Genomic DNA, 56,793 nt, shown 5'->3' with positions numbered 1-56,793 from the left:
TTGCCTGTGGTGCCGGATCCGGTCCGCCGACCGCAAGGATCCGGTCACCGGCGACTGGCCGCCCGTAGCGCGGGAAAGGCCACCCGCATGAGCCCAACTCCCCCTCTGCGCGCGGCCGTCGTCGGCACCGGGCACCGCGCCCAGACCTTCACCCGCGACCTCGCCGCCCGCCCCGGCCACCGCGTCGTCGCGCTCTGCGACCCCAGCCCGACCCGTATGGCCTTCCACAACCGGTTGCTGGCCGAGGCCGGCGAGCCGCCCGCCACCACCTGGGAGCCGGAGCGCTTCACCGACCTGCTCGCCAAGGAGGGCATCGACGAGGTCGTCGTCACCACCGTCGACGCCGAGCACGACCGCTATGTCGTCCCCGCCCTGAAGGCGGGCTGCCGGGTGGTCACCGAGAAGCCGATGACCGTCGACGCGGCACGCTGCGCCCGCATCCTCGACACCGTCCGCGAGACCGGCAACTCCCTCACCGTCGCCTTCAACTACCGCTTCAACCCCGTCCACGAGAAGGTGCGCGCCCTGCTCGCCGAGGGCGCCGTCGGCGAGGTCCTCTCCGTCCACTACGAGTGGCTGCTCGACACCCGGCACGGTGCCGACTACTTCCGCCGCTGGCACCGGGAGAAGCGGTACAGCGGCGGACTGATGGTGCACAAGGCGAGCCACCACTTCGACCTGGTCAACTGGTGGCTCGCCGACACACCGGACGAGGTCTTCGGCTACGGCCGGCTCGCCTTCTACGGCCCCGATGCGGGCGCCCGCCACGGCCTGCGCCGGGAGTACGACCGTGCCCACGGCGCCGAGGCGGCCGCCGGTGACCCCTTCGCGCTGGACCTGGCGGGCGACGCGACGCTGCGCGCCCTCTACCTCGACGCCGAGCGGGACGACGGCTACCACCGCGACCGCAACGTCTTCGGCGGCCCCGTCACCATCGAGGACGACATGGCGGTCCTGGTGCGGTACGCGCGGGGCGCGACGATGACGTACCACCTCACCGCGTACTCCCCGTGGGAGGGCTACCGGGTGATGGTGAACGGCAGCGCCGGGCGGCTGGAGCTGGAGGTCGAGGAGAGCCGCTGGCAGGCGCCCCGCACCCGGATCACCTCGACGCGCGGCGCGCTGCACGGGGACACGGCGGCCGAGCACGCGGGCGGTGTGCGGCTGACGCTGCGGCCGTTGTGGCAGCCGCCGGTGGACGTCACGGTCACCGTCGCCCACGAGGCCCACGGCGGAGGAGACACGCGGATGCTCGACGCGCTGTTCGGCGGGACGCGGGCGGACGGCGGGACTTGGGCGGACGGCGGGACGCGGCCGGCCGGCCACCCCACCGCCACCGAACGCGACGGCGCGCTCGCCCTGGCCGTCGGGCTGGCCGCCAACCGGTGCTTCGAGACGGGGAGGCCGGTGCGGACCGGGGACCTGGTGCCCGCCCTGGGCACGCGGGCCTCCTGACGGCAGGGGTCAGCGCCAGGCCCGGTACGGCTCGTCGACGAGCTGGAAGACCGGCTCGCCCCGGACCGGGTCCTTGGCCGTGGACAGCCGCACCCGGTCACCGCTGTGGATGCCGATCGGCGGGCCCATGACGCGGCCGCGCACCACGAAGCCCTCCGCCATCTCGATCAGGGACACGTTGCGCGCGGAGGGCGTGTTGCGGTGCACCACCGTGGAGTGGCGGACCGTGCCCGTGCCCTCGCTGCGCTCCGTGCGCAGGTCGCTGCCCTGGCAGACCGGACACAGCAGCCGGTGGTACATGGCGGTGCCGCACCAGGTGCAGCGCTGGAAGTGGATCGCCTCGGCGTCCGCGCCCCGGTGGTCGAGGACGCCCGCCGAAGAGCCCGTCGCCTGCTGAACGGCGCTTCCTGAGTGGTGGTACACGCTGGTCAACTCCCTGCGCTCGGCCGGAATCCCGCGTGCGCGGCGCACCCGTGCACGCACGTGCCCGGTCGACCGTGCCACCGTGCACGCCGACAGCGTATGGCACTCAGTGCCACTCGTAAAGGCACTGCGTACCCCTAAAACGGAGGGGATCCGGCGGGCCCCGCGGGATCAGTCGCGCCCGAGGGCCGTCTCGATCTCCTGCACCACCCGCCACAGGGGCGCCCCCCGGCGGGACACGACCACGACCACGTCCTCCGGCCGTTCCCCGGCCGGGACCGCGGGCTGTGACCCGCCGAACGCCGACTGCACGTACCCCAGCGCGTGGTCCACCGTCGCGCTCGCGTCGCCCTGCCCGTCCGACCGCAGCCAGGAGCGCAGGGCGTTGTTGTGCGCGGCGACCACGGCGGCCGCGATCACGTCGGCCCGCAGGTCGCCGTCGGGCCGGCCGGCGAAGCGGCCGCGCAGGTACTCGGCGAGGGCGCGCTCGTAGCGCCACACCACCGACAGCTCGTACGCCCGCAGGCCGGGCACCTTCTTGGTGAGCCGGTAGCGCTGGACGGAGAAGGAGGGGTTCTCGGCGTACATGCGCAGCACCAGCCGGGCGGCGTCGCACACCCGGCGCACCGGCTCGTGCTCCTCGCCGCTCGCGGCGAGGAAGGCGGTCATGTCGGCCAGACAGCGCTCGTGGTCGGGGAAGACCACGTCCTCCTTGGAGGGGAAGTAACGGAAGAAGGAGCGCCGGCCGACCCCCGCGAGGGCCACGATGTCGTCGACGGTGGTCTGCTCGTAGCCCCGCTCCAGGAACAGCTGGAAGGCCGCCGTGACCAGGGCGTCCCGCATGGGCGGCTTGGCGCCGGCCGGCTCGGCGCTGTCACTGGAACTCATGCCGGGGAACGTAACACCCGCACGGCGGTGATGGCACTCGGTTCCCTCCGTCGGCGAGGCGAGGGGAACCGAGTGCCCCGGTGCCGGGATCAGGCCGGGGTCACCTCGACCGGCAGCTTCTTGATGCCGTTGACGAAGTTCGAACGCACCCGCGGGACTTCGCCGACCAGCCGGATGTCCGCCAGACGCGGGATCAGCTCCTCGAACATGATCCGGATCTCGGTGCGGGCCAGCAGGTTGCCCAGGCACAGGTGGGGGCTGCCCTTGCCGAAGGTGACGTGGTCGTTGTGCCGCCGGGCGACGTCGAAGTCGTACGGGTTGCCGAACACCTCCTCGTCGCGGTTGCCGGAGGCGTACCACATGACGACCTTGTCGCCCTCCCTGATCCGCTTGCCGCCGAGCTCGACGTCACGGGTCGCGGTGCGGCGGAAGTGGTAGACGGGGGAGGCCCAGCGCAGGAACTCCTCCACCGCCGTCGGGATGAGGGAGGGGTCCTCCCGGAGGCGGGCGAGCTGCTCGGGGTGCTGGAGGAGGGCCAGCATGGAGTGGGTGATGGTGTGCCGGGTGGTCTCGTTGCCGGCCACCACCAGCAGCAGGAAGTAGTTGTCGAAGTCCTGCGCGGACAGCGGCACTCCGTCGCGCGGGGTGGTGTTGACCAGCTTCGACACCAGGTCCGTACCGTCGCCGCCGCGCCGCTGCCGGGCCAGTTCGCGGCCGTAGGCGAAGACCTCGAGCGAGGCGGGGGAGCGGAACGGCAGGTCGCGGTACTTCTCGCTCTCCTCGCTGTGCAGCAGCACGTCCGCGTAGTCGGGGTCGGTGTTGCCGATGATGCGGTTGCCCCAGTCGATGAGCTGCTGGTTGTCCTCCGGCGGCACGTCGAGGAGGCGGGCCAGGACGTTGATCGGGAAGTCGGCGGAGACCTCCTTGACGAAGTCGAAGCGGCCCTTGGCCAGCGCCGCGTCCAGGGTCTTCGCGGTGAGACCGCGCAGGAAGTCGGTGTAGCTGTTGATGACGCCCGCGCCGAACTGCCGCTGGATCACGGAGCGCAGGGCGCGGTGGCGGACGCCGTCCAGCTCCAGGATGGAGGCCCGCTTCTTGATCTGGTCGTCGTCGACCTCCTCCAGATTGACGAACCGCGTCGAGGTGAAGGTCTCGGCGTCCCGGTCCACGCGCGCGATGTCGGCGTGCCGGGTCACCGCCCAGAAGCCCGAGTTGGGCGCCTCCTCCGGCTGCCAGTGCACCGGGTCCTCGTGGCGCAGGGTGTGGAACATCCGCCACGGGGTGACCCCGTCGGTGAAGTTGTCGAGGTCGGCGAGGTCGACGTCGGCGAGGGGCATCGGGTCGTGCGCGGTGGCGGTCGGGGTCTCGGTCATCGGTGGCTCCTCAGCGAAACGACGGGCATCACAGGTGGTAGGCGTACTCGGTGAACTCCCAGTCGGTGACGTGCCGCCCGAAGCGTTCGACCTCGTTGCGCTTGTAGGTCAGGTAGGAGGTGGTGAAGTCCTTGCCGAGCAGCTCGGTGAGGGCGGTGTCCGCCTCCAGCGCGTCCAGCGCGGTGGACAGGTCCATGGGGAGGACGGCGGACCTGGCGGTGTCGTAGCCGTAGCCCTCCAGCGGGGGCGGCGGCTCCTCGCCCGCCAGCACGCCCAGCAGGGCGGCGGCGACGGTCCCGGCGACCGCCAGGTAGGGGTTGGCGCCCGCGTCGCCCAGCCGCAGTTCGAGCCGGGCGCCGCCGCCGCGCTCGGGCGGGATGCGGACCATGGCGCTGCGGTTGTCCAGTCCCCAGTCGATCAGCCAGGGGGCGAGGGTGTCGGGACCGAAGCGTTTGTAGGAGTTGACGGTCGGGTTGAGCAGCGCGGCGAGCGCGGGTGCGTGGGCGAGGACGCCGGCGATCGCGTGCCGGGCGGTGGCCGAGAGGCCGTACGCGCCGGACGGGTCGTCGAAGGCGTTGCGCGCCGCTTCCGCGTCGGCCCCGTCGGAGGACTCGCAGGACAGATGGAGGTGGAAGCCGGAGCCGCCCGCGTCGTTGAACGGCTTCGCCATGAACGTGGCGAGCCTGTTCTCCCGCCGTGCCAGCTCCTTGATCGCGGCCTTGAACCGGAAGGCCCGGTCGGCGGCCGACAACGCCCCGGAGTGCAGCAGGTTGATCTCGAACTGCCCGCCGTCGAACTCGTGGTTCCCGCTGAGCACGCCGATGTCCAGCCCGCGTACCTGCCGCAGCGTGCGCAGCAGATGGTTGTCGGGGTCGGCGCGCAGTCCGGCCGTGTAGACGACACCGGGGTCGCGGGCGTAGCGGCGCCAGCCGCCGGCCGGGTCCGGTTCGCACAGGAAGTACTCCAGCTCCGGTCCCACCACCGGCCGCAGCCCGTGTTCCCGGCATCGGTCGAGGACCGTGCGCAGCAGGTCGCGCGGTGACTCGGGCGCCGGCCGCCCGGTGGCCGGGTCGACGACGTCCGCGAGGCAGGCTGCGACCCCGGGCTCCCAGGGCAGCGCGACCAGCGTGTCGAGGTCCGGCCGTACGCAGATGTCGGGCAGTCCCGCGTCCAGGCCGCCGCCGACCGGGACGACGTCGCCCTGCGGGCTGGTGTGGTAGACGGCCCGGCAGAAGGCGAGCCCGTGCTCCGCGGCCCGGGGCAGTTCCTCCAGCAGCACGTCGCGGGCGCGCTCGGTGCCGATGAGATCGGGATACGTCACCCGGACGACGTCGATGCCGTCGGCGGCGAGCCGCTCCACGTGGCGGCGGACTTCTGCGGGGTCGTGAGCGCTCACCGGTGTCTCCTCGGCGGATGGCGGGGCACCTCCGCGACGGCTCGCGCGGTCGGGGAGGCGGGTGGCGGAAGAAGGGGGGCGGGCGGCCGGGGCGCTGGGGCGGACGGCGGCCGCGACGTCATTTGACGCCAAACGGTAGGAAGCGGCGGGGTGAAGCGCAAGGGGTGCGGCTCAAGAATTTATCCACCTGGATAGGTATTGACCAGGGGGCGGTGCGTCTCTACGTTGTTTGAAGCCAAACGAGTTCCGGGCGGGTTCCCGCACCAGGTACTCCCTCCCCTTCGCTCCCGCTCCCCCAGGAGGACCGGCCATGAAGGTCGTCGTCGACATGAACAAGTGCCAGGACCACGGCCAGTGCGTCTTCGCGGCCCCCGACGTCTTCTCCCTGGACGGCGGCGGCCACCTGGAGTACGTCGCCGACCCCGACGACGCCCTGCGCGACGAGGTCGAGGAAGCCGCCGACGTCTGCCCGTTGCAGGCCATCCGGATCGAGGACTGAGCCCATGACCGGACACCTCGTGGCCGGGGCCGCCCCGGGCGGACGCATCGTCGTGGCCGGCGCCTCGATGGCCGGCCTGCGCGCCGCCGAGCAACTGCGCGCGGCGGGCTGGACCGGGGCGATCACCCTCGTCGGGGACGAACCCCACATGCCCTACAACCGGCCGCCCCTGTCCAAGGAGGTCCTGGCCGGCAAGGCGTCCTTGGACTCCCTCGCCTTCCGGCCACGCGCGAGCCTCGCCGACGCCGAATGGCGGCTGGGCACGAAGGTGGCCGCGGCCCGCCTCGCCGAACGGACCGTCGTACTCGACGACGGCTCGGCCCTGACCTACGACGGACTCGTCGTCGCCACCGGCATGCGGCCCCGCCGCCTCGACTGCCCCGGCCCGCTCGCCGGACGGCACACCGTCCGCACCCTGGACGACGCCCGGGGCCTGCGCGCGGCGCTGGCCCGGCCCGGTGCCCGGGTGGTAGTCGTCGGCGCGGGCTTCATCGGCTGCGAGGTCGCCGCGACCGCCGTCGGCCTCGGCGCCGGTGACGTCACCGTCGTCGATCCGCTGCCGCTGCCCATGGTGGGGCCGCTGGGCGAGCTGCTCGCCGGGGCGCTGCGCAGACGGCACGAGGAGCGCGGCGTGCGCTTCGCCCTCGGTACCCAGGTCGCCGGGTTCGAGGGCGGGGACCGGGTGACCGGCGTCGTCCTCGGCGACGGGAACGTGCTGCCGGCGGACGTGGTGGTCGAGTCGGTCGGCTCGGTCGCCAACGTCGAGTGGCTGGCGGGCAACGGGCTCGATCTCTGCGACGGAGTGCTGACCGACGAGCGGTTGCGGGCCGGCGGCCGCCCCGACGTCGTCGCCGTCGGTGACGTCGCCCGCTTCCCCAACGCCCGCTACGACGGCGTGCCCCGCCGCGTCGAGCACTGGTCCATCCCGACCGACACCGCCAAGTACGCGGCGAAGGTCCTCGTCCACGGGGACGCCGCCGACCCGGCACCCTTCGCGCCCCTGCCCACCTTCTGGAGCGACCAGCACGACTTCCGGCTCCAGTCCTTCGGCGCCCCGGCCCTCGGCACGGACGACGTGCGCGTCCTGGAAGGCGACCCGGACGGGGACGTCCTGGTCGGCTACCACCACGACGGCCGGCTGGTCGGCGTCGTGGCACTCGGCGGCCCGGCCTCCGTGTCCGCCGCCGCCCGCTACCGCGCCGAGCTGCTCGACCAGCCCGCCCTCACCGTCTAAGGAACTCCTGACCATGACCACCGTCCGTGGATACCTCCACCCGAGGACGGCGACGGGCGCCTCGTCGCTGATCCCCTCCCCGCCCTGGCGCTACTCCGGCGACCTGCTCACCGTCGAGTACCGCACCGACCCCGCCCGCGTCCGCGAACTCCTCCCCGAACCCCTGGAGCCGGCCGACGAGGACCCGGGCGCGGTGGCGCTGATCTGGGCCGACTGGCAGTCCTGCTCGGAGTCGGGCGCTGAGCTGCTCGACCCCGTGCTGGCGCAGTACAAGGAGGCCTTCGCGGTCGTCCGCTGCGCGTACCGCGGCCAGACCTACTCCCGCTGCGTCTACATCTGGGTCGACAAGGACTTCGCGATCGCCCGCGGACTGCACCAGGGCTACCCGAAGAAGCTCGGCTCGATCCACCAGACCCGCCCGCACCCCTACGGTCCCGCCCCGCGCATCGAGGCGGGCGCCCGCTTCGGCGCGACACTGGCCGCCGCCGACCGCCGCCTCGCCCAGGCCGTGGTCACCCTCCGGGAGCCGTCCGGGACCAACGGCTTCGTCAACGGCCACCCCATGGCGCACCACCGCCGGCTGCCGTCGATCGAGAAGGGCGGGGGCCTCGCCCTCGACGAGCTGATCGAGTCGGGCGCCGCGTCCTTCGAGGCGGGACAGGCCTGGCGCGGCGACGCGGAGCTGGAGCTGTTCGAGGCGCCCACCGAAGAGCTGGCCCGCCTGGAGATCCGTGAGCCGATCGCCGCGTACTACCGCCAGGTCGGCGTCGTCTGGGACGGCGGCCGGCTGCTGGAGTCCGGCACCTCCGGCGCCGAGTGACACCCGCACCCCGAAAGGACTTGGAGACCGGACATGACCGAGCACACCACCACCGTCGCCGGAGTCACCGTCGACACCCGGCACTGGATCGGCGGCGAACGCGTCGCCTCCACGGAGACGTTCACCGACGTGTCGCCCATCGACGGAAGCGTCCTGGGGGAGATCTCCCGCGGTACGGCGATGGAGGCGGCCGCGGCCGTGGCCGCCGCGAAGGCCGCCTTCCCCGCCTGGGCCGCCACGCCCCGCGCCGAACGCGCCCGCCTCCTGCACGCCGTCGCCGACGGCGTCGAGAAGCGCCTCGAAGAGCTCGCCGTCGTCGAGACCCACGACAACGGCGCCCTGCTCCGCTCCCACCGCCGCGGCGTGATGCCCCGCGTCGCCCACAACTTCCGCTTCTTCGCGGACTGGTTGCTGACGCTGGACCACGAGGACTTCGAGACCCGTCCGTCGCGCGCCGCCGCCGGGCGGGGCCACACCAACCACGTCAGCTGGGACCCGGCGGGCCCGTCGGTGCTGATCACCCCGTGGAACGCCCCGCTGATGCTGGCGACCTGGAAGGTCGCCCCCGCGCTGGCGGCGGGCAACACCGTGGTCCTCAAGCCCGCCGAGTGGTCGCCGCTGACCGCCTCGCTGCTGGCCGACATCGCCGCCGAGGCGGGACTGCCCGCCGGTGTCCTCAACGTCGTCCAGGGCTACGGCACGGAGATCGGCGACGCCCTCACCTCGCACCCGGACGTACGCCGGATCAGCTTCACCGGCTCGGTGCCGACCGCCAGGCGGATCGCGGAGTCCGCCGCCGCGAACCTCACGCCGCTCAGCCTCGAACTCGGCGGCAAGTCCCCGCTGCTGGTGTTCGCGGACGCCGACCTGGAGCTGGCCGTCGATCTCGCGGTGGAGCAGTACGACAACGCCGGGCAGGTCTGCCTGGCCGGCACCCGGCTGCTCGTCGAGGAGGCGGTCGCCGAGGAGTTCACCCGGCGCTTCGTCGAGAAGGCATCCCGTCTGAAGCAGGGCGACCCGCGCGACGAGGCCACCGACATCGGCCCCAACATCCACCCCCGCCAGCTGGAGAAGATCGACGGTTTCGTGCGGCGGGCGCTCGCGGCCGGGGCCCGCGCGGTCATCGGCGGACACCCCGAGGAAGGCCAGTACTACGCGCCGACGCTCCTCACCGACGTCGCCCAGGACTCGGAGATCGTGCAGGAGGAGGTCTTCGGGCCGGTCCTGACCCTCCAGACCTTCGCCGACGAGGACGAAGCCGTCCGCCTCGCCAACGGCACCCGGTTCGGCCTCGCGGCCGCCGTCGCCACCGGCGACCCCGAGCGCGCCGACCGCGTCACCGCACGGCTGGTCGCCGGCACCGTCTGGGTCAACTGCTTCTTCGTCCGCGACCTCCGGGCCCCCTTCGGCGGCTCCCGCCAGTCCGGCGTCGGCCGCGAGGGCGGCACCTGGAGCTTCGACTTCTACTGCGACCTGAAGAACACCGTCACCGCACCGAAGGGGTTCAAGGACCATGGGTGAGATCGTCGGGGCGGGCCTCCTCGCCCATGTCCCCACCATCGTGCTGCCGGAGGAGACCCGGCGGGAGCTGAACGAGGGCAAGGAGATCACCCTCGTCACCGGCCTGCACGAGCTGCGCCGGGACGTCTTCGAACGGGACGACTACGACACCGTCGTCGTCCTGGACTCCCACTGGGCCACCACCGTCGAGTTCGTCGTCACCGCCCAGCACCGGCGTGCGGGCCTCTTCACCTCCGAGGAGCTGCCGCGCGGCATGTGCCGGATGCCGTACGACTTCCCGGGCGACCCCGAACTCGCCCACAGCGTCGCCAGCTTCGCCGACCGGCACGGGACCTGGATCACCCCGATCGACGACGACCACCTGCCCGTCTACTACGCCACCATCAACCTCTGGAAGTTCCTCGGCGAGGGCCTGCCCGACAAGCGGTGGGTGACCATCGGCGTCTGCCAGACCGGCGACATGGAGGACCACCTGCGCCTCGGCCGGGCCCTCGCCGACGGCATCGCCGCCACCCCGGGCCGCCGTGTCCTGCTCATCGCCTCCGGAGCCCTCTCGCACACCTTCTGGCCGCTGCGCGAGATCCGCGACCACGAGGCCAGCGACCCCGTCCACATCCGCACACCCGAGGCCCGCGAGGCCGACCACGAGCGCATCGCCTGGTTCAAGGAGGGCCGCCACGACAAGGTCCTCGACACCATGGACGAGTTCTGGAAGTACAAGCCCGAGGCGAAGTTCTTCCACTACCTGATGATGGCCGGCGCCCTCGGCGAGCAGCGGTGCGCCGCCCGGGCCCGCCAGTACGGCGAGTACGAGAACTCCGTCGGCACCGGGCAGGTCCACCTCTGGTTCGACCGTCCCGCCGACGGCTGGACCGGTGCCGGCGATCCCGCATCCCCGTCCCCGCGCACCCCGCACAGCCGCCGCTAGGAGCCCCTCCATGCCCGAACACCGCCGTATCCTCCTCGACGGCGCCGTCGTCGAGACCGTCCGGGACGGTGACGAACTCGTCGCCGGCGACGGCCGCCGCGTCGCCATCGAGGACGCCCGGCACCTGCCCCCGGTCGTCCCCTCCAAGATCATCGCCGTCCACCTCAACCACCGCAGCCGGGTGGAGGAGTTCCGGATCGGCCTTCCCGGCACCCCCACCTACTTCCACAAGCCGACCTCGTCCCTCAACTCGCACGGGGGCGCGATCGTGCGTCCCGAGGGCTGCTCATGGCTCAACTACGAGGGCGAGGTCGCCATCGTCATCGGCAGGACCGCGCGGAACATCTCCCGGGACGAGGCGGGGGAGTACATCGCGGGCTACACCGTCGCCAACGACTACGGCCTGCACGACTTCCGCGACACCGACGCCGGCTCCATGCTCCGCGTGAAGGGCTCCGACACCCTCTGCCCGCTCGGCCCCGGCCTCGTCACCGACTGGGACTTCCACGGCAAGCGACTGCGCACCTACGTCAACGGCGAGGTGGTCCAGGACGGTTCGACCGACGAGATGACGTGGGACATGCACTACCTCGTCGCCGACATCGCCCGCACCATCACCCTGTACCCCGGCGACGTGCTGCTGTCCGGCACCCCGGCCAACTCCCGCCCCGTACGGCCCGGCGACGTCGTCGAGGTGGAGGTCGAGGGCCTGGGGCGCCTGACGAACCACATCGTCACCGGGCCCACCCCCGTCCGCACCGACGTCGGCGCGCAGCCCACCGAGTCCGAGGAGGTGCTGTCCACCGCGCTCGGCGGCGACTGGGAGTTCCGTGGCATCAGGGCCCCGAAGCGCTGAGCGCGGCGGCGGCGTCGGTAGGGTCGGGGCCATGACCGAGCCTGTCGAGCCCGCCGCCGGGCGCCGCCCCCGCAAGCGCGTCAGGAACTACGGCGCGGGCCGCGAGGCCCTGCTCGACGCCGCCGTGCGCGTGGTCGCCCGGGGCGGTCTGCGCCGGCTCACCTACCGGGCCGTCGCGGAGGAGGCCGGGGTCACCCACGGGCTCGTGGTGCACCACTTCGGCTCGCGCGACGCGCTGATCGAGGAGGCGCTCACCCACGCCATCCGTTCCTCCCTCAGCAGCAGTGCCCTGGAACCCGGCACGGGCCGGGCCGAGGACTTCTCCGTGGGGCTCGCGGACATGGTGGAGTCCAGGCCGGACCTCCAGGCGTTCCAGTACGAGCTGCTGCTGGAGGCCCGGCGCCGGCCCGAGCTGCTGCCGCACCTGAGGGGCCTGTACGAGGAGTACTTCGAGGCCACCCGGCGCGAGCTGTCCCAGATGCTGCCCGGCGGCGTGGACCGGGGCCTGTCCCGGCTGGTCTTCGCCGCGCTGGAGGGCCTGGTGCTGCACCAGCTCGTCTTCGGCGAGCGGGACGTCACCGAGGAGGCGCTCGCCGAGCTGCGCGCCCTGCTCCGCGAGCTGGGCGAGGGCCCCGGCCGCGCCTGAGGAACACGGCGCCCGCCCGGCCGCGGGCGGGCCTGTCCGCCCGCGGCCGGGCGGGCCTCGGCCCACCCCGTCAGAGGGCTGTCCGCCCTGCCCGGTCACGGCCCTGCAGGGATTCCCCGCCCGCGGGATTTCCTCTTCCCCACCCCTTGCCAGATGGATAGTTCCGGCCCACCATGAGGCAACTCGTTTGGCTCAAAACGACATCCTCCCCTTCCCTCAGCAGGTGATCAGAGTGGACAGTCAGACGGTCGACGCGGCCCCGCGGGCCGGTGAGGCCCCGCGCACCGCGGCCACCCTCAAAAGCAACGCCCTGGGTGTCCTGGGCATCCTCTTCTTCGTCCTGTCCGCGCAGGCGCCGCTCACCGGCATCGCGGGCGCCGTCCCGATCGCCGTGGCCGTCGGCAACGGCCCCGGCGCCCCCGCCGCCTACGCCGTGGCGGGCGCGGTGATCCTGCTGTTCTCGGTGGGATTCGTGGCGATGGGCCGCCACGTCGTGAACGCGGGCGCCTTCTACACCTACATCGGCAAGGGCCTCGGCCGCACCGCCGGCAGCGGCAGCGCCGCCGTGGCACTGTTCGCCTACTGCACGGTCCAGGCCGCGATGTACGGCCTGTACGGCTTCACCGTCAGCGGCCTGGTCGCCCACTACACCGGCGTGACCGTCTCCTGGTGGGTCTGGGCGCTGGTCACCATGGCCGTCGTCCAGGTGCTCGGCGCCCTCGGCATCGAACTCGGCGCCAAGGTGCTCGCCGTGTTCGTCCTCGCCGAGTTCAGCATCCTGCTCGCCTTCGGCCTGGTCACCCTCTTCCAGGGCGGCGGCCCGGAGGGCCTGGGCGTCGCCGACACCTTCTCCCCGGGCGCCGTCCTCCAGGGCGCGCCGGGCGTGGCCCTGATGTTCGCCGTGGCGTCGATGTTCGGCTTCGAGGCCACCGCCATCTACGGCGAGGAGGCCCGCGAGCCGCACCGGACCGTGCCCCGCGCCACCTACCTGTCGGTCGCCGTCGTCACCGGCTTCTTCGCCTTCACCTCCTGGATGCTGATCTCCTCCTACGGCGCCTCCCGGGCCACCGACGCCGCCGGGAAGGCCCTGGCCGACGGCGACTCCACCGTCTTCGTCTTCGCGCCCGTCGCGGAGCAGTTCGGCGGCTGGGTGAACGACGTCCTGCCCGTGCTGCTCGCCACCTCCCTCTTCGCCGGCATCCTCGCCTTCCACAACTCCGCCAACCGCTACCTGTTCTCCCTCAGCCGCGAGGGTCTGCTCCCCGGCCGGCTGAGCGCGGTCAACCGGCGCCACGCGCCGTGGGCGGCCGGCCTCGTGCAGACCGCGCTCGCCGTGCTGCTGGTCGTGCCGTTCGCCGCCGCGGGCAAGGACCCCGTCCTCACCCTCTTCTCCTGGTTCAGCGGAGTCGGCGTCCTCGCCTGCATGCTGCTGTACTTCCTGACCTCCGTCTCGGTGATCGTCTTCTTCCGCCGCGAGCGCCTCGACACCCGGCTGTGGCACACCCTGGTCGCGCCCGCCCTGGGCGCTCTCGGCATCGCCGCCGTCATCTGGGTCGTCCTCGCCAACTTCACCACCCTCATCGGCGGTGACTCCGCCACGGCCACCCGGCTCGTCCTCGCCGTCCCCGCGGTCCTGCTCCTCGGGGCCGTGACCGCCCGCGTGGTGCGCGCCCGCTGACGTATTCCCGCGCCGGTGGCCCGCTTCCCAGCGAGCCCCCGGGCAGACTCTCCCCAAGGACCCCCATGCCGGCTCTCACCCACGACGCACTCCTGGACCGCGCCAAGGCCCTGGACCTGCCCGACCAGCACCACATCGACGGCGCCGACGAACCCGGAGCGGGCCCCTCCTTCGCGGTCGTGTCCCCGCGCGACGGCAGCCTCCTCACCCGGGTCGCGGACGCGACCGCCGCCGAGGTCGACCTCGCCGTAGCCGCCGCCCGCCGCGCCTTCGACACCGGCCCCTGGCCCCGCCTCGCCCCCGCCGACCGAGGCCGTGTCCTGCTCCGCGTCGCCGAACTCCTCGAGGAACAGCGCGAACGGCTCGCCCTCACCGTCACCCTGGAGATGGGCAAGCCGATCAGCGACGCGTACGCCATCGAACTGCGCGCCGCCATCACCACCTTCCGCTTCTACGGCCAGCTCGCCGACAAGCTCACCGACGAGTCGCCGCACACCGCCGCGGACGCCCTGGCCCTGGTCACCCGGGAACCGACGGGCGTCGTCGGCGCCGTCGTCCCCTGGAACTTCCCCCTGACGCTGGCGAGTTGGAAGGTCGCCCCGGCGCTCGCCGCCGGCTGCACCGTCGTCCTGAAGCCCTCCGAGCTCTCCCCGCTCTCCGCCCTCCTGCTCGGCCGCATCGGCACGGAGGCCGGGCTGCCACCCGGCGTGCTCAACGTCGTCACCGGCGACGGACCGGCGGCGGGCCGCGCGATCGGCCTGCACCCGGACGTCGACGTGCTCGCCTTCACCGGTTCCACCGCCGTCGGCCGCCACTTCCTGCGCTACGCCGCCGACTCCAACCTCAAGCGGGTCTGGCTCGAACTGGGCGGCAAGTCACCGAACATCATCCTCCCGGACGCCCCCGACCTGGACCGGGCCGCCGCCACCGCCGCCTGGGGCATCTTCTTCAACCAGGGCGAGATGTGCACCGCCCCCTCCCGCCTCCTGGTGCACTCCTCGATCGCCGACCGCGTCACCGAGGCCGTCGTCGAGCGGGCCCGCACCCTGCGCGTCGGCGACCCGCTCGACCCGGACACCGAGATGGGCGCCCTGGCCGGCGAGCACCACCTGGGCCGCGTCCTGGACCACATCGGCACGGGCCGCGAGCAGGGCGCCCGCCTGCGCACCGGCGGCGACCGGATCCTCACCGGCACCGGCGGCACGTACCTGGAGCCCACCGTCTTCGACCGGGTCGACCCGGGCATGCGCCTGGCCCGTGAGGAGATCTTCGGCCCGGTCCTGACCGTGCTCGCCTTCGACGACCTCGACGAGGCCGTCCGCCTGGCCAACGCCACCGAGTACGGCCTGGCGGCGGGCCTGTGGACCGCCGACCTGTCGACGGCCCACCGGGCCGCCCGCGCCCTGAAGGCCGGCACCGTGTGGGTCAACTGCTACGAGGAGGGCGATCTCACCGTCCCCTTCGGCGGCATGAAGCAGTCCGGCAACGGCCGCGACAAGTCGGCGCACGCCCTGGAGAAGTACACCGACCTCAAGACCACCTGGATCCAGCTGTGAGACCCCTCATCGCCCTGCCCGCCCGCTTCGCCGCCACCACCTCCGCCCTGCGCTTCGCCGCCGAGGTCAACGCCCGGGCGCTGATCGAGGCGGTGTGGCGGGCGGGCGGCGAACCGGTGACCGTCCACCCGGCCGACCCGTTTGACGTGGCCGACCGTCTCGCCCGCTTCGACGGCCTGCTGCTGCCCGGCGGCGGCGACCTCGCCCCGCACCGCTACGGCGCCCCCGACACCCACGCCACCGTCTACGACGTCGACGACCTCCAGGACGCCTTCGACCTCGCGGCGGCCCGCACCGCCCTCGACACGGGCCTGCCCCTGCTGGCGGTCTGCCGTGGCCTCCAGGTCGTCAACGTCGCCCTCGGCGGCACCCTGGAGCAGGACATGGGCGGCCCCGACCGCGACCACCGGCACCGCGTGCACCCGGTGCGGATCGCGCCGGGCACACTCCTCGCGGCGGCCGTCGGCCAGGAGAAGGCGGACGTCTCCTGCTACCACCACCAGCGCGTCGACCGGCTCGGCGCCGGCCTGACGGTCACCGCCACGTCCGCCGACGGCACGGTCGAGGCGCTCGAGCTTCCCTCCGCACGGGGCTGGTGCACGGCCGTGCAGTGGCACCCGGAGGACACCGCCCACCAGGACCCCGCCCAGCAGGGTCTGTTCGACGCCCTGGTGTCGGCGGCGCGCTGACGTCAGAGCCGCTCGGCGGCCTCGACCACGTTGGTCAGCAGCATGGCCCGGGTCATCGGCCCCACCCCGCCGATCGGCGGCGCGAAGGACCCGGCGATGTCACCGACGTCCGGGTGCACGTCACCGAGGACACCCTCGACCGTGCGGGTCAGGCCCACCGAGAGGACCGTGGCGCCCGGCTTGATCCAGTCCGGCCTCACCAGGTGCGCCACACCGGCGGCGGCCACCACCACGTCCGCCTCCCGGGCGTGCGCGGCCGTGTCCTGGGTGGCCTCGTGGCACAGGGTCACCGTGGCGTGCTCGGTGCTGCGGGTCAGCATCAGCCCCAGCGGACGGCCCACCGTGACACCGCAGCCGATCACGCAGAACTGCTGGCCGGTGATCGCCACGTGGTTGCGGCGCAGCAGGTCGATGATGCCGCGCGGGGTGCACGGCAGCGGCCCCGGTATGCCCAGCACCAGCCGGCCCAGGTTCGTCGGGTGCAGCCCGTCGGCGTCCTTGAGCGGGTCGATCAGCTCCAGCACGGCGTGGGTGTCGATGTGGGCGGGCAGCGGCAGCTGCACGATGAACCCCGTGCACGCCGGGTCGGCGTTCAGCCGCAGCACCGCGGCCTCCACATCGGTCTGCGAGGCGTCGGCGGGCAGCTCCACGCGGATCGAGGCGATGCCGACCTGCGCGCAGTCCCGGTGCTTGCCGCCCACGTACGAGCGGCTGCCCGGGTCGTCGCCGACGAGGATCGTGCCCAGCCCCGGGGTGATGCCGCGCTCCTTCAACGCCTGGACGCGGAGAGCGAGTTCGTTCTTGATGTCGGCCGCTGCGGCCTTGCCGTCGAGGAGTGTCGCGGTGGTCACGGGAGGCAGGAGCCCTTCGGGAGAAGAGAGACAGACGGTCCTGTCATCGTACGACCCGCTCGCGCCCGCCGATCTCAGGACCGGGGCCGGCGCCCGCTGCGACGCGGCGCCGGCTCCGCCCCGTCGAGCAGGGCCCGGCGGCGCTCCTCGCCGTGCTCCTCGACCTGGAGCACGATCCGCCGCAGCGCGTCGGCGACGGCGCCGCACTCGTCGTCGGAGAGCCTGCTGGTGACGAACGCCTCCTCCTCGTTGAACTCGGGGAACAGCCGCACCATCAGCTCCTCGCCCTTGTCGGTGAGGCTCAGCAGCACCAGCCGGCCGTCGGTCGGATGCCCGGCCCGCCGCAGCAGCCCCCGCGACTCCAGCGTGCGGGCCACCCCGGTGAGCGTGCCCTTGGAGATGCCGGCCTCCTCCGCCACGTGCCGGGTCTCCGACTCGCCCCACACCCACACGACCCACAGCACCACGAACGCCGTCCAGGTCAGGTCCGAACCGCGCAGGACGGAGTTCTCGACGTGCTGGCGCACCGCCGAGGCGGCGCGGTGGATGTTCGCCACGGCAGCCATCTGCTCCCGGCGGATCGGGATCCCGCCGAGCTTCGCCGAGGCGAGCCTCTCGGCTTCGGTGATGGAACGCTGGCCGGGCACGGGCGGCTCCTTCGCATGGCTTCCCCCGGAGGCCGTCACCGGACCCCGAGTCGTTCGGCCTCAAATTGTACGGAGGCCGGGGCCCGCGCGAGACCGCCCACGGGTTCCGCGTACGCTTCCCGCACCGCACAACCGCCGAGGAGCCCGCATGCCCGCCGCCCGCCCCCGCCTCCTCTACGTCACCGACCTGGCGTACCCGGCCCGCGGGCGCCGCTACGGCGACGAGGACGTCCTCCTCACCTCCCGGCTGCGCACCGACTTCGACCTCGCCCTGTGCCACCCCCGGGACGCGGCCGCGCTGATGGACGCCTTCGACGCCGTCGTCGTCCGCAACAGCGGTCCCGTCCTCGGCCACCAGCAGGCGTACGACGCCTTCCGCGAGCGCGCGCTGAGTGCCGGAACCCGCGTCTACAACCCGCTCACGGGCCGCGCCGACATGGCGGGCAAGCAGTACCTCCTCGACCTGAGCGCGGCCGGCTTCCCCGTCATCCCCACCGTCGACCGCGCCGAGGACCTGCACCGCCTGCCCGAGACCGACCGCTACGTCGTCAAGCCCAAGCTCGGCGCCGACTCCATCGGCATGCGGACGGTCACCGCGGACGCCCTGCCCGCGCTGGCCGACGGCACCACCCTCGTCCAGCCCCGCGTCGACTTCGCCTACGAGGTCTCCTTCTACTTCGTCGACCACGACCTCCAGTACGCCCTGTACGCCCCGCACCCCGACCGCCGCTGGCAGCTGGAGCCGTACGACGTCACCCCGCGCGACGTGGAGTTCGCCCGCCGCTTCGTCGACTGGAACGGCCTGGCGCACGGCATCCAGCGCGTCGACGCCTGCCGCGCCCCCGACGGCGAGCTGCTGCTGGTGGAGCTGGAGGACCTCAACCCGTACCTGTCCCTGGACGCCCTCGACGACGCCGGACGGGACGCCTTCGTCGCCGCGATGACCCGTTCCCTGCACCGCTTCCTCGCCGGCTGAACCCAGCCGCGCCCGCGCACGTATCTCTCCCCGGGGACACGGGACGGAGGGAGAGCAGCGTGCCGACACCGGACGAACCGGGACAGCCGCACGAACGCCCGGTCCTGGAACCCATCCGGGTGCTCAGGCCGCGCAACACCGACGCCCTCGCGGACCTCTTCCGCGAGATGACGGAGGACACCGGCCCCTACGAAGCCGTCCGCGTGCCGGACCGGCAGCCGGGCAGGGAGGCCGAGACCGAGGAACTCCCGGCGGTGGGCCGGCGGAAGGCGCCGCGGGAGCGCGGCGCCGGACCGCATCGCGCCGCGGTCGCCTCGGTCGTCGTGCTCACGGCGGCGCTCGCCGGCTTCGCCTGTGCCCTGCTGCTGCCCGGCCGCGACCACGAGGCGGCCGCGCGGACACCCCCGGCGGCCACTCCCGCACCGGCCACCACCCCGGCCGGCCCGCCGCCCGCCACCACCGATCCCGACGGCGCCGGCACCCTTCGCGAGGGCGACTCCGGGCCCGAGGTCACCGACCTCCAGCAACGCCTGCGACGGATCCCGGACGTCTACGCCGACGGCCCCACCGACGGCCGCTACGACAGCGTCCTGACCGAGGCCGTGGCCCGGTTCCAGGTCTGGTACGGCATCCGCGGCGACGAGAGCGGCGTCTACGGCGACGACACCCGCCGTGACCTGGAGTCCCGCACCGGCTGAGGCGGCGGGCGCCGGACCGGCCGGCCTACCCGGCCGTCTCCTCCCCGTCCCGCGGGACCCGGATGTCGAGCACGCACACGTCGTCCCGCCGCTCGGGCTCCAGCATCGCGCCGAGCAGCCGCTCCAGCGGCGCGGGCCCGGCCGTCGCGGGCGTGGCGGCGGCGCGGGCGAGCCGCTCCAGGCCCCGGTCGATGCTCTCCGCGGGCCGCTCGACCAGCCCGTCGGTGTACAGCACCAGCCGGTCGCCGGGCGCGAGGCGGCACTCCGCCTCCTCGTAGCGCGGGGTGTCGCTCGCGCCGAGCAGCATCCCGAAGGGCCGGGCGAGGTAACGGGCCTCGCCGTCGCGCACCAGCAGCGGCGGCGGATGGCCCGCCTGCGCCCAGACCAGCCGCCGTTCGCGCCGGTTGTAGCGGGCCAGCACCATGGTCGCGGAGCCGTGCGGGTCACGGGAGTGCAGCAGCACGGCGTTGAGCCGGGCGAGCGCCCCGGTCAGCGACGAACCCGTGATGATCATGCCCTTGGCGGTGAAGCGCAGCAGGGCCATCGCGGCGACGGCGTCCATGCCGTGCCCGGCGACGTCGCCGACCACGAACAGGGCGTCCCCGTCGGGCAGTTCGATGGCGCTGAACCAGTCGCCGCCGACGTTGAGCCCGGACTGCGCGGGCAGATAGGCGATGTCGACCCGCAGCCCGGCCAGCCGGACGGGCTTCTTCGGCAGGGGCAGCAGCGCGTCCTGGAGCCGGGCGGCCACCGACCGCTCGGCCTGGAGCACGCCGTGCTGGGTGAGGATGGCCCGCTCGCTGGCGACGAGGGCGAGTTCGGCGTTGCGCTGCGCGGTCAGGTCCTGCACGAAGCCGTGCACCTCGACGGGCGTGCCGTCGGCGTCCGCGACCGCCTCGGCGACGGCCCGCAGATGCCGGATGCCCTGCCGGGTGACAATCCGGAACGGCACGTCGCACGGCCGTCCCTCCCGCACCAGCTCGCCGACGGCGCGGGCCACGACCGGTGTCTCCTCCGGCAGGGCCAGGGCGGGGAGCCGGGCGAGGGGCACGGCGCCCAGCGCGGGGTCGCGGTCGAAGATGGTGAAGACCTGGGAGGACCAGATCACCTCGCCGGTGACCAGGTTCCAGTTCGCCCAGCCCAGGTTGCCCAGCCGCTGCACGTCGGCGAGCCGCTGCTCCTGCCGGTCCGAGGGATCGTGCCGGACCCAGCTGACGACCAGCCCGTCGCCCAGCCTCGCCGCCCGTGCCGAGTAGGTGGCCAGCTCGCTGACCCCGGCCACGACCCGCTGCCGGGCGAACGGCTCGCTCTCGTACGGCTGTCCGGAGGCCAGCGCGTCCAGGCAGCCCTGCCACAGCGGCTCCCCGGTCACGGTCGGCCAGCACTCCAGGAAGCGCAGTCCGACCAGTTCACGGCCGCTGCGGCCGACCTCGTCGGACGTCCCGGCCGTGGCGGCGTCGATACGGAAGTCCTCGATCCGGCCCGAGGCGGAGCTCAGCGGGGTGAGCAGGACGGCGGCCGCGGGCAGCCGGTCGAACACGGTCTGCACGGCGTCCGCGTCCGCCCCGACGGCGTGGCCGTGCCGGGGACCGAACATGCGCAGCGGCCCGGCGCACAACCGGGCGGCGGCCAGCAGGTGGTGGCGCACCTCGGGGGTGAACGGGTCCGTCCGGCGCCGGAGTATCCCGAGGGCGACGTCGGCCGACGCCCCGGTGGCCACCGGCAGCCAGGCCCGGGTCGGCCACTGCTCGGACGGTTCCCCTATCAGCAGATACCGCTTCCGGTCCGCTTCGACGTCCTCCAGCCAGCGCGGCTGTCCGGCGTCGAGCACCTCCAGCGCGGGGATCCCGGTCAGCGGCGGCACGCGGCTCCACTGGCCGGCGAGCGCCTCGTCGATGCCGGCGTGTCCGACGAGGTCCAGTCCGCCGGAGGGCAGCCGCGTGAAGAGCAGCACCGCGTCGGCGCCGGTGTCCGGGGCGAGCTGCTCCAGCAGGCAGCGGGCGAGGTCCTGCGGACCGCCGACGCGGACCAGCGCCTGACCGAGCCGGCCCAGGGCGACGGCACGGGCTTCGGTCTCCGCCGGGGGACCGTCCAGGACGGCGTCGGCCGCGGCGGGCCCGGAGGCCGTGCGGCTGGGTGATCCCAGGCTGCCGAGGGTGATCCAGCACTCCTCCAGCACCGTCCGCCGCGCCTGCTTCGCCCGCCGCTCCAGCTCCTCCTGGGCGGCGTCCGGGGAACAGCCCGTCAGGGCCATCACGGCACCCTTGGCGCGCTCCAGCACGGCCGAGGTGGCCGCCAGATCCTGAAGCCGGTCCATCTCGGCGCGCTGGCGCGCCACGACCCGGGTCAGGGCCGCCATGTCGGGCACGGCTCCGGGCTCGGCGGGCCGGGCGGGTTCGCTCGTCACGCCACGAGCATGGCACACCGGTGGGCGATCGATCGCGGTCTTGCGCGGCAACGCTCTCGCCAGCGACGATGTCCGGATGGGGCCCCGGAACGGAGGGCGCCGTTCAGCGTCCCGAACCGCTGTCCACGAGGGCCTCGGTCACCGCGCGGACGCTGCGGGCGATGTGCTGGAGTTGCAGGACCTCGGCGGCGTACAGCTTGATCGTGTGCTCGATGACCGACTCGGGCATCCCGAGCCGCGGCAGGTCGGCGCGCGCGGTCTGCAGGGCGGTGCGCGCGACGCGGATCTCGTGCTGGACCTGGATCTGCGCGTGGCGGGCGAGCAGCACGGGGTGGCGCAGCAGTGCCGGGTAGCTCGCGTAGCGCGCGGGCACCAGCTCGCGCAGCCACTTGGCCGCGGAGCGCTCCCAGTCGTAGCTGCCCGGCGTCTTGACCTGGCACGGCCAGTCCGGGCTGATGCGCGTCGTCGTCAGGGGCATGATCATCGCTTCCGGGTGTGCGGCGTCGGGACGGGTGGTCCGACGTTGTGGGGCGGCCCCGGTCTAGGGGATGACCGGAGCCGCCACGGGCCCTCGCGCCGGCGAGGCCCCGGACTCCCGAGGCGCCGACGCGGGTAGGGGACGGCGGCTTCGGGTGCCCGTACTCGAGCCCTTGGCGGGCGGGTGCGGCCGTGAGCAGTATTTATATATGCCGACCCCTTTGCAAGACGTATGAAAACATTCATGCGCGAAATGTCGACAATGATCCGTCTGTGCGTTTTCGTGCAGGGGGGTGGACGGGACGGCTCACTCCCTCAGGAAGAACTGGTGCTCCTCGGCGATGTGTTCGTACTCCTCCAGGCGCGCCTGGGTGCGCTCCGGACCCGCGTCCGTCATCGCCTGGAGCAGCGCGGCCGCCATCACGCCGGGGGCCGCGTAGGAGTCGAAGACCAGCCGGGAGCCGGTGCCGGTGGCGAAGGTGACGTCGGCCTCGTCGGCCACCGGTCCCAGCGCCAGATCGGTCACCAGCGCCACCTTGAGGCCGGCGCTGCGCGCGACCCGTACCGCGGTCAGCGTCTCCTGCGCGTGCCGGGGCATCGAGAACGCCAGCACCCAGGTCCCGCCCGCCTCCCGGGACTGCAACAACGCGTCGTAGGCGACGCTGCCGCCCCGGGTCACCAGCCGCACGTCCGGATGGATACGGCGGGCGGCGTAGGCGAAGTACTCGGCCAGCGAGGCGGAGATGCGCAGGCCGAGGATGGTCAGCGGCGTCGACGCCGACAGCCGCCGGCCGACGTCGATGACCTGGTCGGGGTCGGCGAAGTCGCGGCGCAGGTTCTCCAGGTTCTCGATCTCCGCGTCGACCGCCGCCTGGAGCTCGTTGCTCCGGTTCACCTCGGCCGCCGCGGGACCGCCCGCGAGGGTGCCCAGCGCGATCGACTGGAGCTTCTCGCGCAGCGCCGGGTAACCGCTGAAGCCCACCGCGGCCGCGAACCGGGTCACCGAGGGCTGGCTGACGCCGACGCGGTCGGCGAGGTCGGTGATCGACAGGAACGCCGCCTCGGTGATGTGCTCGATCAGGTACTGGGCGATACGCCGCTGCCCCGGGGACAGATGGGGCCCGTCGAAGAGGGCCCGGAGCCGGGAGGTGGGGGACCCCTCCGCCTCCGGAGCGGTCTTGCCCGAGGTGATCGTGGTCGCCTGTGCGCGTGCCTGCTGAGGCGATGGCACCGGTCCTCCTCCTTTGTCTCCCACGACGCTCAACATAGCTCACGGCCCTGTTCCGCCCGGGCGCCGTGAGGGACGCCACGGGCGGTGAGCGGCGGGTTCGGCGACGACGCCGTCGGAGCGGGCGGGCGAGAGGGCGGGCGGGCGAGAGGGCCGGCCGGCCAGCCGGGCCGGCGGGCGGTGCGGGTGAGGGGTGGCCGGGAGCGTCGGGGGTGTGGGGTGGCCGGGAGCGTCGGGAGCGCCGGAGGTGTGGGGAGGAGCGGGGTGCCGGGCACCGGGTGGGGGAGTGGGGGGAGCCGGGTGGGGCGAGGGGTGGGTCGGGAGGCGCTGGGGGCGGGGCGAGGGGCGGCGGCTTCGCTGATCGCCTTTTCGTGGGCAGCGGGTCCGAGGGCCGGGCGCAGGGGGCTCGCGGTCGTTCCGTCCGGCGGTGGGGCCGGGGGCGGGAGCCGGTGGGCGGCAGGTCTGTCGGTCCGCCGCGCACCGGCTCCGGGGGGCTACCGCTTCAGGAGTCGCACCGACAGGCCGTCCGCCGTGTACACGGGCACGGCCCGCAGCGTGTCGGAGTTCAGCTCGACGCGGGAGAAGCGGCCGCGCAGTGCCGGGGCACCGAGCACGCGCACGGTGCTCCCGGCCGCCGGGGGCTTCTCCGGGTCGAGGCGCAGCGACAGCACGCTGCCCTCGCCCAGCACGACCCGCCGGGTCACCGTCAGGACCGCCTTGTGCCGGCCCGCGCGCAGCGTCGGCTCCAGCGTGCCGGCCTCCTGCGCGAACAGCCCGTGCACCTGGGCCGGCTCGTCGATCCGCACGGTCCCGCCCAGCACCCGCACGTCCCCGTGGCCCAGCGCGTGGGCGGACGCGCAGACCAGCACCCCGTCCTCCACCACGGTCCCGCCCGTGTACCGGTTGTGGCCGGTCAGGGTGAGCGTGCCGGTGCCCCGCTTCGTCAGACCGCCCCGGCCGTCGATGTCGTTGCGCCAGGCGTCGGCCGCGTGGAAACCGCCCGCGGACGCGTCCAGCGTGACCGTCACGTCGGAGTCGAAGGAGCCGTAACCGTCCGCCGCCGCGAACAGGTTGAGGCGGCCCCACTGCTCGAAGCCATCCAGCAGTACGTAGCCGGAGGGCAGCGCGGTCGTGCGCAGCACCTCACGGCGCTGGGCCGCGTCCAGGTACGGCAGCCGCGTCTCCAGCAGCACCTCGGCGCCCTTGGGCACGGTGAGGGGCTGGTCGCGGCCCTCCCGGGTGAGCACGTAGGTCAGGCGCGGCTCGACGGCTCGGGCGTTGGCTCGCCGGTCGGCGTAGGGGTCGCCCGCGTCGGAGTGGGCGTACGCGAACAGCGTGTCGGCCGTCGTGCCCGTCTTCTCGGTGAAGTACGCCAGCGCCTGGTCGCGCGCCGCCTTCTTCAGCCCGGCGTTGGCCGGGTCGGCGAGGGCGGCCGCGGCGAGGGCGGTGGCCATGACGCGGCCGCCGATGACGTCGACGGTGGAGTGCATGCCGGAGACGATTCGGGTGTGGCTGAGTTCGAAGGCGCGGGTCACCAGCTCCTGGAAGCGCTCCGGCACCGCGTACGCGAACGCCAGGGCGGCCAGGTGGATGGCGTTGGTGTGCCCGCTGGGGTAGCCGCCGTCGTCGGCGGGCGAGCCGCCGCGCTGGCGCAGCAGCTGCGGGGCGACGATCACGTTCGAGTCGTAGACCGGGAAGCCGAACGCGTCGGTCCTGCCGGTGTCGACGACCTGGCTGTCCTCGTTCATCCGCCACGGGCGCGGGTACTGGTAGGCGAACTTGCCGGGGTTGCTGGAGGCGAAGGGGCCGCGCACGGTGTCGACCAGCCTGGCGACCTGCCCGAGGTCCGAGGTGTGCGAACCCGCGCCGATGGCCGAACCGGCCGGGGCGTCGGCGGGCACGGCGTCGCTGATCGTGGTCGGGGGCGTGGTGTCCGGGGCGCTGGTGATCGAGGTGACCGCCCTGGCGCCCGCCTTGTAGAGGCCGGCGAGCGGGCCCAGGGCGGCGATCACCGAGTAGCTCTGGTGCTGGCGGTCGTAGAGGAACGCCTCCTTCGCCTGCGCCTCCGTGCGGGTGGCGGTGACGCGGGCGCAGTAGCGCATGTTGGCCCGCAGCACCTCGGGGCGCAGCGCTGTGCCGGTGTTCCAGGCGGAGCCGGTCTTCCAGACCTCGGCCATGCCGCCGAGGATCCGCACCACGGCGTTGGTCTCGGGCGTGAGGTTCGTCAGGACGTTCGTCCGGTAGTCGTCGACGAACGCGGCGGCGGCCGTCGCGGCCTTCGCGTCGGCGGCGCCCAGCCAGGAGACGAGGGTCGGGGCGGCGACCACGGCGGCGGAACCGCCCAGGGAGGCCTTCAGGAAGCCTCTTCTGTTCACGGCCGAGTGAGTGCGGTGCCCGGCGGGTGACGGCATGGTGTGCCTCTCGTGAGTTCTTCGGCCGTGCGGCCGGGGAGGACGTGGGATCCGGTGCGGTTCTGAAGGACTTTGACAAGCTGTGAGCCGGAAGGTGCGTACGAGCGAAGATCTACGGCCGGGGTGTGACTCGGCGGTGAGGGGCCGGCGGCCGTGGCGTGTCTCCCGGGTGAACGGGGGCGCGGGGGTCGTGGTGGATGCGGGTGCGGTGGGGGTTCCCGCGTGCGCGTGGGTGGGGGGGTGGGCCGGGGGCGTGGCGGTGCGGGGAGCCCGTCGCCGGTTGGGCGTACGGCTGCCTGCCGGCAGTGGGGGAACCTGGCTGTGCGGCGCTGAGCGACGGGCTGCGCCGCACCGCCATGACCCAAGGGCGAACCCGGCGAAGGCGAGGACGCCCGCGGCCAGGCCGCGCAGCCACCAGGCGAGCGCCTCCCGCCGTCGGGCGAGTGCGGGTGTGCGGTGGTCCTGACTGCTCCGGTGTGCGGGAGGGTCCCGCTGCTTGCCGAGGCGCAGCCGGCCGTCACAGCAGCCCCCGTGCAAGCGCCACCGCGCCCTCCACCGGCGGCACGTGCAACGGTCGCGCCCGCGCCCCGGGTGCGGCCCCGGCGAGTGCGGTGGTGAACGCCCGGTACAGCGCCGGCTGGGCGAGGATCGTGCCGCCCGCGACGACCACGTCGTCGACCGGGACCCCGCGGGCGGCCAGCCGGGCGACGAGCGCGGCCAGCGCCTCGCCCGCCTCGGCGATCACGGTGCGGGCGAGCCGAGAGCCGTCGGCGGCGGCCGCGAACACGGCGGGGGCGCGCCGGCCCCACTCGGCGGAGACGTCCGAGGCGCCCTCCAGCGCCGCGCCGAGCGCCGGCACCTCGGGCACACCGAACGCGGCGACGAGCCCGAGCGCGAGGGCGTCGGGTTCCTCCCCGCGGTCGTGCGCGGCCCACACGGCCCGTGCCGCCTCCCGGACCAGGCCGGCCGCGCCGCCCTCGTCGCCGAGGACCGCGCCCCAGCCGCCCACTTGCACGGCGGTGCCGTCGGGCAGCCGCCCCGCGGCCACCGAGCCGGTGCCGGCGACCAGACCCGCGCCCCGGTCCAGCCCGGCGGCGGGGACGAGGAGTTGGGCGTCGCCCACGACCAGCGCGGGGGCGGCGAAGTGGAGTTGGAGCGCGGTGCGGATCTGCGCGCACTGGCGTGGGGTCTCGCAGGCGTGCCCGCCGACGGCCACGGCGGACGGGCGTGCGCCCGCCGGAAGGGTGTCGGCGACCAGTGCGGCCAGCCACCCGGCAGCGGTCACCGGGTCGTGCGGCCGCCAGCCACCGCTCGTGCGGACGTGGTCGGCCACGGGGGTGTCGCCGGTGAGCGCGCGCAGGTGCGTCTTGGTGCCGCCCACGTCGATCCCGACCACGAGGGGCGCGGAGTCCAGCACGGGTCCTCTTTCGTCGTTGCGCTGAGCTGCGACGGCGGGCGAACCGTGCCGGTGAGAGGGGCGGTTGACGAACTCGGGAAGCCCCGGGACGGGCTTCTGACGGATACGGCAGGCGAGTACCGTGACGTTCGTTAGGAAGTTAACTAACGAAGTACAGTGCGTCAAGAGTCGTCGCGCACTCGACCCCCCGGGGCGGGCCCGTCCGGGGCTGTCCCCGGGGCGGGGAACGCGTGACGCCGTGCATCCCATCGCCGTATTCCGCCGGGACCATCGCCTCCGGAGTGCGGTCCGTGACCTGAGTGGGGGAACTGTGGAACACGACGTGGCAAGAGCCCCCCGCCTGACCGAGAGCGCGAGCGCGGTGTTCGCCGTGCTGGCCGAGGCGGGCAGCGCGACCCGGCCGCAACTCGCGAGCCTGGCGGGCCTGTCCAAGCCGACGGTGTCCTCCGCCGTCGCGGAACTCGAGAGCGTGCGGCTCGCCGCCCACTCCGGCACCTCCTCCAGCGGCACGGGCCGCTCCGCCGCCGTCTACCGTCTCGGGCCGGCCGCGGGCGCCGTGCTCGCCGTCGACCTGGGCCCCGCCCTCACCCGGGTACGCGGCTGTGCCCTGGACGGCACCCTGCTGGCCGAGGCCACCGGCTCCCGGGAGGACGCCGCCGACGTCGTGCGCGAGGCGCTCGACAGGCTGCCCGCCGGCGCCCCGCTGCGGGCCATCGTCGTCGCCGTCGGTGACGTCACCGCGCGCGGGGAGGAGGGCACCGGCACGCGTCCCGCGACGGCCAAGGCCGGTCCCGTCTTCGACGCCGTGGCCGTCGCGCTGCCGCCGGGCGTTCCCGTCCACGTCGAGAACAACGTCAACTGCGCCGCGCTCGCCGAGCTGCACGAGGGTGCGGCTCGTGGCCGCTACACCTTCGGCTACTTGCGCATCGGCGTGGGCATCGGCCTCGGCATCGTCGTCGGCGGCCGGGTGCTGCGCGGCGCGAACGGCGCCGCCGGGGAGCTGGCCCGGCTGCCCTACCCCTGGGCCGTCGGCCATGAGCCCCGCCTCGAGGCCCTGGAGGAGTACATCGGCGCGCGTTCCCTGCTGCGGCGGGCCGCCGAGGCCTGGCAGGACGGCGACGGGCCGCGCCCGCGCACCACCGAGCGGCTCTTCGCGCTGGCCGGAGAGGGCCGGGCCGCCGCCCGCACGGTCGTCGACCGCCACGCCGTCGACGTGGGCCGGCTCGCCGCCGCCGTGACCGCCGTACTGGACCCGGGACTGATCGTGCTGGGGGGCAGCACCGGAGCGTACCCGCAGCTCCTGCCCGGTGTGCGGGCCGAACTGGCGCGGCTGAGCTGGCCCACCGAGGTGGTCAGCAGCACGGTCGGGGACCTCGGCACCGTCGTGGGGGCGGCCCGGCTCGCGGTGGCCCGGGGAGTCCAAACCGTGACCGAGGCGGCGGGGACGAAGGATTGACGGCTTCCGACTCGGTCTGCCAATGTCCGGACAAGCGCTTTCTAAGTCGGCCGGGACGCCGACTTGGGGTGAGCCTCCCGCCCGTACCCGAGGTACGGCAGCCACGCGAGGGCGTGCTCGTGTGACGACGGCCATGGCGGCCGGGGATCCGCACCCAGCAGGATGGCGCGGCCGGGCGAGGCCGCACCCCCGGAAGGCGCCATTCCGAGCAGAACGCCCGTGCCGCAGCGACCGGCCGGGAAATCCGTCACGCACTTCCAGGGAGGACCCGGTGGGTCACCAGATCTCGCGCAGAACCCTCTTCCGCACCGCGAGCGGTCTCGCCGTCGCCGGCGCGCTCGGCAGCTCGCTCAGCGCGTGCAGCGGAGGAACCGGCGCCGGCAGCACCAGCAGCGACCTGACCATGACCTGGTGGGGCAGCGACGAACGCCACGCGGCCTACAAGAAGGCGCTTGCCTACTTCCAGGAGAAGAACCCGAAGATCAAGATCCGGGAGACCTACTCCGGCTACGACGGGTACTTCGACAAGTTCAACACCAACGTCGCCGGCGGCAGCACCCCCGACCTGCTCCAGATGGACCGCGCGCTGGTCGCCCAGTACGCCCGCAAGGGAGTCATCGCCCCCCTCGACGAGTACGTCGGCAAGTCCCTGGACCTCACCGGCTTCTCCAAGGAACTGCTCGCGGCCGGCACCGTCGACGGCAAGCTCTACGGCGTTCCCTCGGGCATCGGCATCAGCCAGCTCACGGTCAACCGCAGCGGCCTGGAGGACCTCGGCCTGACCTTCCCCGACCGCGAGTGGACCTGGGCGGACCTGAAGAAGATCTCCGTCGACGTCCACAAGAAGAGCGGCGGCAAGATCCACGGTGTCGACGACGGCGGTGGCGGCACCCTCAACGCCTTCGAGATCTTCGCCCGCGAGCACGGCCAGGACCTGTTCACCACGGACGGCAAGAAGCTCGGCTTCACCCCGGCCACCCTCCAGGAGTGGTGGGAGTACTGGGCCGAGATGCGCAAGGTCAACGCCTGTCCGGCGCCCGCGATCACCTCGGCCGCGCACAACAACCTCCCCAAGAACGCCGTGGTGCTCGGGAAGGCCCTGATCACCTTCGACTCCGGCGTCTACGGCGCGGGCGGCTCCGTCACCGACGCCACCCTCGACTTCCTGCCCACCCCGCAGGGCGACTGGTCCGGCGCCCGTGAGGGCAACTACGTCAACGGCGGCGTGCTGCTCAGCGCCACCAAGGCGAGCAAGCGGATCGCCGACTCCGTGAAGATCATGGCCTTCTTCGCCCAGGACGAGACGGCCATCAAGGACATGATGCTGCAGCGCGGCATCCCGCCGACCGAGAAGGCCCGCGCCCTGATCGCCGGTGCGCTGGACGAGACCGACAAGCGGAACATGGACGTCGCCGACTACCTCTCCAAGCGGGTCTCGAAGGCGACCGACGACCTGCCCGCCCCGGCGGCCCCGCCGCAGGGCGCCGACCAGATCTGGGACCTGCTGTTCCAGTCGAACCTCGCCATCGCCTTCGGCAAGAAGACGATCAAGGCGCAGCTGGGCGAGTTCTTCGACCAGGCGGCGGGAATCCTGGGCGGCTGAGCCGCGCCGCACGTCCGAACACCGGGAGAGGGCCAGGGAGATGAGTATGACCACCGCGAAGACAGACGAGGTCGTGAAGGAGCAGTCCGCTCCCGCGACCCCGTCCGACCAGCGGGAACGCGACCGCATGCGCCGCCGTCTCGCCAGACGGCGGGGCGGCGGCTGGTGGCCGTACCTCTTCCTGGCCCCCTGGTTCGTGGGGCTGTTCGGCCTGACCGTCTACCCGATGCTCGACTCGCTGTACCTGTCCTTCACCAACTTCGACCTGCTGACGCCCGCGCAGTGGGTCGGCATGGACAACTACGACAAGATGTTCACCGACGACCCGGTCTTCTGGGACTCGGTGCACGCCACCCTCCTGTACGTCGCCGTCTCCGTGCCGCTGAAGCTGACGCTGGCCCTCGGTGTCGCGATGCTGCTCAACCGCGACCTGAAGGGCATCGGCCTGTACCGGGCCGCCTTCTACCTGCCGTCGCTGCTCGGCGGGGCGGTGGCCATCGCCATCGTGTGGCGTCAGGTCTTCGGCGGGGACGGCCTGTTCAACGACTTCCTCGGCTGGTTCGGCATCAAGGGCCAGGACTGGATCTCCAGCCCCGACACCGCGCTCTACACGCTCGTCCTGCTGGCCGTCTGGCAGTTCGGCACCCCGATGGTCATCTTCCTCGCCGGTCTGAAGCAGCTGCCGAAGGACGTGTACGAGGCCGCCGCGATCGACGGCGCCGGCAACGTCACCCGGTTCTTCAAGATCACCCTGCCGCTGCTGACGCCGATCGTCTTCTTCAACGTGGTCCTTCAGATCATCGACGCGTTCAAGACGTTCACCCCCGCCTTCGTGGTCAGCAACGGCACCGGCGGACCGCTCAACTCGACGATGCTGTACTCCCTGTACCTGTACAAGAAGGGCTTCACCGACCTGCAGATGGGGTACGCCTCGGCGCTGGCCTGGGTGCTCTTCCTGGTCATCGCCGCCTTCACGGCGGTCAACTTCATCGCCAGCCGCTACTGGGTCCACTACGACGACTGAGCGACGAGGAGCCCTTCACCCATGTCCGCCATCACTGCGAACGCGTCGCCGCTGCGCAAGCTCCGCTCGCTCACCGGCGCCCGCCGCATCTACGTCCACACCCTGCTCATCGGCATCGCGGTCGTCATGCTCTACCCGCTGATGTGGATGCTCAGCAGCTCCCTCAAGCCCGACACCGAGATCTTCACCCAGCCCGGGCTCGTCCCGAACACGCTGCGCCCGGAGAACTACTCCGAGGGCTGGAGCGGCTCCGGCAACTCCTTCTCCCTCTACATCACCAACTCGCTGATCGTCACGATCGGCGCGGTGATCGGCAACGTGATCTCCTGCTCGCTGGCCGCCTACGCCTTCGCGCGCTTCGAGTTCCGCGGCAAGAAGATCTGGTTCGGCCTGATGCTCGGCACGCTGATGCTGCCCACACAGGCGGTCCTGATCCCGCAGTACACGATCTTCTACAACCTGACCTGGATCAACACCTTCCTGCCGCTGATCGTGCCGAAGTTCCTCGCGGTGGACGCCTTCTTCATCTTCCTGATGGTCCAGTTCATCCGCTCCATCCCGCGCGAGCTGGACCAGGCGGCCATGGTGGACGGTGCCAACCCCTGGAAGATCTACTGGAAGATCATCCTGCCGCTGATGAAGCCGGCCCTCATCACCACCACGATCTTCACCTTCATCTGGACCTACGACGACTTCCTCCACCAGCTCGTCTACCTCCAGCAGAACGACAGGTTCACCGTCCCCCTCGGCCTGACCCTGTTCATGGACCAGAACAGCGGCTCCTCCTACGGCGCGATGTTCGCCATGTCGACACTCGCCCTCCTGCCCACGCTCATCTGCTTCCTCATCTTCCAGAAGAGGCTGGTCGAGGGCCTGGCGACCTCCGGCATGAAGGGCTGATCGGCGAACATGCACCTCCCGCACCAGCGCGGCTCGCTGCACGACCTCCCGGACACCCCCGAGGCGTACGACGCCGTCCTCGCCGACGTCACCGAGCAGGCCCTGGCCCGGCTGACGCCCGAGGGCAGCCTCGAACACCCCGACTGCGTCGACGACATCGGCGACACCTCCCTCGGCATCACCTCCCTGCTGGCCCTGGCCTGGCAGCGCACCAAGGACCCGCGCCTGCCGGAGGCGGTGCGCCGCAGCCTCGCCTTCCACCTGCGCGAGCGGGTCTACCGGGAGGACAACCCCGGCTACCCCAACCTGCGGGTGCGCGACTGCGGTCTGCCGTACGCCCGGTACACCCTGGCGGCCGGAGCCCACCCCATCGGCGACTGGCCGAGCACGGTATGGGCGCTGCTCCAGGCGGTGAACGTCCTCGACGCGGCGGACGGCCTGGTCGACGACGACCGGCGCGCGGAGCTGCTGGAGACGGCGCACGGCTACTGGCGCTGGCTGACCGAGGCGACCTTCTTCAACCCCCAGGAGGCGGGCAACCAGGCCATCGGCTGTGTGGTGGGCGGCCTGATGCTGGCCCGCCATCTCCCGCCCGGGGACGGCGAGTCGGTGCGCGCCCGGGCGCTGGCGCTCTACACCGACGAGATCCGCGCGCACCGCGTCCCCGACCGCGGAGCCCTGCTGCCCCCCGAACACGGCGGCGCCTACGACAACAACTACGGCCCGATCTCCCTGTCCTTCCTCGCCCAGGCCCACCGGGTCAGCGGCGAGGAGGTCTTCGCGCAGGACGGTGACGCGCTCGCCCGGTACATCGACGCACGCCTGACCAACGGCGGCTTCGACAACGGCGGCCCCCGCTACAGCGAACAGCACTCCGGCTTCGAGTCGGTCCTCGGGCTGCGCTACTTCAGCCGCCGCATCGGCTCCGACCTGGGCCGCTACCGGGGCGACGGCCGCTGGGGCCGGCACGCGGTCAAGGCGGACGGCGGGGTCGACGGACACTTCGCGTGGATGCTGGTGTGGCAGATCCAGGACACCACGCGCTGGCAGCGCACGCCCTCGGTGTCGTTCAAGCGCCACCAACTGCGCGCCGGCTCGGTCTCGGTGGCCTTCGACGACCGGATGACCCCGTCGCTGGTCGAGGCGGGCGGCACGTACTACCTGCCCGCCGCCGTCCGCCGCCAGCACGGCTTCGGCCCGGTCAGCGACGGCTTCCTGCTGTGCCGCCCCATGGGCGAGGTCCGCGTCCGCGACGTCCGCGCCGACGGCCTGACCGCCAAGCTGGTCACCAAGCCGGTCGTCGGCCGCGACCACGTCCTGCGGTACGTGCGCTCCCTGTACGTCACCGACGGCACCAGCCTGTGGACGACCGTGGCCGTCGAACGCCTCGACGGCACGCCGTACCTGCTGGCCGGGCTGCCGTACGCGGAGGACGACGGCGACCGGGTGCGGCGCACGGCCCGGGGTGCGGTGGCCGCCGCCGGAACCCTGCGGCTGACCCACCCGGACGCGCGGGGCACGGACCACTTCGACGCCCGCACGGAGACCACCCAGGAGCAGGCGGCCTTCCTCCTCGCCGCCGACCCGCGCGGCTACGGCAACCCCGACGAGGGCTGGCGGCACCTGGTCGGCTCCACGGCCCTGGAGGCCGACCCGGTCCCGGACGCCCCGGACGACCTGCACGTCTTCGCCGTGCGCTACGGCTCCGAGGAGCCCCTCACGGTCTCCGTCGAGCGGGGCGAGGACGGGCTGACCGTACGGACCGCCGCCTTCACCGCCGTACTCGGGCCCGACGACGCGCACGGCGAGCCGGAGCTGACGCTGCGCGGGGCCTGAGCGGGCGCGGCGCCGACGCGGTCAGCCGGCGAGGGGCATTCGCGGGGTGCCGCGCACCGCGTAGGCGGGCAGCCGGGCGTCGCGCAGGAACGCGGCTGGAGAGGGCCGGCCCGAACCGCCGCTCGACGGCGCCCCGGCCGCGGCGGTAACCGGTCCCGTAGTCCTCGTCCTCCGGCGGGAGGTACGTCGTGCCGTCGGGGGCGAGGACACCGGCCGCGACGAGGTCGGGCAGCAGCAGACCGGGCTCCCGCCCCCAGCGCCACCGCTCCTGCCGCAGGCGGGACGTCAGAACGGCAGGCCGAGCACACCCCAGCCCCGTCGGCGGGCCCCGGCCACGACGACGGCCCACTCGCGCACCAGCGCGTCGAACCGGTCGAAGTCCTCGATCCAGCCCCCGGGATCGGCCGCGTGCCGGGCGTACGGGGCGCGCAGCCCCTCCAGCAGGGGCTCCGCCCGGGCCCAGTGGGCGGCCAGGGCCTCGACGGCCGCGGGCGGGCAGGCGACCAGCACGCCGGGCGGCGGGGAGGGGACGAGGCCGTCCATGGGCGGCGTGAGCGGGTCGTCGTGCCAGAACAGCCCGCCGAGGAATCCGTCCAGGGCCTCCCGCAGCACGGGATCGGCGAAGCCGCGCACGTCCTCCCAGCCCCGGCCGGCCCAGAAGTGGGGCTTGTACGAACCGCTGGTGCAGCCGAACGTGTACCGGCCGCTCCAGGGCACCCGCGGCGACGCGGGGACCGTCCAGCCCGGCTCCGGTTCCGCAGGCCAGGGGTCGTCCTCGTCCCCGGGCCAGGTGGCCTCCTCCAGCACGGCCGACCGCTCACCCACCGGAGTCCGCTCCAACTCCCCCCAGTCCAGCCCCAGTACGGTGATGTCCAGCCCCATGCGGCCACCCTACGACGTCCCGCACCACCAGGTCCGCCCGCTCCCGCGTCCGCGCCACCAGCTCGGCGTTGCGCTGGTCCGTGCCCAGGACCCAGGCCACCGCCTCCTCGTGCGCCTTGCCGAACTCCTCGTGCCGGGCGACGAGCCGGCGGACCCGTTCCGCCTCGTCCGCCTCGCAGAACCACACCTCGTCCAGCTCCCGCCGCACGCGCGTCCACGCGCCCGTCCCCAGCAGCAGGTAATTGCCCTCCGTGACGACCAGCCGGGCCGACGGCGGCACCGGGACGGCCCCCGCGACGGGCTGCTCCAGGACCCGTTCGAAGCCGGGCGCGTACACGATGTCGGGGCCCTCCGCCTCCTCCCGCAGCCTGCGCAGCAGGGCCGCGTACCCGGCCGCGTCGAAGGTGTCGGGCGCGCCCTTGCGGTCGCGGCGGCCGAGGCGGTCGAGTTCGGCGTCGGCGAGGTGGAAGCCGTCCATCGGGACGTGCGCCACCCACGGCTCGCCGCTGCCGTTCAGCTCCCGGACGAGGTGCTCGGCGAGGGTCGTCTTGCCGGCGCCGGGGCCGCCGGCGATGCCGAGGAGGGCGCGTCGGCCGTCCCGGACGAGGGAACGCGCGCGCAGGAGCAGGTCGTCGAAGGTCAGCACACAGACGAGTGTCGCAGTCTGGGAGGGAACCCGGACGCCGGAGAGGAGGAGAACGTGTCCGAGGACGAGACGCGCATCCGCGCCCTGATCACGCGCTGGGCCGACGCCGTGCACCGCGGCGACCTCGAGGCCGTCCTCGCCGACCACGCCGAGGACCTCCTCCTGTACAACGTGACCCCGCCGCACGACGGCCTGCGCGGCCTGACCGCCTACCGGGCGATCTGGCCGCCGTTCTTCGCGTGGCAGGCACAGGGCGCGCTGTTCGAGATCGACACCCTCGACGTCAGCGCCGGACCCGAGGTGGCCTACGCCCACGCCCTGTTGCGCTGCGGCACGCCCGAGGAACTGGCCGAGCGGCCCGCCCTGCGGCTGCGGCTGACGTTCGGTCTGCGCAAGCGACGCGGCCGGTGGGTGATCGCGCACGAGCACCACTCGTTCCCGCACGACTGACCCGGTGGCACGGCGGTGTGGCGCGCGCCACCCGGTGGGCACCCCCGGGTGGGGGAACGGGTCCTTGTATGACGACGACGCTCGGACTCCCGGACACCATCCAGGCCTGCCTCTTCGACCTCGACGGGGTCGTCACCAGGACGGCGGTGGTCCACGCGGCCGCCTGGAAGGAGACCTTCGACGCGTTCCTGCGCGAGCGGGAGGGCGAGGGCTTCCGGCCGTTCGACACCGCCGGCGACTACGACGAGTACGTCGACGGGCGCCCGCGCGCCGACGGCGTGCGCACCTTCCTCGCCTCCCGCGGCATCCGTCTGCCCGAGGGCGGGCCCGGCGACCCGCCGGACGCCGGGACCGTCCACGGCCTCGGCAACCGCAAGAACGACCTGCTGCTGGAGAAGATCCGCACCCAGGGCGTCGAGGCCTACGAGGGCACCCTGCGCTACCTGGCGGCCGTCCGCGCCCGGGGCCTGCGCACGGCGATCGTCTCCTCCAGCGCCAACACCCGTGACGTGCTGCGCTCGATCGGCGCCGAGGACCTCTTCGAGGTGCGGATCGACGGCGTCGTCGCCGCCGAGCGCGGGCTGCCGGGCAAGCCGCACCCCGACACCTTCCTCGCCGCCGCCCGCGACCTCGGCGTCGAGCCGTCCCGGGCCGCCGTCTTCGAGGACGCCCTGGCCGGCATGGACGCGGGCCGCGCCGGGCACTTCGGGTACGTCGTCGGCGTTGACCGGGTGGGGCAGACCGACGCCCTGTACGCGCACGGCGCGGACGTCGTCGTGAAGGACCTGGCCGACCTGGCCGGACTGGGGGGACACGCTTGATCACCGACCGGTCCTACACCGTCGAACCCTGGTGCGTGCGCGAGACGCACCTCGACCTCGACCTCCTCGCCCAGAGCGAGTCGGTGTTCGCCCTGTCCAACGGGCACGTCGGCTGGCGCGGCAACCTCGACGAGGGCGAACCCCACGGCCTGCCCGGCGCCTACCTCAACGGCGTCCACGAACTGCACCCCCTGCCCTACGCCGAGGCGGGGTACGGCTACCCGGAGTCCGGGCAGACCGTCATCAACGTCACCAACGGCAAGATCCTGCGCCTGCTGGTCGACGACGAGCCGTTCGACCTGCGCTACGGACGGCTCGTCGCCCACGAACGCGTCCTGGACCTGCGCCGGGGCGTCCTGGAACGCACCTGCGAGTGGACCTCGCCGGCCGGCTCGACGGTCCGGGTGCGCTCGACCCGGATGGTCTCCCTCACCCAACGCGCGGTCGCCGCCGTCGCCTACGAGGTCGAGGCCGTCGGCAGCCGCTCCCGCGTCGTCATCCAGTCCGAGCTGGTCACCAACGAGAGCCTGCCCGAGCCGAACGGCGACCCGCGCGCGGCCCGCGCCCTGAAGTCGCCGCTGGAGCCCGAGGAGGACGTCGCCCTCGGCCACCGGCTGCGCCTGGTGCACCGCACCCGGCGCAGCGGCCTGCGCGTCGCCGTCGCCGCCGACCACGACATCAGCGGACCCGAGCGCACCACCACCAGCAGCGAGAGCAATGTGGACGTGGCCCGGCTGACCGTCACCTCCGTGCTGGAGCCCGGTGAGAAGCTGCGCGTGGAGAAGCTCGTCGCGCACGGCTGGTCCGGCGCCCGCTCCCGGCCCGCGATGAGCGACCAGGTGGAGGCGGCCCTCGCGGCGGCCGGACACAGCGGCTGGCAGGGCCTCCTCGACGACCAGCGGGCCTACCTCGACGACTTCTGGGCGCGGGCCGACGTCGAGGTCGACGGCGACGAGGAGATCCAGCAGGCCGTCCGCTTCGCCCTCTTCCACGTGCTGCAGGCCGGCGCCCGCGCGGAGGGACGCGCCATCCCCGCCAAGGGACTGACCGGCTCCGGCTACGACGGCCACGCCTTCTGGGACACCGAGACCTTCGTGCTGCCCCTGCTCACCTACACCGCGCCCGAGGCCGTCTCCGAAGCGCTGCGGTGGCGGCAGAACACCCTGGACGCCGCCCGCGAGCGCGCCGCCCAGCTCGGCCTGCGGGGCGCCGCGTTCCCCTGGCGCACCATCGAGGGCTCGGAGGGCTCGGCGTACTGGCCGGCCGGCACCGCCGCCTTCCACGTCAACGCCGACATAGCCGACGCCGTGGTCCGCTACGTCGCGGCGACCGGCGACACCGAGTTCGAACGGGACACGGGCGTCGAGCTGCTGGTGGAGACCGCCCGCCTGTGGCGCTCGCTCGGCCACCACGACGCGCACGGCACCTTCCACATCGACGGCGTCACCGGCCCCGACGAGTACAGCGCGGTCGCCGACGACAACACGTACACCAACCTCATGGCCCGGGCGAACCTGCTCGCCGCCGCCGACGCCGTCGAACGGCACCCCGAGGAGGCCGCCGCACTCGGCGCCGACGCCGAGGAGAGCGCGGCCTGGCGGGACGCCGCGGCGGCCGTGCACATCCCGTACAACGAGGAACTCGGCGTCCACGAACAGCACGAGGGCTTCACCCGCTACCAGCGCTGGGACTTCGCCGGCACCCGCCCCGACCAGTACCCCCTGCTGCTGCACTTCCCCTACTTCGACCTCTACCGCAAGCAGGTCGTCAAGCAGGCGGACCTGGTCCTGGCGATGTACACCTGCGGCGACTTCTTCGAAGAGGAGCAGATCGCCCGCAACTTCGCCTACTACGAGCCGCTGACCGTCCGCGACTCCTCCCTGTCGGCGTGCTGCCAGGCCGTCGTCGCCGCCCAGGCCGGCCATCTGCGGCTGGCCTACGACTACACCGCCGAGGCCGCCCTGATGGATCTGGCGGACCTGGAGCACAACACCCGCGACGGGCTGCACATCGCCTCCCTGGCCGGCACCTGGATGGCGCTGGTCGCCGGGTTCGGCGGACTGCGCCGCGACGGCGACGGCCTGCGCTTCGCACCCCGCCTGCCCGAGCGGTTCAGCCGCCTCGCCTTCTCCCTCCAGTTCCTCGGCCGCCGCCTGCACGTGGAGGTCGGCCCCGACAAGGCCACGTACACCCTGCTGTCCGGCCCGCCGCTGACGATCGGCCACCACGGCACCCCCATCACCCTCAACGGCGACGGCCCTGCCGTGCGCACCATCCCGCCGGCTCCTGAGCGTCCGTCACCCGAGCAGCCCCCACACCGCCGTCCGAACGCCCGCTGATCGCGGGAACCCTCGGGCACCTGGCCGAACTCCACCCTGCGCACCCGACCGAGACGGGTTACTTTGACCGTGTTTTTCACGGTTCCCGAGTTTCTCCGTCTCCGGAGTAAGGGGTGGACGATGGCCCACGGCACGAACGCCATGCTCGCCGGCGCGCGACGCGGTGCCCCGGCGAGCGTGCCCGGCACGTCCTGGCTCCCACGCGGCGACTGGCTGCTCGCCGCCGTGGCCGCCGCCTTCACCGTGGCCCAACTGGTCCTCGTCGGCCCGGGTCTGGGCCTCGGCTGGGACGAGACGGTGTACGTCAGCCAGCTCAGCGCCCAGGCGCCCCCGGCCTTCTTCAGCGCACCACGCGCCCGGGGCGTCTCCCTGCTGACGGCACCGATCACGTCCTGGTCCACCTCCACCGAACTGCTCCGCGTCTACCTCGCGCTGCTGTCCGGCCTCGGCCTGTACCTGGCGCTGCGCGTCTGGCGGGGACTCTTCCCGGCGCGGGTCCTGGCCGCCGCCGGCGCTCTCTTCGCCTCCCTGTGGATCACCCTCTTCTACGGCCCGGCGGCCATGCCCAACCACTGGGTCGCGCTCGGCGCCCTCGCCTGCGTCGGCTGCTGCCTGCGGGTCCGCGCGGACCACCGGGACCGGGCCGCGCTGTGGGGCGTGGCGGCGGGTGCCGCGCTGATGGCGTGGATGCGGCCCACCGACGCCGTGTGGATCTCCCTGCCGCTGCTCGTCCTGGTGGTGGCGGGCCGGCGGGTGCGCCTCGGGCTCGTCCTCCTCGCGGGGCTCGCGACGGGTATCGGACAGTGGGTGATCGAGGCCCAGCTCTCCCACGGCGGCCTCGCGCAGCGGCTGTCGGAGGCGTCCCGCATCCAGGGCGGACTCGGCTGGAACATCGCCGTCGACGACCAGCTGCGCAGCCTGGTCGGCCGGGCCCTGTGCCGCCCGTGCACCGGCTCCCTGCCGCACCCGGCCGTCATGGCCTGGTGGTTCGTCCTCCCGCTGCTCGCCGCCGTCGGCCTGGCGGTCGCGGTCCGCGCCCGGCGCACCACCCCGACCCTCCTCCTGCTCGCCTGCGCCACGACCGCCGCCCTGCCCTACCTGTTCATGATCGGCTACGCGGCGCCCCGCTTCCTGCTCCCCGCCTACCTCCTGCTCGCCATCCCGGTCGCGGACGCCCTGTTCCACCTGGTCACCAAGGCGAACGGCCGTGTGCGCCCGGCCGTCGTCGCGGGCGTCGCGCTGGGCCTGGCCGGGCATCTGGCGGTGCAGTACGTCGTCCTGGACCGGACCGTGGAGCGCACCTCCGCCGACCGCCGCGACTGGAGCCGTACGGCCGCCCACCTGAACCGGCTGGGCGTGAGACCGCCCTGCCTGCTCACCGGGACCGACGCCATCCCCGTCGCCTTCTACACCGGCTGCTCCTCGGCGAGCACCCGCGGCCACAACGTCAACTCCACCCAGGCGGGCATCCTGGAGACCGCCCGCCGGATCCCGGCCGCCGCGCTCTCCCGGCCGGGCAGCCCGCCGCCCCCGTACATCCGGGGCTGGGAGCGCCACCCGTCGGCCGGCCTCGACCTGCACCTCGCGCCTCCGCCCCGCGCGAACGGACCCGAGTGACGTCCGAGCAGGTCCCCGTCGCCGCGACACGGAAGGGCGCCTACTGGCAGACCGCCTGCACACTCGCCGTCCTGCTGGCCGCCGTCTGGCTGGCGCACCGTCACTGGCCGGTGCTGGAGACCGGTGCCCTGCGGCTCGCCGCCGCCGACCAGGGCTGGCTGCTGACCGGTGCGACGGCCGCCTGCGGGACCTGGCTGTGCGCGGCCCTCGCGCTGCAGGGCGCCGTGGTGCGGCGGCTGCCTCCGGGGCGGCTCGTGGCCGCCCAGTTCGCCGCCTCCGCCGCCAACCACCTGCTGCCCGCCGGACTCGGCGCGGGCGCCGTCAACCTGCGCTTCCTCATGCGCCGCGGACTGCCGGCCGGCCGCGCGGCGACCGCCGTGGGGGTCAAGGCCACGGCCGGGGGGATGGCGCGCGGCGCCCTCATCGCCGTACTCGCCGCCGCCTGCCCCGGGATCCTGCGGGTCCCGCACGACGGGGGCGGCTGGGCGGTCGCCGGGGTCGCGGCCGTCGGGGTGTGCGTCCTGCTGGCCGGCCGGCTGTGGCCACGGGGCCGACGGATCCTGGCCGGGGTGACGGCGGACATCAGGGCCGTCCACGCCCGGCCGCGGCGGGCGGCGGCCCTGTGGGGCGGGTCGGTGGCGTTCGCCGCGTTGCACGCGTGCGTGCTGATCGCGGTCACCCGGGCCGTGGCGCTGCCCCTGCCCCCGGCCCGGGTGGCGCTGCTGTACTTGGCGGCGAGCAGCGCGGCCGCCCTGCTGCCGACCCCGGGTGGGCTCGGTTCTCTGGACGCGGTGCTGGTGCTGGCGTTGGCCGCTGCGGGGGCGCCGGCTGCCGCGGCGGCGTCCGCCGTGCTCGGTTACCGGCTCCTGACCGTCTGGCTGCCGCTGCTGCCGGGCCTGCTGGTACTCGGCGTCCTGGTCCGCCGCGAGGCATTGTGACCGCGGACCCGCGTTTCCCGTCCGCCGACGTCTGGTAGGAGTCCGGTTGTCGGAGCGGCGGACGAGGGGGAGGGCCATGAGGGGGAACGACAACGGCGGGCGGCTGGGGGAGGAGTTCTTCACTCCGGGGACCTCGTCCTTCACCGAGTTCCTGGCGGCGCACCGGCCCGAGCTGCTCAGCACGCGCCGGATCCTCCCGGACGGCGTACGGGCCGCGCCGGACCGGGTGCCGCACGGCACCACCGTGCTCGCCCTCGCCTACCGCGACGGCGTGCTGATCGCCGGCGACCGCCGGGCCACCATGGGCAACCTCATCGCCCAGCGCGACCTGGAGAAGGTGCACCCCGCCGACGACCACACGGCCGTCGCCTTCGCCGGCACGGTCGGACTCGCGCTGGACATGGTGAAGCTGTACCAGGTCGAGCTGGCGCACTTCGAGAAGATCGAGGGCACCGCGATGACCCTCGACGCGAAGGCGCGCCGCCTGGCCGGCATGCTCCGCCAGAACCTCGGCCAGGCCATGCAGGGCCTCGCCGTCGTCCCGCTCCTCACCGGCTACGACGCCACCGCCCCCGAGGGCGAGCGCGGCCGCATCTTCAGCTTCGACGTCGCCGGCGGCCTGTACGAGAAGCGGGACTTCCACGCCGAGGGCTCCGGATCGCCGTACGCCCGGGGCGCGTTGAAGAAGCTGTTCCACCGGGGCATGGACCGGCGCGAGGCCGCCCTCGCCGCCCTCCAGGCGCTGTACGACGCGGCGGACGACGACTCGGCGACCGGCGGCCCGGACATCAACCGGCGGATCTTCCCCATCGTCTCGGTCATCACCGAGGACGGCTTCGAGCGGCTGCCCGAGCCGGAGACGGAGGAACTGAGCCGCGAGATGGTCGAGCAGCGCCGCGGCCGCCCGGACGGACCGAACGCGACGCCGTGACCCGCACCTGACGAGGCGCTTTCCGCACTCGTGGTGAAGACCTGTCACGGGCTTTACTGCACATGACTTGCAGCTGCCGGAGGATGGCACCAGGCTGCGGAGTGCGGCCGTTCGACCCGACAGAAGGATCCTCCCCCGATGACGGCCGCCCCTGAATCCGCTCCGTCCCTCCTCCCCGCCGCGCCCGCACAGGGCTCGGCCCGGCACCGCGTCCGTGGCTCCCTGACGCGGCAGGAGTGGATCAGGGCGGGCGGGATGGCCGCCGTGATCGTGGCACTGCACGTGGTCGGCTGGTTCGTCCTGGTCGCCATCGTCGCCCCGCACCACTACAGCATCGGCGAGAAGTCCTTCGGCATCGGCATCGGCGTGACCGCGTACACGCTCGGCCTGCGGCACGCCTTCGACGCCGACCACATCGCGGCGATCGACAACACCACCCGCAAACTGATGAGCGACGGACAACGGCCGCTGTCGGTCGGCTTCTGGTTCTCCCTCGGCCACTCCAGCGTCGTCTTCGTCCTCGCGCTGCTGCTCTCCCTCGGGGTGAAGACCCTCGCCGGACCGGTCCGGGGCGACGACTCCCATCTCCACGACGTCACCGGCCTGATCGGCACCAGCATCTCCGGGGCCTTCCTCTACCTCATCGCGGCGATCAACCTGGTCGTGCTGGCCGGTATCTGGAAGGTGTTCCGGCGGATGCGCTCGGGGGAGTACGACGAGGCCGCGCTGGAGGAGCAGCTGAACCACCGCGGCTTCATGAACCGCCTGCTCGGCCGTGTCATGAAGTCGGTCACCAGGCCCGCGCAGATGTACCCGCTCGGCCTGCTCTTCGGCCTCGGCTTCGACACCGCCACCGAGGTCGCCCTGCTGGTCCTGGCGGGCTCGGGCGCCGCCTCCGGCCTGCCCTGGTACGCGATCCTGTGCCTGCCCGTCCTGTTCGCCGCCGGCATGTCGCTCCTCGACACGATCGACGGCTCCTTCATGAACTTCGCCTACGACTGGGCCTTCTCCAAGCCGGTCCGCAAGGTCTACTACAACCTCACCGTCACCGGTCTGTCCGTCGCCGTCGCCCTGCTCATCGGCACCGTCGAACTGCTGGGCCTGCTGGGGCGGCAACTCCGTCTGCACGGCGCCTTCTGGACCTGGATCGAGGGCCTCGACCTGAACGTCCTCGGTTTCGTCATCGTCGGCCTGTTCTTCGCCACGTGGATCGTCGCCCTCGTGGTGTGGAAGGCCGGCCGAGTGGAGGAGAAGTGGACGACTGGGCTCGCCGGGGCGGCGGCGGGGGACGGCGGGTGAGAAGGGCGGGCCGCCGCCGGGTGATCGCCCGGCGGCAGCCCGCAGGAGGGGAGCGACGCCGCCCGCTCGTCCGGCGCGAGGCGGGCGGCGTCGCTCCCGGTCAGGCCGGCAGCCCCCATTCCCTGCGCCACCGAGCGATCTGCTGTGCCGGATCCCCGGTGTACGACCACGGGGTCCGGGTGGCCCGTCGGCCCAGCATCCGCAGGAGCGGCTCCGCCACGTCGCCCGCGCCCGCCGAACAGGCCGCGTGCGCGAGGTGGTTGAGGTCGCGCAGTTCGCCGGGGGCGATGCCGGCCCGCGTGCGGCCCCTGATCCAGCGCTCCCAGGTGCGCCGGACGTCGCCGACGGCGCCGTCGTGGGTCCAGTGCTGACCCAGGCCCACCGCGGTGGACCGGCCCTGCGCCGCCTGGAGGGCGTGGCGGTACTCCTCGACCCGGGCGTACTGCACCAGCACCGGCAGCGGACAGCCCGGCGGGGCCGCACCGGCGGCGTCCCGCGCGAAGTCGTACATCAGGCCGTGCGTGCCGTGCCAGCGCGCCGAGTAGTAGTGCAGCACCTGGAGGTGGCCCTCCATGCTGTACGGGTCGCGCCGGTGCAACTCGTCCCACCAGCGCGCCAGTTCCTGCCGGCGCACGCCCGACGGATACAGCCGCGCGACCGAGATCAGCGAGATCCACGGCGTCGGGTCCTCCGGGAACGCCTCGGCCGCCGTGAGACAGGCCAGCACCGCGGTGTCCACCCGGTGCTGGTCGATCGGCACGCCCCGGCCCGCGGCGATGGCCAGGTTGAAGGCACGGGTGGTCTCCGTGGCCGCCCGCAGCACCAGCGCGTCGGCACTGTGCGGCTCGGCCGCCAGCCAGGTCTCCACCGTCGAACTGCCCGCGCAGGCCTGCGCGAGCATCCGGACCCGGTGCCCGCGGGCGAGCCAGTCGGGGCCGGTCGCCCGCAGCAGGTCCCTCAGGCCCTGCCAGCGGCCGATGACGATGTCGTGCCGGGCGGAGGAGAGGGCCGCGTCCCCGCAGTCGGGGTCGAAGTCGGGAGCGAAGCGGTCGCGCGCCATCGCGGGTCCCCCCTCTAGAAGTCGGTGGGGAGACCCTCGTGGGCGGCGGAGTGCGCGGGCGCCGGGCCCGGCACGTAGTCGGCGGCCACGGTCCGCGAGGCGTCCAGCCGGGCCGGCCGGTAGTAGTCGCTGCCCTTGCGCCAGTACCAGAGCATCGGCACCAGCCCCACCGCGAGCCCGCCGAGGCCGATCGCGACCGCCGCGGAGCTCAGTTCGCCGAGCGACTCGACGAAGACCCAGAACATGAACAGCGCGCCGCACAGCGGCCACAGCCCGCCGAAGAGGAAGTCCGTCGGCGACTTCAGCAGCTTCTTCCGGTACGCCACGACGACGGCGAGGCCCGCGAGACCGTAGTAGACGGCGATCTGGAGGCCGATCGCCGAGATCGCGTCGGAGAGGATCTCGCCCACCGAGCCCAGCGCGTTGGAGGCGACGAACATCCCCAGCGCGACCGCGCCGACCACGGCGACGGCCACCCACGGCGTGTTCCACCTGCGGTGCACCCGGCCCAGCGCCGCCGGCATCGTCCGGTCGCGGCCCATCGCGAACAGGGAGCGGGTGACCTGGATGAGGGTGGTCTCCAGGGTGGCGACGGTGGACAGCATCACCGCCACGATCAGCAGTTTGCCGCCCCAGCCCGGCCACACCTCCTCGCCGAGCACCGCCAGCACGTTCGCGCCGTTCTCCTCGATCTGGCGCGCGCTGAGGATCACGTTCACCGCGATGGTGAAGACCTCGAAGAGCAGGAAGACGATGCCCACCCCGATCAGTCCCGCGAGGCCGGTCGTGCGGCGGCTGTCGCGGGTCTCCTCACTGAGGTTGCTGGCGACGTCCCAGCCCCAGTAGTAGAACGCCGCGACCAGTGCGCCCGACGCGAATCCGGACACCCCGTCGAACTGGCCGAAACCGAGCCAGGACCAGTCGAAGACGCGGGCGTTGTCCGTGTGGAAGAACGCCAGCACCGCGAAGAGCGCCAGGATCACCAGCTCCACGCCCGACATGACGAGCTGCGCGCGGACGGTCAGCCGGGCGCCGCCGAGGACCACGCCCAGCATCACCAGGAACCAGCCGGCGCCCACCAGCGTGGACAGCGCCGTGTGGTCGGCGAGGCCCTCGTCGAACAGGGCGAGCGTCATCGAGCCGGCCGGCAGCGAACCCGCCACCATGAAGATCGTCGTGGACATCACCAGCGCCCAGCCGCTGACGAAGCCCAGGAAGGGGTGGAGGGTGCGCCCCACCCAGGAGTAGCTGGCGCCCGCGTTGACGTCGATGCGGCTGAGATAGCTGAAGGCGAGCGCGATGCCCAGCATCGGTATCGCGCAGTACAGCAGCGCGGCCGGGCCGGCCAGACCCACCGCCCCCGCGAGGACCGCCGTCGTGGCGGCGATCGAGTACGCGGGAGCGCTGCCCGCGACCGCCATCACCACCGTGTCGAACGTGCCGAGGACGTTCGCCTGCAACCCTCTGCTGTTGTTGCTCATCTCGCTGCTTTCCGTCGTGCACACCGCCGGAGCAGGAGACGGCCCGACGGCGTAGGGGGTGGGGGGTGGTGCTCCGCCGCGCCGGTGCGGGATGACCGCGGGGCATGGGCGGGGAAAGCCGCGGTGGATACCGCCCACCTTGCGTCGGGGGACGGTCACACCGAGTGTGCGAGTGATGATAGCCCCAGCGATTGACCTATCAAGAATGACGGACGGGTAATCTCCGCGGTGGTCAGTGCGGTTGGCATGTGCCGGGGTTGGGGACCGCCGTCCGGGGATACCCGGAGCGGCGAACGAACGGGGACAACGCAGCGAACCAGCAGTCCAGGGAGGCATCCATGGGTACGGAGCCCGAGACCATGGGCGACGACGCCTACCAGCCCACCGGCACCAACGAGGAGCAGGAGGACGCCGCTCCCCTCGACCTCCAGGACGCCCTCGACGAACGCACCTACGACGACACCCTGGACGAGGGCTACTCCCCGCCGGAGAAGCCGCTGGGCGTCACCAAGCACGGCACGACCGCGGCCGAACAGCACGACGGCGAGACCCTCGACCAGCGCCTCGCCCAGGAGGTTCCGGACGTGACCGAGCCCGCCGGGGACGACATCGGCGACCTCGCCGACGGCGAGGGCGAGCCGGTCGACCCGGAGGCGGGGAGGGAGCGCGCCGGCCGCCTGGTCGCCCCCGACGAGGGCGCGCACACCGACGTCACCAAGGAGGAGATCGCCGAGGACGTGGGCATCGACGCGGGCGCCGCGGGAGCGGAGGAGGCCGCCGTGCACGTCGTGGACGAGGACGACCTCCCGTAGCGGGCGGTGCAAGCAGGCGGGGGAGCGGCATACGGCCGGCGGGGACCGTGGCCGCCGGGATCCGCCGAGGCCGTGGCCGCCGGGACCTGCCGGGGCCGTGGCCGCCGCCCGTTCAGTCCCCGGTGCGGTCCAACTGCCATGCCGTAGCCGTCAGGAAGACGCTGGATCGTTGGGCGCATCCCGCCTTACGGTGGCGCCATGAGCGATCACCCGGAAGCGCCTGTCGCGCCCGTCGCGGCCTATGAACCCCCCTACTACGTAGCTGTCTTCACTACGGTGCGGACCCAGGACCAGAGCGGCTACAGCGAAGCCAACGCGCGCATGGAAGACCTGGTGAAGGACGTCCCCGGGTTCCTGGGGATGGACCACGCGCAGACTCCTGGTGGGCTGGGCATCACCGTCGGGTACTTCCGCGACGCCGACGCCCTCACGGAGTGGCGGTGCAACGCCGAGCACCGCGCGGCACAGAAGCGTGGGCAAGCCGAGTGGTACCGGAGCTACACGCTGCATGTGGCGAAAGTGGAGCGGAGCCACGGGTTCACGCGAGCGTAGGTCCCGCAGGGCGCGGGCCGGTTGCCCCCTCCTGGCCTGGTGCTGCCCGGGGCCGTCGCGGAGGTCTGCCACGCCCGGGTCCATCTGGTCCGGCGCCATTGGCTTCGGCCTGGTCACCGTGCCCTCGGTGGCGGGCGAACCCTGGTCGGCCGGGCACGCCAGGCCCGCGTACGCAGCTGTGGGGAGCTGAGTCCGTACGCCGGCACGAGGTGGTCCGTCGAGGCCGAAAGCCGCCCCAGGGACATGGAGAAGAATTCTTCGCATGGATACCTTCTCATCGTGCCCAACCAGCGACCACGCGTGCTGTCCGATGTCGACGCGCTCAAGGCCCTCGCTCATCCACTGCGTCAGGAGTTGCCGACCAGACTCCAGCGGCACGGCCCGGCCACGTCTGCCGATCTGGCCGCCGAGTTCGACGAGCACCGCGGCGCAACCGGCTATCACCCGCGGGCCCCCGGCAGTCGCCATATCTCCGTGGTGTTCCCCGCGTTCCCGGCCCCGGAGCGCGGGGACGCGTCGTGACCGCCCCGGCAGCCGAACGGCCTTCCTTATGGCGCAACCGCGAGTTCTTCGCCCTGTGGGGCGGTCAGGTCATCTCGACCCTGGGCGCCCAGGTCAGCGGGACGACGATGCCGCTGCTCGTACTCGCGATCACCGGATCGCCCTCCGACGCCGGAATCGTGGGTGCCGCCGGCACTCTTCCCTATCTCGTCGCCCACCTGCCGGCCGGACCGCTGGTGGACCGGTGGAACCGCCGCAGGATCCTGCTTGTCAGCGAGCTCGTCGCGGGCTTGGCGCTCTCCACCGTCCCGATCGCCATATGGCTGGGCGAAGTCACGGTCGCGCACCTCGCCGTGGTCGCTTTTGTGCAGGGACTGTGCTTCGTCTTCTTCGGGCTGGCCGAGCGCGCCGCCCTCCCCAGAATCGTCCCGACGGCACTGCTGCCCACCGCGATAGCGCATAACGAAGCCAGGAGTCGCGGTGCGGCTCTGGCCGGTCCTCCCCTGGGGGGCATGCTCTTCGGCATCGACCGAGCCGTGCCGTTCCTGGCCGACGCGCTCTCCTATGTCATTGCCTCCGTCGGACTGTTGTTCATCCGAAGCGACCTGCAGGACCAGACGACCGCACCATCGGAATCGCTGTGGCGGGCGACGACCGCAGGTCTGCGCTGGGTCTGGCGTCACCCCCTCATCCGTGCCGCCGTCTTGCTGATCGCCGCCAGCAACGTGGTGTTCCAGGCGCTCACGTTGATCCTTGTCGTCCTCGCCCGGCACCACGGCGCCACGTCCACCACCATCGGCATCATGCTCGGCATCTACAGCGGTGGTGGACTGATCGGAGCACTCGCGGCGAGCAAGCTTCATCGCCACTTCACGCCCAGAACCGTCATCGTCGGAGTCAACTGGATCTGGGCAGCGCTTCTGCCCTTGTTCGCGTTCACCTCCAACCCCCTGCTGATCGGCGCCATCGGTGCCGCCTCCGCGTTCGTCGGACCGCTGTGGAACGTGGTGATCATCACCTACATGACGGTCCTGGTCCCCGACGGCCTGCTGGGACGCGTCACCAGCGCGGCCATGACCCTGTCCTGGGGAGTCATGCCCCTGGCCTCCCTCGGCGCCGGCTACCTGCTCACCACGCTCGGACCAGTCGGCTCCGTCTTCGTGCTGGCCACAGTGATGCTCGTTACCGCGGTTGTCGCCACCGCCAGCCCGACCGTCCGTCACGCACCACCGCTCCCCTCACACGAAGAGTCGGCCTGACCGCGACCGCCCACTACGAACTCCTGGCCGACCAGCGGCTTTACGCAGGAAGAGCGACACCCATTTCCCCGTGACGGAGGCCCTCGGCTCGCGTGGCGAGGCAGCCGTAATTCGTTCGACCGGGCCACGGGTCAACGCTGCACTGTGGCCGGGTACCACCAGTCGTGGTGCCGGTATCCCGAGGAGGCAGCGGCAGCGATGGAGATACGTCCCACGACCGACAGGGATCTCGACGTCTTCGTCGACACCGTCCATGCCGCGTTCGGGCGCTTCCCGGAAACCCCGATCGAGGGTGGCGGGCTCTGGTGGTCGGCGCTCGACATGGACCGTTGCCTGCTCGCCCTGACGGCGGACGGGCGGCCCGTAGGGACCGCCGCCACGCACTCCTTCGAGCTCACCCTGCCCGGTGGAACCCTCGTCACGGCCCCCGGGGTGACCGCCGTCGGCGTCCTGCCCTCACACCGACGCCAGGGCGTGCTCAGCGCGATGATGCGGCATCAGCTCACCGAGTTGCGGGCCGGCGGGGAGTTCCTCTCCGTGCTGCTGGCCTCCGAGGCCACGATCTACGGCAGGTTCGGCTACGGACCGGCGACCTACACGCAGCGGCTGACGGTGCAGCGCCACCGGGCCGCCCCCGCCGTTCCCCGGGCGCGCGGAACGGCCGACGCACCAGCGACCGGCCCGGACGACGGCCCGGTCGAGGTGCTGCGTCGTGCCGAGTGCGGCGAGATCCTGGAAGAGGTCTACGACCGGTATCGCCGCGCCCAGCCCGGCGCGCTGTCCCGGCCGCACCGCTGGTGGGCCCTGCGCGCGGGGCAGCCCCCGATCTCCCCGGCGCCGCGCTACGTCGCCGTCCACCGGGACGCCGACGGCGTCCCGGACGGGTACGCCAGCTACTCGATCGAGTCCGGCACCTTGACGGTCGACGAGACCATCGCCACCGACGACGCCGTCTTCACGGCCCTGGCCCGGTTCGTGCTCGGCCACGACCTGGTCTCTCAGGTCGTGTTCCACCACGTCCCGCCCCAGCACCCGCTGCGCTGGCAGCTCGCGGACTTCCGCGCCGGCGAGGTGAGCGGGGACATGGACTGGCTCTGGGTGCGGCTGCTGGACGTCCCGCGTGCGCTGACCGCGCGCGGGTGGTTCGCGGACGGTGAGCTCGTCCTCGACGTCCAGGACCCGTTCCTCGGCGAGCACGGCCGCTACCTGCTGACCGTCAGGGACAGCAAGGCCGACTGCGTCCCGACGGACCGGGAGCCCGACCTGTCCCTGAACGTGAGCGACCTGGGCTCGGTCTACCTCGGCGGCACCGCCCCGAGCACGCTCGTGCGTGCCGGACACATCCGGGCCCACCGCCCGGACGCTGCCACCCTCGCTGACGCCCTCTTCCGCGCCGAGCGCTCCCCGCACTGCCTGCACTGGTTCTGATCGCGCCCTCGCCGACCCCGCCTTCGCCGACCCCGCCCTCGCCGGCCCCGCCGCACAAGTCTCGTCGGCCCACAGTCACCCATCGAGGCGGCTGCTCCCGACGCGGCATGCGCTGGAGGCTGCGGCGGTCCGGTCCGGTCGCCTCGCCGTAGGACTCGCGGAGGGGATGGTGCCGGTGGGGAGGGAGACCCCGCCGAGCATGTCGGGGCGGTCGACGACGGCGACGCGGCAGCCGGGCTTGGCGGCGGCGACGGCGGCCTTCCGACCGCCGGGACCGGAGCCGAGGACGAGCATGTCGAAGTCGGGCACCCTCCGGAGTCCGGCATCCCGGAGGATGCTTCGGCAGGGTGGGCGGGCGACGACCCGCCACACGGTCACCGCCCGGTGCGCGCGGTCAGGGCAGCAGCTTCTCGATCGCGTCCGGCCCTTCCTCGTCGAGCTTGCGCCGCGCCCACTCGAGGTTGCGCGGGGTGAGGTCCCTGCCGGTGGCCAGAACCATGTCCTCCGGCGACACATCGGTGCCGGTGCGGGTGTGGAGCAGGTTGTCCGGGGTGGTGCGTTCGGGGGACGGCCGGGAGGCGTCGGGCTGTGAGGTCGACATAATCTCTGCTCCTCGGTCCGGAGGGCTGCTTCGGTCCCGGTGCGGTCATCGGGTCCACTAACACCATTCAACGGGGGAGCGCACCCTGCATCCGGAAGCGCCGGCGCACCGGGACACCGGACCGGAACCGCAGGCTCCCTCGCGGGCAGGAGTACCGCCTCGGACCGGAACATAACCTCCGGATCGGGGCGGAAACAACCTCCGAAGCGCTCCCCGCCCGCATCCGCGTCCGGGATGCCGGGCCGATCGGATCATCGTCTAATGGGCGGTACCGGACTTCCCGGACCACTCGCCGGCAGAAGAGGCCCAGGCCATGGATTCCAGCGGTGCCGACACGGGGGAACAGCGGGACGGGGACAGCGGGGCGGGGGACACCCGGGCGGGGAGCAGCGGGGCGGGGGACTGCGGCGGCTCGGTACCTGGTGCGCCCGCCACTTCCTGATCGTCATCGTCGCCTGGCTGGTGGCCCTGGTCGCCCTCCAGGTGCTCAGCCGCACCCACGGCGGCACCTACGAGGACAACTTCCAGCTGCCGGACGTGCAGTCCCAGAAGGGCCTGGACGTGCTGAAGGAGCACGACCCGCAGGCCGGCGGCTACAGCAGCCAGATCGTCCTGCACGACGACGACCAGCCCCTGACCGCGCTGCGCTCCCAGATGTCCACCACAGTCGGTGACCTGCAGAAACTTCCGCACGTACTCGCGGCGCAGAACCCGCTCTCGCAGACGGCGTCGAAGGTCGGCCCGTTGTCCGGCGACGGCAGGACCGGCTACATCACGGTCCGCTTCGACGTCCAGCCCGCCACGCTCGGCGACGGCTACCTCGACGGCGTCGACGAGGCCGTCCAGCCGCTGCGGGCCGCCGGTGCCGAGGTCGAGTACGGCGGATCGCTCGGAGAGCTGGCACGGCCCGCCGCCGACGACCGGATCAGCGAACTGATCGGCTTCGCGGTCGCCGTCGTCGTCCTGCTCGTCGGCTTCGGCAGCGTCATCGCGGCCGGACTGCCCCTGCTGACGGCGCTGATCAGCGTCATCGGCGGTCTCGCCTGCCTGGGGCTGCTCGCCGCCGCCTTCACGTTCGCGACCGTCTCGCCGACCCTCGCCACCATGATCGGCCTCGGCGTCGGCATCGACTACGCCCTCTTCCTGGTCACCCGCCACCGCCAGAACCTCATGAACGGCGCCGACCCCGCACAGGCGGCCGGGCACGCCACCGCCACCAGCGGCCGCGCCGTCCTCGTCTCCGGCACCACCGTGATCATCGCCCTCGCGGGCCTCTACGCGTCCGGGGTGTCCTTCATCGGCAAACTCGGCCTGGCCGCCGCCGTCACGGTCGTCTCCGCCGTCGTCGGCGCCCTCACCCTCGTCCCCGCCCTGCTGGGGCTCATCGGCCGACGCATCGACCGCTACCACGTGCGCCGCCCCGTCGCCGAGACCGACACCGCCCCGGGCGCCACCCCACAGGGCACCTGGCACCGCTACGCACAGCGCGTGGAGCGCAGGCCCTGGCACTTCCTCGCGGCCGGCGTCGCCACCATCGCGATCCTCGCGATCCCCGTCTTCTCCCTCCGGCTGGGCCACATCGGCGACGGCGCCGACCCGACGTCCTTCACCGACCGGCGCGCCTACGACCTGATGACCGACGCCTTCGGCCCCGGCTCCAACGGACCCCTCACCGTCGTCATCGACCAGACCGACGTCCCCGCCGACCAGCGCTCCGACCTCTCCTCGAAGGCGCAGCAGACCCTGAACGCCGTACCCGGCGCGGCCACGGTCACCCCGCTGACCCCCACCCGGGACGGCGACGTCCTGCTCGCCACCGTCTACTCGGAGGAGTCGCCGCAGAGCGCCGCCACGACCGACCTCACCAACCGTCTCGTCGACGACACCCTCCCCGACGCGGTCTCCGGCACCGACGCCGAGGGCTACGTCACCGGCACCACCGCCGCCCAGGTCGACTTCCGCGACATCGTGGCGAGCCGGCTGCCCCTGATCATCGGCGTCGTCGCGCTCGCCTTCCTGATCATCCTCGCCGTCTTCCGAGGCCTCCTCGTCGCCCTCAAGGCCGCCGTCCTCAACGTCCTGTCGATCACGGCCTCGTACGGCGTGGTCGTCGCCGTCTTCCAGTGGGGCTGGGGCGGCCCCGCGCTCGGCGTCCACGGCACGGTGCCCATCGAGAGCTACGTGCCGATGATGATGTTCGCGATCATCTTCGGCCTGAGCATGGACTACGAGATCTTCCTGCTCTCCCGCGTCCACGAGACCTGGCTGCGCACCAAGGACGCCAAGGCCGCCGTCGCCCACGCCCTGGAGATCACCGCCCGGGTCATCACCTGCGCGGCCCTGATCATGGTGAGCGTCTTCGCGGCCTTCATCGTCAGCGACAACATCGTCGTCAAGATGCTGGGGCTGGGCCTGGCCGTCAGCGTGCTCGTCGACGCCACCGTCGTACGGCTGCTCATGGTGCCCGCGGTGATGACGCTGCTGGGCCGGCACGCCTGGTGGACGCCCCGGTGGCTGGACCGGATGCTGCCGCACATCGACACCGAGGGGGAGGGGGAGAGCCTCGGGGAGGAGGCCGGGAAAACCGGTGGACGGCGCGAGAGCCGCGCCCCTACCGTGTGACCGCACGCCCGAAGACTCACGGAAGGAGGCGAGTGCCATGCAGTTCACCCCCGCCCCGCGCTCCCTCACCGTGACCCCGGCGTGCCGAGTCTGACCGACGTCCGACCGCCCGGGAGCGCACCACGTTCCGCATCCCGGAGGAATCCGTGACCGATCTGGTCATCCGCGCGCTCGACGCGAGCGACGCCCACCTGTTCGACACCCTGCCCGACCCGCTCCGCGCCCACGAGTTCGGCAGGGCCACCTACCGCCCGGACTGGAAGCGCGTCGCCCTGCGCGACGGCCGGGTCGTCGCCCGCGCCGCCTGGTGGGGCGGGCCCGACGACACCGAACCGCTCACGGTCGAGTGGTTCGACTTCGCCGACGGCGAGGAGGAGGCCGGCGCCGAACTCCTGCGCACCGCCCCCTGGCGGGTCGGCCTGGACCTGGTCATGCCCGTCGGCTGGCGCGAGGACCCGGCCCTGCGGGCCGCCGCCGAGGCCCGGTTCGCCGCCGCCCACGCCGCCGGCCACACCCCGCTGGTGGAGCGCTTCCTCTACCGCTGGACCCCGGAGTGCGGCCTGCCGGAACGCCCCGGCCGCCTGGACTTCGCCCCGGAACCGGACGACGCCGTCTTCTTCGACGCGCTGCGCCGCATCCACTCCGTCACCCTCGACGCCCACGCCCGCAAGGCCATCCGCAAGGGCGGCCTCGACCTGGCCGCCCAGGAGGAGCTGGACTTCTTCCGCTGGTGCCCGTCGCCGCGGGAGTGGTGGCAGGTCGCGCGGACCCCGGACGGAGACCTCGCCGGCATCCACATCCCGGCCCACAACCCCTCCGGTCCGTGCGTCGGCTTCATCGGCGTCCTGCCCGAACAACGGGGCCACGGATACGCCTACGACCTGCTCGCCGAGTGCACGCACCATCTCGCCGAACGGGGCGCCGAGTTCATCGCCGGCGCCACGGACCAGGGCAACTTCCCCATGGCCGCCCACTTCACGAAGGCCGGCTACCCGGTCGTCCGGGAGCGGGTGAACTTCGACGCCGCCTGACAAGCTGTCCCCTGACGTGACCGGCCACGAGTGACGGAGGCGTGATGGGGTTCGACGGCGGAGTCTGGTACGTCGACTGCGGCGCGGAGCGGGTGGGGGAGATCGTCGTCGACGACCACGACTTCCCCTGGCTGTCGGGACGCTTCAGCCCCGGCCCGGCGTACGGCGCCGTCGAACCCCTCTTCACCCGTGAACTCGCCCTGCTGGAGGAAGACCTGGACGCCAACCTGGACGAGTGGGAGGCCGTGCAGGCCGAGATAAGGCGCCGCGTGACGCTCACTTCGTCGGGCGGACCGGTCGCCGAGTTCCTGCTGCACATCCAGGGGGATCAGGCCTGGTTCCGGTGGAGCGAGAAGCCGTTCGAGGTCGACTAGGTGCGCGACGGGATCCACCACTTCGACGCCGCCGGCTTCGAGGCGCTGTACCCGAAGTACAGGGGCGGCCGGCCGAGGACGTTCACCCTGCCCGAGCTCCGGGAGATCAAGAAGATCGCCAGGTCCGGGCCGGCCGAGCACGGCCTGCCATTCCCGACCCGGAGCCTGGCCAGGCCGGCCGACTTCCTGGTCGTCGAGGGGGTGGTCGACGACATCAGCCACGAGGGCCGGCAGATATTCGCTTGCGCACCCTCGTGACGCGGGCCAACGTCGCCCGACATCCGACGAAGGCAGAGAAGATGATCACGCAGCTCCAGCACGCCGACCACGAACTCATCCAGGCCGCGGCTGATGTCGCGCGCACGCGCTGTCGGGGCGACAACCACACCATGGCAGCCGCAGCCCGTGCCCAGGACGGCCGGATCGTCACCGCAGTGAACGCCTACCACTTCACCGGGGGGCCCTGCGCTGAGCTGGTCCTCATCGGCGCGGCAGCCGCCCAGGGCGTCTACGAGCTGGACACCATCGTCGCCGTGGGCGACCGCGACCGCGGGGTTGTTCCCCCTTGCGGCCGGTGCCGTCAGGTCCTTCTCGACTACTTCCCCGCCCTCAAGGTCATCGTCGGCGAAGACGACAGCGTCCGAACCGTCCTCATCACTGACCTGCTGCCCGAAAGCTACGTCTGGGCCGACCACCAGCTCGAGGCCGAGTGAACCGCGTCCCTCGGCACGGGCTGACACCGGCGGCCGGCAACAGGGCGAACATTGTCCGACGGGACACTGGATCCTGCCTCCTCGGCCGACGTCGCGCCCGGATGAGGAGGCCGCGAGGTGGAGGGCGGAGTGCGGCCTGGTGGTGATGGCGAGTTCGTCGTATCGCATCGCACAGCACAGCACAGGACCTGTTCGGGGCACGTGAGCGCGGCCCGTGACGGCCGCAAAGGCCGGTGCGTCACCGTTCATCCGGCACGATCCACGGCCGTGACGAACGTTTCCTCACAGCCAGAGCAGCGGCGGAACAAGCTGACAGGCACCCGAGGAACGGCTTCTATGGGAGGCAGTTGGACTGCCGTGGGGCATCGACGACGGGGGAGGAGCCGTGGAGCAGGCGAGGACGGCCCTGGCCGAGCGAATTGCCGGGCGCAGGAGGGGAGATGACGATCCTCGTGCGCTGGTGGGTGAGATGAGGCGTTCGGTCCTTCTGGTGCCGGTGGCCGACGGGGGGTTGTGGTCGGTGCGTTCGGGTGGGGTGCGGTG

At 72.9% G+C, this 56,793-nt stretch carries 50 protein-coding genes and 2 pseudogenes; 35 read left to right on the top strand and 17 right to left on the bottom strand.

Translation table 11 applies throughout. The features are described from left to right. Window positions 1-87 precede the first annotated feature (87 nt). Entirely contained in the window at window positions 88-1,455 is a 1,368-nt protein-coding gene (locus tag ACF1A1_RS12020; protein ID WP_391999139.1) for a Gfo/Idh/MocA family protein, read from the top strand. 9 nt (window positions 1,456-1,464) lie between these two features. Here ACF1A1_RS12020 and ACF1A1_RS12015 read toward each other — a convergent pair whose 3' ends face one another. From ACF1A1_RS12015 to ACF1A1_RS12000, 4 genes are all read right to left on the bottom strand, one after another. After that, a complete protein-coding gene (locus ACF1A1_RS12015) occupies window positions 1,465-1,878 on the bottom strand; it encodes a Zn-ribbon domain-containing OB-fold protein (RefSeq protein WP_391999138.1) in 414 nt (137 codons plus the stop codon). 171 nt (window positions 1,879-2,049) lie between these two features. Beyond that, window positions 2,050-2,721, bottom strand: a complete 672-nt coding sequence (locus ACF1A1_RS12010) for a TetR family transcriptional regulator (protein ID WP_391999617.1) — start codon at window positions 2,719-2,721, stop codon at window positions 2,050-2,052. 134 nt (window positions 2,722-2,855) lie between these two features. Then, window positions 2,856-4,139, bottom strand: a complete 1,284-nt coding sequence (locus tag ACF1A1_RS12005) for a cytochrome P450 (RefSeq protein WP_391999136.1) — start codon at window positions 4,137-4,139, stop codon at window positions 2,856-2,858. Window positions 4,140-4,167: 28 nt separating this feature from the next. After that, window positions 4,168-5,535 (bottom strand): glutamine synthetase family protein, encoded by a 1,368-nt coding sequence (locus tag ACF1A1_RS12000; protein ID WP_391999134.1) that lies wholly within the window; start codon window positions 5,533-5,535, stop codon window positions 4,168-4,170. A gap of 310 nt (window positions 5,536-5,845) precedes the next feature. Between ACF1A1_RS12000 and ACF1A1_RS11995 the strand changes: the two genes are divergently transcribed. From ACF1A1_RS11995 to ACF1A1_RS11950, 10 genes are all read left to right on the top strand, one after another. Beyond that, on the top strand, window positions 5,846-6,034 hold the full coding sequence (locus ACF1A1_RS11995) for a ferredoxin (protein ID WP_391999132.1): 189 nt from the start codon (window positions 5,846-5,848) through the stop codon (window positions 6,032-6,034). A gap of 4 nt (window positions 6,035-6,038) precedes the next feature. Further along, the gene (locus ACF1A1_RS11990; protein ID WP_391999131.1) at window positions 6,039-7,268 is read left to right on the top strand and encodes an NAD(P)/FAD-dependent oxidoreductase; all 1,230 of its coding nucleotides are present in this window, start codon (window positions 6,039-6,041) and stop codon (window positions 7,266-7,268) included. 13 nt (window positions 7,269-7,281) lie between these two features. Continuing rightward, window positions 7,282-8,088, top strand: coding sequence for an acetoacetate decarboxylase family protein (locus ACF1A1_RS11985; RefSeq protein ID WP_391999129.1), 807 nt, complete (start codon window positions 7,282-7,284; stop codon window positions 8,086-8,088). Between the two features lie 33 nt (window positions 8,089-8,121). Continuing rightward, on the top strand, window positions 8,122-9,609 hold the full coding sequence (locus tag ACF1A1_RS11980) for an aldehyde dehydrogenase (protein ID WP_391999128.1): 1,488 nt from the start codon (window positions 8,122-8,124) through the stop codon (window positions 9,607-9,609). After that, on the top strand, window positions 9,602-10,537 hold the full coding sequence (locus ACF1A1_RS11975) for a 3,4-dihydroxyphenylacetate 2,3-dioxygenase (protein ID WP_391999126.1): 936 nt from the start codon (window positions 9,602-9,604) through the stop codon (window positions 10,535-10,537). The genes ACF1A1_RS11980 and ACF1A1_RS11975 overlap by 8 nt, the downstream gene beginning before the upstream one ends. A 10-nt stretch (window positions 10,538-10,547) precedes the next feature. Continuing rightward, the gene (locus ACF1A1_RS11970; RefSeq protein ID WP_391999124.1) at window positions 10,548-11,393 is read left to right on the top strand and encodes a fumarylacetoacetate hydrolase family protein; all 846 of its coding nucleotides are present in this window, start codon (window positions 10,548-10,550) and stop codon (window positions 11,391-11,393) included. Window positions 11,394-11,424: 31 nt separating this feature from the next. Continuing rightward, window positions 11,425-12,039: a TetR/AcrR family transcriptional regulator gene (locus ACF1A1_RS11965; protein WP_391999122.1), complete on the top strand. Its 615-nt coding sequence runs from the start codon at window positions 11,425-11,427 to the stop codon at window positions 12,037-12,039. A gap of 232 nt (window positions 12,040-12,271) precedes the next feature. Continuing rightward, complete coding sequence (locus tag ACF1A1_RS11960; RefSeq protein ID WP_391999120.1) at window positions 12,272-13,717, top strand: APC family permease; 1,446 nt, start codon at window positions 12,272-12,274, stop codon at window positions 13,715-13,717. A 65-nt stretch (window positions 13,718-13,782) separates the two neighbouring features. After that, complete coding sequence (locus tag ACF1A1_RS11955; protein WP_391999119.1) at window positions 13,783-15,273, top strand: aldehyde dehydrogenase; 1,491 nt, start codon at window positions 13,783-13,785, stop codon at window positions 15,271-15,273. Beyond that, complete coding sequence (locus ACF1A1_RS11950) at window positions 15,270-15,962, top strand: gamma-glutamyl-gamma-aminobutyrate hydrolase family protein (protein WP_391999118.1); 693 nt, start codon at window positions 15,270-15,272, stop codon at window positions 15,960-15,962. Before ACF1A1_RS11955 ends, ACF1A1_RS11950 begins: the two co-directional genes overlap by 4 nt. Window positions 15,963-15,964: 2 nt before the next feature. On the opposite strand, the gene ACF1A1_RS11945 is transcribed toward ACF1A1_RS11950, so the two are convergent. Together ACF1A1_RS11945 and ACF1A1_RS11940 are read right to left on the bottom strand one after the other, a co-directional pair. Beyond that, complete coding sequence (locus tag ACF1A1_RS11945) at window positions 15,965-16,813, bottom strand: bifunctional methylenetetrahydrofolate dehydrogenase/methenyltetrahydrofolate cyclohydrolase (protein ID WP_391999116.1); 849 nt, start codon at window positions 16,811-16,813, stop codon at window positions 15,965-15,967. Window positions 16,814-16,887: 74 nt separating this feature from the next. Continuing rightward, complete coding sequence (locus ACF1A1_RS11940) at window positions 16,888-17,460, bottom strand: MarR family winged helix-turn-helix transcriptional regulator (RefSeq protein WP_391999115.1); 573 nt, start codon at window positions 17,458-17,460, stop codon at window positions 16,888-16,890. Window positions 17,461-17,608: 148 nt separating this feature from the next. Between ACF1A1_RS11940 and ACF1A1_RS11935 the strand changes: the two genes are divergently transcribed. Continuing rightward, window positions 17,609-18,436 carry a hypothetical protein gene (locus ACF1A1_RS11935; RefSeq protein WP_391999113.1) on the top strand — a complete coding sequence of 276 codons (828 nt, stop codon included), beginning with the start codon at window positions 17,609-17,611 and terminating at the stop codon, window positions 18,434-18,436. A 59-nt stretch (window positions 18,437-18,495) separates the two neighbouring features. Continuing rightward, complete coding sequence (locus ACF1A1_RS11930; RefSeq protein WP_391999111.1) at window positions 18,496-19,134, top strand: peptidoglycan-binding protein; 639 nt, start codon at window positions 18,496-18,498, stop codon at window positions 19,132-19,134. 25 nt (window positions 19,135-19,159) lie between these two features. Here ACF1A1_RS11930 and ACF1A1_RS11925 read toward each other — a convergent pair whose 3' ends face one another. The 5 genes from ACF1A1_RS11925 to ACF1A1_RS11905 form a co-directional block, all read right to left on the bottom strand. Continuing rightward, entirely contained in the window at window positions 19,160-21,493 is a 2,334-nt protein-coding gene (locus ACF1A1_RS11925) for a SpoIIE family protein phosphatase (RefSeq protein WP_391999615.1), read from the bottom strand. A 151-nt stretch (window positions 21,494-21,644) separates the two neighbouring features. Further along, on the bottom strand, window positions 21,645-22,025 hold the full coding sequence (locus ACF1A1_RS11920) for a hypothetical protein (RefSeq protein WP_365457383.1): 381 nt from the start codon (window positions 22,023-22,025) through the stop codon (window positions 21,645-21,647). A gap of 300 nt (window positions 22,026-22,325) precedes the next feature. Beyond that, window positions 22,326-23,249 carry a MurR/RpiR family transcriptional regulator gene (locus tag ACF1A1_RS11915; protein ID WP_391999110.1) on the bottom strand — a complete coding sequence of 308 codons (924 nt, stop codon included), beginning with the start codon at window positions 23,247-23,249 and terminating at the stop codon, window positions 22,326-22,328. 491 nt (window positions 23,250-23,740) lie between these two features. After that, window positions 23,741-25,657: a phosphatase PAP2 family protein gene (locus ACF1A1_RS11910; RefSeq protein WP_391999109.1), complete on the bottom strand. Its 1,917-nt coding sequence runs from the start codon at window positions 25,655-25,657 to the stop codon at window positions 23,741-23,743. Window positions 25,658-26,174: 517 nt separating this feature from the next. Further along, window positions 26,175-27,074, bottom strand: coding sequence for a BadF/BadG/BcrA/BcrD ATPase family protein (locus ACF1A1_RS11905; protein WP_391999107.1), 900 nt, complete (start codon window positions 27,072-27,074; stop codon window positions 26,175-26,177). A gap of 322 nt (window positions 27,075-27,396) precedes the next feature. Here ACF1A1_RS11905 and ACF1A1_RS11900 point away from each other — a divergent pair, with 322 nt between their 5' ends. The 5 genes from ACF1A1_RS11900 to ACF1A1_RS11880 all read left to right on the top strand — a co-directional run bounded on the left by ACF1A1_RS11900 (window position 27,397) and on the right by ACF1A1_RS11880 (window position 33,893). Further along, a complete protein-coding gene (locus tag ACF1A1_RS11900) occupies window positions 27,397-28,530 on the top strand; it encodes an ROK family protein (protein WP_391999106.1) in 1,134 nt (377 codons plus the stop codon). Between the two features lie 271 nt (window positions 28,531-28,801). After that, on the top strand, window positions 28,802-30,133 hold the full coding sequence (locus ACF1A1_RS11895; protein ID WP_391999105.1) for an ABC transporter substrate-binding protein: 1,332 nt from the start codon (window positions 28,802-28,804) through the stop codon (window positions 30,131-30,133). A 46-nt stretch (window positions 30,134-30,179) separates the two neighbouring features. Beyond that, entirely contained in the window at window positions 30,180-31,157 is a 978-nt protein-coding gene (locus tag ACF1A1_RS11890; protein WP_391999104.1) for a carbohydrate ABC transporter permease, read from the top strand. 21 nt (window positions 31,158-31,178) lie between these two features. Continuing rightward, on the top strand, window positions 31,179-32,057 hold the full coding sequence (locus tag ACF1A1_RS11885) for a carbohydrate ABC transporter permease (protein ID WP_391999102.1): 879 nt from the start codon (window positions 31,179-31,181) through the stop codon (window positions 32,055-32,057). Between the two features lie 9 nt (window positions 32,058-32,066). Continuing rightward, window positions 32,067-33,893 carry a hypothetical protein gene (locus ACF1A1_RS11880; RefSeq protein ID WP_391999100.1) on the top strand — a complete coding sequence of 609 codons (1,827 nt, stop codon included), beginning with the start codon at window positions 32,067-32,069 and terminating at the stop codon, window positions 33,891-33,893. A gap of 285 nt (window positions 33,894-34,178) precedes the next feature. Here the strand turns inward: ACF1A1_RS11880 and ACF1A1_RS11875 are convergent, their stop codons facing one another. Next, window positions 34,179-34,775: a hypothetical protein gene (locus ACF1A1_RS11875; protein WP_391999099.1), complete on the bottom strand. Its 597-nt coding sequence runs from the start codon at window positions 34,773-34,775 to the stop codon at window positions 34,179-34,181. After that, entirely contained in the window at window positions 34,711-35,421 is a 711-nt protein-coding gene (locus ACF1A1_RS11870) for a nucleoside/nucleotide kinase family protein (RefSeq protein WP_391999097.1), read from the bottom strand. Before ACF1A1_RS11870 ends, ACF1A1_RS11875 begins: the two co-directional genes overlap by 65 nt. Before the next feature lie 54 nt (window positions 35,422-35,475). Between ACF1A1_RS11870 and ACF1A1_RS11865 the strand changes: the two genes are divergently transcribed. The 7 genes from ACF1A1_RS11865 to ACF1A1_RS11835 all read left to right on the top strand — a co-directional run bounded on the left by ACF1A1_RS11865 (window position 35,476) and on the right by ACF1A1_RS11835 (window position 43,816). Continuing rightward, window positions 35,476-35,871 (top strand): YybH family protein, encoded by a 396-nt coding sequence (locus tag ACF1A1_RS11865; protein WP_391999095.1) that lies wholly within the window; start codon window positions 35,476-35,478, stop codon window positions 35,869-35,871. A 68-nt stretch (window positions 35,872-35,939) separates the two neighbouring features. Continuing rightward, window positions 35,940-36,692, top strand: coding sequence for a beta-phosphoglucomutase family hydrolase (locus ACF1A1_RS11860; RefSeq protein WP_391999094.1), 753 nt, complete (start codon window positions 35,940-35,942; stop codon window positions 36,690-36,692). Next, window positions 36,689-39,031: a glycoside hydrolase family 65 protein gene (locus ACF1A1_RS11855; RefSeq protein WP_391999092.1), complete on the top strand. Its 2,343-nt coding sequence runs from the start codon at window positions 36,689-36,691 to the stop codon at window positions 39,029-39,031. Before ACF1A1_RS11860 ends, ACF1A1_RS11855 begins: the two co-directional genes overlap by 4 nt. Before the next feature lie 120 nt (window positions 39,032-39,151). Beyond that, complete coding sequence (locus ACF1A1_RS11850) at window positions 39,152-40,648, top strand: hypothetical protein (RefSeq protein ID WP_391999090.1); 1,497 nt, start codon at window positions 39,152-39,154, stop codon at window positions 40,646-40,648. Further along, window positions 40,645-41,586, top strand: coding sequence for a lysylphosphatidylglycerol synthase domain-containing protein (locus ACF1A1_RS11845; RefSeq protein ID WP_391999089.1), 942 nt, complete (start codon window positions 40,645-40,647; stop codon window positions 41,584-41,586). The genes ACF1A1_RS11850 and ACF1A1_RS11845 overlap by 4 nt, the downstream gene beginning before the upstream one ends. A gap of 76 nt (window positions 41,587-41,662) precedes the next feature. After that, entirely contained in the window at window positions 41,663-42,517 is an 855-nt protein-coding gene (gene prcB / locus ACF1A1_RS11840; protein ID WP_391999088.1) for a proteasome subunit beta, read from the top strand. Between the two features lie 138 nt (window positions 42,518-42,655). Further along, window positions 42,656-43,816, top strand: coding sequence for a HoxN/HupN/NixA family nickel/cobalt transporter (locus ACF1A1_RS11835; protein WP_391999087.1), 1,161 nt, complete (start codon window positions 42,656-42,658; stop codon window positions 43,814-43,816). A gap of 100 nt (window positions 43,817-43,916) precedes the next feature. On the opposite strand, the gene ACF1A1_RS11830 is transcribed toward ACF1A1_RS11835, so the two are convergent. Continuing rightward, a complete protein-coding gene (locus ACF1A1_RS11830; RefSeq protein ID WP_391999086.1) occupies window positions 43,917-44,876 on the bottom strand; it encodes a hypothetical protein in 960 nt (319 codons plus the stop codon). Window positions 44,877-44,890: 14 nt separating this feature from the next. Then, on the bottom strand, window positions 44,891-46,357 hold the full coding sequence (locus ACF1A1_RS11825) for an APC family permease (RefSeq protein WP_391999085.1): 1,467 nt from the start codon (window positions 46,355-46,357) through the stop codon (window positions 44,891-44,893). 338 nt (window positions 46,358-46,695) lie between these two features. Between ACF1A1_RS11825 and ACF1A1_RS11820 the strand changes: the two genes are divergently transcribed. The 5 genes from ACF1A1_RS11820 to ACF1A1_RS11800 all read left to right on the top strand — a co-directional run bounded on the left by ACF1A1_RS11820 (window position 46,696) and on the right by ACF1A1_RS11800 (window position 50,909). Then, window positions 46,696-47,169, top strand: coding sequence for a DUF5709 domain-containing protein (locus tag ACF1A1_RS11820; RefSeq protein ID WP_391999084.1), 474 nt, complete (start codon window positions 46,696-46,698; stop codon window positions 47,167-47,169). 198 nt (window positions 47,170-47,367) lie between these two features. After that, the gene (locus ACF1A1_RS11815; protein ID WP_391999082.1) at window positions 47,368-47,721 is read left to right on the top strand and encodes an antibiotic biosynthesis monooxygenase family protein; all 354 of its coding nucleotides are present in this window, start codon (window positions 47,368-47,370) and stop codon (window positions 47,719-47,721) included. Between the two features lie 279 nt (window positions 47,722-48,000). Next, window positions 48,001-48,243, top strand: a complete 243-nt coding sequence (locus ACF1A1_RS11810) for a winged helix-turn-helix domain-containing protein (RefSeq protein WP_391999080.1) — start codon at window positions 48,001-48,003, stop codon at window positions 48,241-48,243. Beyond that, on the top strand, window positions 48,240-49,481 hold the full coding sequence (locus tag ACF1A1_RS11805; RefSeq protein WP_391999079.1) for an MFS transporter: 1,242 nt from the start codon (window positions 48,240-48,242) through the stop codon (window positions 49,479-49,481). Before ACF1A1_RS11810 ends, ACF1A1_RS11805 begins: the two co-directional genes overlap by 4 nt. 198 nt (window positions 49,482-49,679) lie before the next feature. Continuing rightward, complete coding sequence (locus tag ACF1A1_RS11800) at window positions 49,680-50,909, top strand: GNAT family N-acetyltransferase (protein WP_391999077.1); 1,230 nt, start codon at window positions 49,680-49,682, stop codon at window positions 50,907-50,909. 159 nt (window positions 50,910-51,068) lie between these two features. Here the strand turns inward: ACF1A1_RS11800 and ACF1A1_RS11795 are convergent. Further along, window positions 51,069-51,218 (bottom strand): annotated as a pseudogene (locus ACF1A1_RS11795) (FAD-dependent oxidoreductase); the annotation flags it as partial. Window positions 51,219-51,303: 85 nt separating this feature from the next. Beyond that, window positions 51,304-51,510 carry a hypothetical protein gene (locus tag ACF1A1_RS11790; protein WP_391999076.1) on the bottom strand — a complete coding sequence of 69 codons (207 nt, stop codon included), beginning with the start codon at window positions 51,508-51,510 and terminating at the stop codon, window positions 51,304-51,306. A gap of 462 nt (window positions 51,511-51,972) precedes the next feature. Here ACF1A1_RS11790 and ACF1A1_RS11785 point away from each other — a divergent pair, with 462 nt between their 5' ends. The 5 genes and pseudogenes from ACF1A1_RS11785 (at window position 51,973) to ACF1A1_RS11765 (ending at window position 56,250) form a co-directional block, all read left to right on the top strand. Continuing rightward, window positions 51,973-54,132: an MMPL family transporter gene (locus ACF1A1_RS11785; RefSeq protein WP_391999074.1), complete on the top strand. Its 2,160-nt coding sequence runs from the start codon at window positions 51,973-51,975 to the stop codon at window positions 54,130-54,132. Window positions 54,133-54,278: 146 nt separating this feature from the next. Then, window positions 54,279-55,163, top strand: a complete 885-nt coding sequence (locus ACF1A1_RS11780) for a GNAT family N-acetyltransferase (RefSeq protein ID WP_391999073.1) — start codon at window positions 54,279-54,281, stop codon at window positions 55,161-55,163. Between the two features lie 44 nt (window positions 55,164-55,207). Continuing rightward, window positions 55,208-55,537, top strand: a complete 330-nt coding sequence (locus tag ACF1A1_RS11775; protein WP_391999071.1) for a hypothetical protein — start codon at window positions 55,208-55,210, stop codon at window positions 55,535-55,537. After that, window positions 55,538-55,774 (top strand): annotated as a pseudogene (locus tag ACF1A1_RS11770) (helix-turn-helix domain-containing protein); the annotation flags it as partial. A 62-nt stretch (window positions 55,775-55,836) separates the two neighbouring features. After that, window positions 55,837-56,250, top strand: a complete 414-nt coding sequence (locus ACF1A1_RS11765; RefSeq protein ID WP_391999070.1) for a cytidine deaminase family protein — start codon at window positions 55,837-55,839, stop codon at window positions 56,248-56,250. Window positions 56,251-56,793 lie beyond the last annotated feature (543 nt).

This window comes from Streptomyces sp. NPDC014995, from assembly GCF_043080745.1.
Taxonomy (GTDB): Bacteria; Actinomycetota; Actinomycetes; order Streptomycetales; family Streptomycetaceae; genus Streptomyces.
The sequence above is the reverse complement of the archived record's forward strand: the minus strand, read 5'-3'. Positions and strand labels throughout refer to the sequence as shown.

What these genes read in the sequence shown, in the direction of transcription:
- ACF1A1_RS12020 (WP_391999139.1), top strand. Translation starts at nt 88, where the DNA reads ATGAGCCCAACTCCCCCTCTGCGCGCGGCCGTCGTCGGCACCGGGCAC.
- ACF1A1_RS12010 (WP_391999617.1), bottom strand. Translation starts at nt 2,721, where the DNA reads ATGCGGGACGCCCTGGTCACGGCGGCCTTCCAGCTGTTCCTGGAGCGG.
- ACF1A1_RS12005 (WP_391999136.1), bottom strand. Translation starts at nt 4,139, where the DNA reads ATGACCGAGACCCCGACCGCCACCGCGCACGACCCGATGCCCCTCGCC.
- ACF1A1_RS11995 (WP_391999132.1), top strand. Translation starts at nt 5,846, where the DNA reads ATGAAGGTCGTCGTCGACATGAACAAGTGCCAGGACCACGGCCAGTGC.
- ACF1A1_RS11990 (WP_391999131.1), top strand. Translation starts at nt 6,039, where the DNA reads ATGACCGGACACCTCGTGGCCGGGGCCGCCCCGGGCGGACGCATCGTC.
- ACF1A1_RS11985 (WP_391999129.1), top strand. Translation starts at nt 7,282, where the DNA reads ATGACCACCGTCCGTGGATACCTCCACCCGAGGACGGCGACGGGCGCC.
- ACF1A1_RS11980 (WP_391999128.1), top strand. Translation starts at nt 8,122, where the DNA reads ATGACCGAGCACACCACCACCGTCGCCGGAGTCACCGTCGACACCCGG.
- ACF1A1_RS11975 (WP_391999126.1), top strand. Translation starts at nt 9,602, where the DNA reads ATGGGTGAGATCGTCGGGGCGGGCCTCCTCGCCCATGTCCCCACCATC.
- ACF1A1_RS11970 (WP_391999124.1), top strand. Translation starts at nt 10,548, where the DNA reads ATGCCCGAACACCGCCGTATCCTCCTCGACGGCGCCGTCGTCGAGACC.
- ACF1A1_RS11965 (WP_391999122.1), top strand. Translation starts at nt 11,425, where the DNA reads ATGACCGAGCCTGTCGAGCCCGCCGCCGGGCGCCGCCCCCGCAAGCGC.
- ACF1A1_RS11955 (WP_391999119.1), top strand. Translation starts at nt 13,783, where the DNA reads ATGCCGGCTCTCACCCACGACGCACTCCTGGACCGCGCCAAGGCCCTG.
- ACF1A1_RS11935 (WP_391999113.1), top strand. Translation starts at nt 17,609, where the DNA reads ATGCCCGCCGCCCGCCCCCGCCTCCTCTACGTCACCGACCTGGCGTAC.
- ACF1A1_RS11925 (WP_391999615.1), bottom strand. Translation starts at nt 21,493, where the DNA reads ATGGCGGCCCTGACCCGGGTCGTGGCGCGCCAGCGCGCCGAGATGGAC.
- ACF1A1_RS11920 (WP_365457383.1), bottom strand. Translation starts at nt 22,025, where the DNA reads ATGATCATGCCCCTGACGACGACGCGCATCAGCCCGGACTGGCCGTGC.
- ACF1A1_RS11910 (WP_391999109.1), bottom strand. Translation starts at nt 25,657, where the DNA reads ATGCCGTCACCCGCCGGGCACCGCACTCACTCGGCCGTGAACAGAAGA.
- ACF1A1_RS11890 (WP_391999104.1), top strand. Translation starts at nt 30,180, where the DNA reads ATGACCACCGCGAAGACAGACGAGGTCGTGAAGGAGCAGTCCGCTCCC.
- ACF1A1_RS11885 (WP_391999102.1), top strand. Translation starts at nt 31,179, where the DNA reads ATGTCCGCCATCACTGCGAACGCGTCGCCGCTGCGCAAGCTCCGCTCG.
- ACF1A1_RS11880 (WP_391999100.1), top strand. Translation starts at nt 32,067, where the DNA reads ATGCACCTCCCGCACCAGCGCGGCTCGCTGCACGACCTCCCGGACACC.
- ACF1A1_RS11875 (WP_391999099.1), bottom strand. Translation starts at nt 34,775, where the DNA reads ATGGGGCTGGACATCACCGTACTGGGGCTGGACTGGGGGGAGTTGGAG.
- ACF1A1_RS11860 (WP_391999094.1), top strand. Translation starts at nt 35,940, where the DNA reads ATGACGACGACGCTCGGACTCCCGGACACCATCCAGGCCTGCCTCTTC.
- ACF1A1_RS11850 (WP_391999090.1), top strand. Translation starts at nt 39,152, where the DNA reads ATGGCCCACGGCACGAACGCCATGCTCGCCGGCGCGCGACGCGGTGCC.
- prcB (WP_391999088.1), top strand. Translation starts at nt 41,663, where the DNA reads ATGAGGGGGAACGACAACGGCGGGCGGCTGGGGGAGGAGTTCTTCACT.
- ACF1A1_RS11835 (WP_391999087.1), top strand. Translation starts at nt 42,656, where the DNA reads ATGACGGCCGCCCCTGAATCCGCTCCGTCCCTCCTCCCCGCCGCGCCC.
- ACF1A1_RS11830 (WP_391999086.1), bottom strand. Translation starts at nt 44,876, where the DNA reads ATGGCGCGCGACCGCTTCGCTCCCGACTTCGACCCCGACTGCGGGGAC.
- ACF1A1_RS11825 (WP_391999085.1), bottom strand. Translation starts at nt 46,357, where the DNA reads ATGAGCAACAACAGCAGAGGGTTGCAGGCGAACGTCCTCGGCACGTTC.
- ACF1A1_RS11820 (WP_391999084.1), top strand. Translation starts at nt 46,696, where the DNA reads ATGGGTACGGAGCCCGAGACCATGGGCGACGACGCCTACCAGCCCACC.
- ACF1A1_RS11815 (WP_391999082.1), top strand. Translation starts at nt 47,368, where the DNA reads ATGAGCGATCACCCGGAAGCGCCTGTCGCGCCCGTCGCGGCCTATGAA.
- ACF1A1_RS11800 (WP_391999077.1), top strand. Translation starts at nt 49,680, where the DNA reads ATGGAGATACGTCCCACGACCGACAGGGATCTCGACGTCTTCGTCGAC.
- ACF1A1_RS11790 (WP_391999076.1), bottom strand. Translation starts at nt 51,510, where the DNA reads ATGTCGACCTCACAGCCCGACGCCTCCCGGCCGTCCCCCGAACGCACC.
- ACF1A1_RS11775 (WP_391999071.1), top strand. Translation starts at nt 55,208, where the DNA reads ATGGGGTTCGACGGCGGAGTCTGGTACGTCGACTGCGGCGCGGAGCGG.
- ACF1A1_RS11765 (WP_391999070.1), top strand. Translation starts at nt 55,837, where the DNA reads ATGATCACGCAGCTCCAGCACGCCGACCACGAACTCATCCAGGCCGCG.